This window comes from Zobellia uliginosa (genome assembly GCF_018860745.1).
In the GTDB taxonomy this organism is placed as follows: domain Bacteria; phylum Bacteroidota; class Bacteroidia; order Flavobacteriales; family Flavobacteriaceae; genus Zobellia; species Zobellia uliginosa_B.
In genome coordinates, this window is record NZ_JAHKPY010000015.1 from 1 (window position 1) to 57,671 (window position 57,671).

Consider the following 57,671-nt stretch of genomic DNA (forward strand, 5'->3'; position numbering starts at 1 on the left):
GTTCAAAACGATGTCGACACAAACGAAGCAGACGCGGATGCAGCCATCGCTCTAAAAGAAGATGCCGCCAATAAATCAACCGACGTAACCCTTGCTGACCCAACAGATACCAAGTTCCCGACCGAGCTTGCCGTTAAGACCTATGTGGACGGGCAAATTGCCGCAACCGCCGATGACGATATTACAGGTGTATCTATCAATACTTCAAGTATTTTAACGATACAAGAAGGCGCTACTTCAGTAACCGCTAACCTTTCCGCTTTGGAAGAGTCCGCTGATATTACCGCTGTACAAGATGATGTTGACCAGAACGAAGCCGACGCAGATGCTGCTATTTTAGCAGAGCAGTTAAGAGCCACAACAGCCGAAACCACACTTCAAAATAATATCGATTTAAAAGAAGATGCCAATAACAAATCTGCAGATGTAACTCTTGCAGATGCATCCAACACCAAATTTCCCACGGAATTAGCCGTAAAGACCTATGTTGACAATCAAGTTGGAACGGTAAATAGCCTTACAAACGGAAATATTTTTGTTGGCGACAACAGTAATATTGCTCAAGGCGTCGCCATGAGCGGAGATGCCACAATAGCGAACACCGGAGTTTTGACTATTGCGAACGATGCCGTTACCGCTACCAAAATCAATATTGATGTTGCCGGTGCAGGATTATCCCAGAACGCCACTACTGGAGCATTGGAAGTAGATGCGCTTGGTATTTCGGATTTAGTTACCGGTAATAAAATTGCAACTATAACTCAACCGGATGCCTCAACTGTTGCTATTAATGAAACCATAACTTCATTTGAAGAAGTTACCGGAAACAGAAGTACACTTCGTTTTAATAATGAAGCTGGAGGAACAGATGATATTACCAGTGTGGTAAGAAGTGTAAACGGTGTGGTCCCTGCCTCGAATGGTAACGTAGCGGTAGTCCTTTCAAGTACCTCAACAGGACTTGAAGCCAATCTACCTCTAACAGGTGTTGATTCCGATATTTATATCGTTTCCGGGGAATCTGGCTTAACAGCGGACAGAAATGGAGTTGCTTTTATTTATGATGATGTTACAGGGTGGCAAGAAGTAACTACAGACCTTTCAACAAACGATGCTCGTTATTTAAATGTAAACGGAGATGCCATGGCCGGAACCCTATCTATGGCAAGCCATCCGTTAACGAATTTATTGGATCCTTCAAATGCGCAAGATGCCGCTACCAAAAACTATGTTGATGGTTTGGCAAGTGGTGGTATTACTTCTACAGACCTGGATGTTACGAACGGCGCTAATTCAACTTTTGAAGATGTTACTTTAACGATTACTAACGGCGCTGTAACCCCTATAAAAATAGCTGCGGGAGCCAATAACCAAACTTTGGTGACTGATAATTCGGGTACCGTTTCTTGGATCGACTCAAATACTTTTGTCCATTCCGGAACAACAGGTTCAGTCTTCTTTGCGGCGGCAACTGGAGAGCCTACCGAAGATAATAGTCAACTTTTTTGGGATAGCACTAACAACAGATTAGGTATTGGTACTAATAGCCCTACCCACAAACTACAAGTTAGCGGCCAAGTAAGGGCTACATCATTTGCTAATGCGGACGGAACTGCTAATGCTCCTTCTTATCGCTTTAATAATGATTCGGATATGGGAATGTACAGATTAGCTGCCAACCAATTGGGTTTCTCTACCAATGGAACTAATGCCATGCTTATAGATGCTTCGCAAAATGTAGGTATCGGAACAGTTTCTCCTGATGAAAGTCTTCACGTTGCCAATAATATGAGACTTGATGGTAGCTTTGAAGATAAAGATGGCGAAGCCGGAACAGCAGGCCAGATCTTATCTTCAACAGCAACCGGAACGGATTGGATAGATGCTCCTTCTGCAGACCCAAAAATAAGTACTGATGCCGGGAACAGTGTTACCGCAGGTACGGATGCTGGTGTCTTTTACGAAAGTCCTATTAAGGCTTTCGGTAAAATTTCTTCAGCTGGTACGGTAATAAAAGCCACTCCCGGAGTTACGGTTACCAAAATGCCAGGTTTAGGTCACTACCAAGTTACTCTGGCTGCAGGCACAACCACAGATTCAGACTACATTATACAACTATCACAACCAGGAAGAGGTGGTGCTGGAAATGATGATCCGGGAATATCTTACAGTAGCCAAACCACTACCACTTTTGACGTAATCATAGGAGATAATGATAATGGAGGATCTGACCGTACAAGATTTGATTCCGAATTTATGTTTACCATTTTAGACCTATAAGCAAATGAAAAAATTACTATATATAATTTTGCTTTTAGTGATAAAAGTAACTTTCGCTCAAGCCCCTACTGCTAATGAATTGGTGAGTATACACTCTGCTACCCTAGCAGAGATTAATGCAATGGCCAATCCTATTGAAGGTTCTTTGATTTACAATAGCAGCGATAAATTTCTGTATCAATTTAACGGAACTATTTGGCAAAAACTTACTCCTGAAGGTAACGAAACTAAAATTGTGACCAACGGAAATGTTAGTATAAGTGGGAGTGGAACTACGGCAGACCCGTATGTAGTTTCTTCTATTAAATCTACTTTTACCACTAATCCTGATGGTTCTTTTACATTCTCCAACGGCATTGACCCAGATGTGAACTTTAGCCCTACCGTTCCTGGAAACACCCCAATAGTATCAAATTCAAATGCCGGTATAGGTAACTGTTCGCAATTTCAACTCAATGAAACTAGAGACCTTATTATTCAAGGTGCCTATTTTGATGGCGCCTCTACTGTTACCGTTGCAGGACAGACTATAAATTCTGTTGTCATAAATAGTTCTTCCCAGATTACGGCCAATATAACTTCCGGAAATGCTTATGGAAATTATGACATTTCCGTTACCAATAACGCTGGTTTAGGCACATTGAGCGGTGGATTTGTATTGCAACCCCTTACTCCCCTTTCCTCCAATCCCATTTTGAATACGGATATGGTGGTAAGTGGTTTAATCACTTATGATGGGAACGAACTACTAAAAACAGGCTCTGCGGGCTGGAATGCGCAAGGATATAGTTTAAATCATGAAATTGAGCCAACCATTGGCGGAAGGTTGGATTTTACACCGAACCAAACGAACTTATTAGGTATGGTTGGATTAAGTTATACACCTGCATCAAGCGCATCTTATACGAATCTTAATTACGCAATGTACCTAGTATCAAATTCCCAAATACAAATTAGAGAGAATGGCGGAAGTTTAGGTTACGTCTCAAGTTATGCTACAGGAGATGTATTAAGTATAGATATAGATTGTTTAGGAACGGTTACTTATTTAAGAAATGGAAACGTTATTTATACCTCCTCCAAGAAGGCAGTGAACCCGCTGTACTTTGATTCTTCTATTTACCATGTAGGTATGGGTATAAAAAACATACAAATGACATACTAATGAAAAAAAAACACTTATTAATAATTACAGGAAAGATTCATAGCTCCTTAAAGGCAACCATTGCTATGACCTTTTATTCATACATTTTTCAGTATACCAAAATGCATCAACCAATTAAAATAAAAACATCCTCAAGGTAATTACCTATAGGCATTCACTAACGAAATCGCAATGGGAAAATCCAGAAACCAAAATAAAATAGCCTAGAGAAAGTAAACTATAATACCATGAAAAAATACACCATTATTATTGGCAGCTTGTTCTCTATCTTATGCATTAACCATATGATTGCACAAGACTCATTTCATAATTTTGGGAATATGAAAATGCATGAAGATGCACAGATAGGTTTCTATCAGGATTTAATTAATGATGGTTCATTTGATGAGAACGCAGGACTCGCAGGTTTTTATAATACGGATGTTGCTTTTATAAGTGGTGCTTTTAGACCTGTTTTTAAAGACCTTGAAATAGTTGTGGATAATGACCTTATTTTGGAAGTTGGAATAGGCATTACCAACAACAGCAACTTTATTGCAGGTGACCTGGTCACTCCTAGATTTATTATTGATACCAATATAGAATATAGTAATGACTCTTTTTATAATGGTGAAACTAATTTAACCAAAGTAGATGGGTACGCAGCAGTGAAGAATCAAAAGGACTTTATTTTTCCCGTAGGTGATTTTGACAAGCTAAGACCCCTTAAGTTAATGTCTGACCAAATTAACGAAAATGCCAAGTCGGCCTACTTTTACGAAGACCCAAATCACCCCACTACTTTCCATACCACATTTAATACTGAGAATAGAACAGACATATTGTTATCTATTAGTAACGAGGAATTTTGGGATTTAGATACCAATATACCTTCTAAAGTTACTTTAGGGTGGGATACAGAAAGTAGTATATCCAGTTTTGTAGATGAAATTGAAAACATAACAGTTGTAGGCTGGCATTCACTAAGAAATATTTGGGAAGATTTAGGAAATACCGCTATGGACGGAGACTTTAACGCAGGTGAAATAACCTCGGATGTGTTTACGCCAGATGATTATTCAGTAATTACATTTGGAGGAAGTCTTAGTAGACAGAGCGTAGATTTAGGAAACTATTTAATGACTCCTAACGGAGATGGAAAAGCAGATTTCCTTGTTTTGGAAGCAGTTTCTTTATCACCTAACAATGAGCTTACAATTTATAACAGATGGGGGCGTGCCGTTTACAGGGCATCCAATTATGACAATACTTTTGGAGGAACTGCCAACGTTAGCAGTGTTGTAGCAACTTCTAAGAAACTACCTGCCGGAGTTTATTTTTATATTATTGATTTAATGGATATTGATATACAACATCAAGGTTTCTTATATATCAATCAAGAATAGATTTATAAATTATTTCTAAGTATTGCGTTAACAATACTACCAAAAAAATCAAAGTCCAACCTTCATCCTGTTGTGACAACTTTATGTTTCACATAATTTTAATTTATTTCCAGTATTGTAATACAAGTAGTGAATCTACCAAAAGCAAATATTCTTGCTGAGACTACTTTTCTAGAAAGTGAGTTGAATAAACTAGATTTTAGTAGCATACTATCCTAAAAAGAGATGGACAACCTTAAAAAAATCTCAATAATAGGGAACTTACCACACGATAAAGACACCTATAAGCGTTATGAGTATAATTGTAATCTAATCTTGGCATCAAATTTGGGTATCTTTGTTTAGATTATGAATAGGATAAAATTCAATAGTAATATGATGGAACGACGAGCATTCATAAAAAAAAGTGGTGTTGCTGGCCTTGCCTTGGCAGCTTTACCCAATTTAGCATTTTCTAAAGATTTTGAATATAGCATTTTGGAGCTAATGGGTAAAACCGATATTAAGCTCTATGGTAAAGGCATTAATTTACGCAAAGAAGCTCACGACGCTTTTGTGGAAATGAAAAAGGCCGCGTATAGTGATGGTATTAATTTGAAAGTGGTTTCCAGCTACCGTAATTTTGAAAGACAAAGGTCTATTTGGGAACGGAAATATCTTAAATATACAGATGATGCTGATATGGATCCATTAGCAGCGATTGATAAAATCATAGAATATTCTACCATACCTGGTACGAGTCGTCATCACTGGGGTACGGATATTGATATCGTTGATGGGAATCGTAACGTAAAAGGAGATATGTTGGTCCCTTCTAAATTTGGTGAAGGAGAACCTTATGCCGATTTTAAAAAGTGGATGGATGAAAACGCTAAAAGTTTTGATTTTCATTTAGTATATACAGATGTACCTGGCCGCAGAGGTTTTAAATATGAACCATGGCACTTTAGCTATGCACCTATTTCCGTGCCAATGCTAACAGAATTCAGAAGAAAGAATATTATGCAACTGTTAAAAGACGAAGATTTTTACGGTAGCGAGCATTTCACAGAAGGCTTTCTAACGAACTACATTGAGGATAATATATTGGATATCAACACAGAACTTCTGTAACTCTTTTGTATATTGAGCTGCTAAATAACACTATACCATGCGAGGAGGAAGTTGGAAAATAAGAATATTCATTGGCTTGGCAATTGTTGCTTTTGCCTTTATTAAGCGCTGTAGCAGTAAAGAAGAAAACCCATATACCGGAAGGGTACAGACCATAAATATGAGCGCCGAACAAGAAATTGCCATTGGTCTTCAAAGCACTCCGGAAATCGCTCAACAATACGGCGGATTATATCCAGACGAAAAATTGCAAGCTTATGTAGATCAGGTTGGTAATAAATTGGTACAGAACAGTATTGCCAAAGACACACCATATAAATATGATTTTCATCTTTTGGCAGATGACCAAACCATTAATGCTTTTGCATTACCAGGAGGTCCAATTTTTATTACCTATGCCCTATTCAAACAACTTAACGAAGCCCAGCTGGCTGGTGTCCTCGGTCATGAAATTGGCCATGTAATAGGTAGGCATTCCGCAGAACGTATTGCGGAGGGCGAGTTTTGGCAAACTCTTTCTACAGGAGCATCCGTAGGTGGTGACATGGGTGGTCTTGTTGGCGGGATAGGCCAGAATACCTTACTTAAAAATGGACGTGGAGATGAATTGGAAAGTGACGATCTTGGAGTTCTCCTCATGATGAATTCCGGCTACCAACCGGAAGAAATGATCAAAGTCATGGAAATCCTAAAGGCGGCCGCAGGTCCAAACCGTGTACCTGAATTTCAAAGCTCACACCCAGATCCTGAAAATAGAATGGAAAAAATACAGGAATCCATAGAGAAATATCGCAATCAGTAAAACTTCTTTTAGAGTATAATAAAGCGCTTAAATCTGAATAACTAAGATTTAAGCGCTTTTACATTTTATTTTACAAAAGGCATGAACGGTTGTTAAATTCGTTGAAATGCAGAGGGTTGTATACTTATTTATCTATCTTTACACCTCCCAAATATTGCCGTTGCGACTGCAACAAATTAACCATTATAGCTTTTACAAAATCCGATGCCCCTAGACAAGGCATCTAAAAATAAAACTATATGGAGACACTATCGCATTTTAAAAATTTATATACCGAAGCATTCGAGAACTGCAAACCTGAACTAGTAGTAATACTTCTAAAGGCTTATTCGGTATTTTGTGGACTAATGTTGTTTATGGCTATTTACGCGTTCGTAGATAGAGCTATAAACGGATTCGATTTTTAGTCCACAGCGCTTTACCGCTCTTTTACGAGATACTATATGAAAAAAAAGCCCGACCATATGTTTATGGTCGGGTTTCTTGTTAAATAGTAAAAACTAATTCAAAATCTTAGCTTCCTATTGCTGTTTCAATAACTCTTAAGGCATCAGTAGCATTAGAAAGTTCTGCATATTTTTCAATAGAGTATCCTTTATCGCTTTTGATTTTGAGGTTAGCACCATTATCTATCAATAGTTCTAAAATCTCAGCTTTATTATAACGAGCGGCAAAAATAGCCGGTGTCATACCTAAAGATTTTTTGTTGACGTCCTCGCCAAGCTCTATCAGTTTTTTTACGATATCAAAATCGCCCTGCATAATAGCTTTACAGAAAGAATTTACCTCTACCTTGTCGTACATTCCCGTTATTGGAGTGTCTATAACAGTAGTTGTGTCATTAGCCATTACAGCTGTAGTTCCGACCAAACAGGCCATTGCGAAAGTTAAAAACGTTTTTCTCATGATGAATGATTTAAATTGATGAATATATTATTGATTGTATAAAGATAGACTCAATTTTTGCGATGTTGTTACAGCAAAAGGGGCATAATAACTTAATTTTAACATTTTCGTATTTCATTAACAGTAATTTAAATCACTATTAATAAAGCGGTAAATAGGTTTGTTACCCTAATGTTTAAATCATAGTTAGTTGAAGCTGAAATTAAAAATTTCAATTTTTGACCTATAAAATGTGGTATCCCTAACAATGCCAAAATCACCCTAAAAAAGCGCTGCTTTAATTGGCATTTCCTCTTAGATCACAGTACTTTTGAAAATCTAATTTATCATAGCCATGAACAAAAAAGTAATACTTATGATTCTTGACGGTTGGGGAAAATCACCCAATCCAGAGGTCTCCGCGGTAGACAATGCCAATACACCATTTGTTGACTCCCTTTACAAGAAATATCCAAACGCAAATTTACTGACAGACGGTATGAACGTTGGTCTTCCCGAAGGTCAAATGGGCAATAGTGAAGTAGGTCATATGAACCTTGGTGCCGGACGTATCGTATACCAAGATCTAGCTAAGATAAACTTGGCGGTAAAAGAAAACACTCTTAAGGATGAAAAAGTATTGAAGGATGCTTTTACTTATGCCAAAGAAAACAACAAGCCAGTACACTTTTTAGGTCTACTCAGTAACGGCGGTGTTCATAGTCACATTAACCATATAAAAGGTCTTATTAAGGCTGGAAATGATTCTGGTGTACAGCATATGTTTGTTCATGCTTTTACAGATGGCAGAGATGTAGATCCTAAAAGTGGTAAAGGCTTCTTGACGGACCTAACTGATTTTGCTGCGGATAAAAACACAAAGTTAGCTACGGTTGTAGGAAGATATTTTGCGATGGACCGTGATAAACGTTGGGAAAGAGTAAAAAAAGCTTATGATGTTATGGTTAATGCCGAAGGGGAAAAAACTACTGACATTGGTGCCAAAATGCAAGAGAACTATGATAACGGAGTTACCGATGAATTCACGGAGCCTATTGTAATGACAGATGGTAACGGAAATCCTGTTGCTCAAATTTCTGAGGATGATGTTGTTATTTTCTTCAACTTTAGAACTGACCGTGGCCGTGAACTTACAGAAGTATTGAGCCAAACAGATATGCATGAAGAGAACATGCACAAACTAAATTTATACTACGTTACATTAACCAACTATGATGCCTCATACAATAGTGTTCATGTAGTTTATGATAAAGAAAATATTAAGGACACCCTTGGTGAAGTTTTAGAAAGAGCACACAAGAAACAGATTCGTATTGCTGAAACCGAGAAATATCCTCACGTAACATTTTTCTTTAATGGAGGCCGTGAAGAGCCTTTTGATGGCGAAGAACGCCTTTTATGTCCTTCTCCAAAAGTTGCTACTTACGATTTGCAGCCAGAGATGAGCGCTTATGAAATTAGAGATGCCATTATTCCTGAATTGAAAAAAGGTGAGGTAGATTTTGTTTGCTTAAACTTTGCCAATCCTGATATGGTTGGTCATACGGGAGTTATGTCTGCTGCCATCAAAGCATGTGAAGTTGTTGATGAATGTGCAAAAGCAGTGGTAACAGCGGGTCTTGAAAACGGGTATACTTCTATTGTAATTGCCGATCATGGTAATTGTGAAACCATGGTTAATCCTGATGGTAGCCCAAATACGGCGCATACCACCAACCCTGTTCCTTTAATTTTAGTTGATAATGATATTAAGGAAATCAAAGATGGAGTTTTAGGCGATATAGCACCTACCATTTTAAAATTACTAGGCGTACCACAACCTGCATTAATGACCCGGGAAGCTCTTGTATAAAAAATACCATCAAATATTTTTACCTTTGCCGTTATGATTAAATTAAAAACACCCGAAGAAATAGAGCTAATGCGTGAAAGTGCCTTAGTGGTATCAAAGACTTTGGGCATGTTGGCAGCGGAAATAAAACCAGGTGTCACCGCCCTATATCTTGATAAATTAGCTGAAGAATTTATTAGGGAGCAGGGCGCTGAACCAGGTTTTTTGGGTATGTACGATTTTCCGAACACCTTGAATATGAGCCCTAATACCCAGGTAGTGCATGGCATACCAAATGCAGAACCTTTAAAAGAAGGTGATATTATTTCTGTGGATTGCGGTTCGCTCAAAAACGGCTATTATGGCGATCATGCCTATACATTTCCCGTAGGCGAGATTGATCCTGAAACGGCAAAACTTCTTAAAGTAGCCAAAGAATCCTTATATCTTGGTATAACAGAATTTAAAGCAGGTAACCGTGTTGGCGATGTTGCTTTTGCCATTCAAAACTATTGTGAAAACCATGGTTATGGTGTAGTTCGTGAACTAGTAGGTCACGGATTGGGTAAAAAACTGCACGAAGGACCTGAAATGCCTAACTATGGAAAACGTGGTCGTGGCAAACAGTTTAAAGAAGGCTTGGTAGTCGCCATTGAACCTATGATAAATATGGGAACAAGACGCATAAAGCAGCTTAAAGACGGCTGGACTATCTTAACAGCAGATGGAAAACCGAGTGCGCACTTTGAACATAACGTGGCCATAGTAAACGGCAAACCGGAACTGCTATCTACATTTCAGTACATTTACAAAGCTTTGGGCATTGAAAGTGATGAAGAAGACAATTTTCATCAGACGAAATTGGTTCTTTAAACTTAAGTCTAGAAAAGTAATTTGTGCTAATTGATGTAATACGTGTCTAAAATTTTTAAGCTTATTCTTAACGCCGTTCCCAGGCCCTTACTCATTAGATTAAGCTACTTGGTGCGGCCTCTATTGGGTTTTTGGATGCGGGGCAATCGCTATGAAGACCCTATTGACGGAAAAAAATTTAAAAGCTTTCTTCCGTATGGATATGAAAACCCACGCGAGAACATACTTTCTCCTTTCACGCTATCACTAGAGAGACATCGGTTACTATGGCTCTACTTAAAAAACGAAACAAATTTCTTTACGGAAAAATCTAAAGTGCTTCATTTTGCACCTGAACAAGCATTCTACAAACGTTTCAGGAAACTAAAAAATTTGGACTATGTCACTACTGACCTTTTATCGCCACTAGCAGATGTAAAAGCTGATATTTGCAATTTACCTTTTGAGGATAACTCTTTTGATATAATTTTCTGTAACCATGTTCTTGAACATATTCCTAATGACACAAAGGCTATGCAAGAATTATATCGAGTGTTGAGAAAAGGTGGTTGGGCTATTTTACAGATCCCACAAGACCTAGAAAGAAAAACTACTTTTGAAGACAATACTATAACAGACAAGAAGGAACGCGCTAAAATCTTTGGCCAATATGACCATGTTAGGATCTATGGACGAGACTATTTTGAAAAACTGAGAAATATTGGCTTTAAGGTGGAAGAAATAGATTATTCAGCTACGTTAAAAGCAGAGGAAATTGACAGATTTCGATTGGCGAAAGGTGAAATCATACCGCTCGTTAGAAAACCAATTTAATTCTTAGCAACCAAAACTTTAAAACCAGGGGTCATAAATTCATGGATATCCCCTTTTTCATCTATAAAAATCAGGTACGCCTCAAGTTCTCGTTTTACCGTCAATAGTTTGAGTACTTGATCTAAATCCATTGCCATAAAGGAAGTGGCGTATGCATCGGCCTTTGCACAATTATCCGCTAAAACCGTAGCGGCCAGCGTATTTGCATTTTTTGTGAAGCCAGTAGTAGGATCTATAGTATGTACATATTTTACTCCTGTTACCGGGTCTTCTCTAAAATGTCTGTAATTACCCGAAGATGCCAAAGCCCTATTCTCAAGACGTATAGTAGTCTTTAATTTTCTTTCATTTTCCACCGTAGGGTCATCTATACCAACAATCCAAGGTTTTTGCTTGATTTGGTTCTGGCCTTTTGCTACCAACTCCCCTCCTACTTCCAGAAGGTAATTCTTAATTCCGTTAGCATCCATCAATTTTGCCAGTCTATCTATGGAATACCCTTTAGCGATAGCATTGAAATCAAAATAAATATTAGGATTGGATTTAGTTATAGTATTTGCCTCTGATAATCTTACCTTATCAAAACCCACAAATTGTAGCAAACTATCTACACGCGCACTATCCATTTGTATCTGCTTTTCAGGGCCAAACCCCCAAGCATTGACCAAAACACCCACTGTGGGATCAAAATAACCATTGGTAGCCTTATTTACCTCCTGAGATAGTTCAAAGACCTCACGAAACATATGATCAACCACCAGTGTTGAATCACCTCTATTAATTTTAGAAATATCCGATGCCGGAATATAGGTAGACAAAGAATGGTTTATAGCATCAAATACAGAATCTACCTGCTTTTGAAGGTTCATTTCACCCTGAGCCAAATAAATTAAATTATACGAAGTACCCAATGCAGCTCCGGAATTTTCATTTCTAACCAGACCGGATGGGTTACCGCCACAGGAAAACAAGCATAAAATGCCAACCAATACTATGAATCTATTCATCTTTAATTTCGATTAAACCTATATAATCAACTATATATGCTTCATTCAAATATACTGGCAACTCTTGATTTTCGGCATTAGAAAGTCCAACACCCGCGTAGTACGTTCTTGCCTCGTTTTTATTCGCATGATTCTTCATTTTTTTCATAAGTTCCTGATCATAAATATTTGGATTCTTGGGATAAGGAACATAACGCACCGTAATAAAATGCAATATTTTATCCTTCAAACATACAAATTGTGGATTTCTTTTGGGTTCACTATTCACACCCATAAATTCAAAACCTTCAGCTTCAAGCTCCCTACCCACTATATTCATAGCTAAGTTGTGTAGTTCTCTATCCGATAGCGGCTTCCCCATATATCTTAAAAATTAAATCAAAAAAAACCGATGCGTAAACATCGGTTTCTTTATTTATTTGATTCGCAAAAGGGTAAAATATAATTTGAACCCTTGAGCTACTAAAAATCGTATTATCCACCGAAGTCATCAAAGCGGATGTGCTCATCGGGTATACCAAAATCTTCTCCCATTTTTTGCACTGCTTTGTTCATTAATGGAGGTCCACAAAAGTACAGTTCAATATCTTCAGGTGAATCATGCAAGCTTAAATAGTTATCGATAACACAATTGTGTATAAAACCGACGAAACCATCTCCTGGAGCATCTATATTCTCCTTGACCTTCCAATTATCTTCTTCCATTGGCTCTGAAAGTGCCAAATAGAATTTAAAATTAGGAAAGTTTCTTTCCAATTCCCTAAAGTGTTCTAGATAGAAAAGCTCTCTTTTAGAACGACCACCGTACCAATACGTAACTTTTCTATTTGTCTTTAAAGTATTGAATAAATGGTACAAGTGCGAACGCATTGGCGCCATACCTGCTCCACCACCAACGTAAAGCATTTCTGAATCAGATTCATTGATAAAGAATTCACCATAAGGACCTGAAATAACTACGTCATCACCAGGCTTTAAATTGAATATATAAGAGGAAGCAACACCAGGGTTAACATCCATCCAACCGTTCTTGGCACGATCCCATGGTGGAGTCGCAATACGAACGTTCAACATAATCTCTCTACCTTCCGCTGGGTAAGAAGCCATAGAGTATGCTCTTTCAACAGTTTCAGGATTCTTCATTACTAGCGGCCATAGATTGAACTTGTCCCACTCCGCTTTAAATTTATCTGGAGTTTCATGTTCCTCTGGGTGAGCTGTAATATCTATATCAGCATACTTAACCTCACATTCCGGAATTTCAATCTGGATGTAACCACCAGCTTTATAACCCATATCTTCAGGAATCTCAACAACGAACTCCTTAATAAAAGATGCCACGTTATAGTTACGTACCACTTTAGCCGGCCACTTCTTAATACCAAATACCTCTTCCGGTATGGTAATTTCCATATCCTGTTTTACTTTAACTTGGCAAGCTAAACGCGCACCAGAATTCAGTTCTCTTTTTGAAAAATGAGGTGTTTCCGTAGGAAGTGCTTCCCCTCCACCAGAAAGTACGTGACACTCACACTGAATACATGTTCCACCACCACCACAGGCAGATGGCAAGAATATTTTCTGATTTCCCAAAGTAGTAAGTAATGAACTACCAGAACCAACTTCTACTTTCTTTTCTCCGTTAATCGTAATGGTAACCGGCCCCGATGGAGATAGCTTTTCCTTGGTGAACAACAAAAGGGCCACCAAGACCATCAATAGTATCATAAAGGCAACAACGGTAATTAAAATCGTTCCTCCAGTACTTGTAGCTAATAACATATCTATTTGTTTATGGCGTCGTTATAAGAGACTTCTTTAGTGTCAATCTCTTCTTTAATTTCTTTCTTTTTATTTTCGGATACCTTATCATAATCCATTCGTTGTTCCTCTACAGGAGCAGCTGCATCATCTCCACCTGTCAACATACCTCCGAAACTCTGAAAACCGATACCCATTAATCCGGTAATGATAAACGTAATACCTAAGCCTCTTAATGGTGCTGGTACATTTGAATACCTGATTTTCTCACGAATAGCAGCAATCGCCAAAATAGCCAAAAACCATCCAATACCAGAACTAACACCATAATTAAATGCCAAACCTAATGACTGAATATCTCTAGCTTGCATAAAAAGCGAGCCACCTAATATAGCACAGTTTACAGCAATTAGAGGCAAGAAAATACCCAATGAGTTATATAACGAAGGTGAAAATTTCTCCACAACGATCTCTACCAACTGAACCATTGTAGCAATGGTAGCGATAAAAAGAATGAACGAAAGAAAGCTTAAATTGTAATCTGCATATTCAGGACCTAACCATACCAAGGCACCATCTCTCAAAAGATACTGATCTAATAACCAGTTCAACGGCACGGTAACTGCAAGTACAAAAATTACAGCTGCACCTAAACCTACGGCAGTAGCAACTTTTTTAGAAACCGCTAGGTAAGAACACATCCCCAAGAACACGGCAAATACCATGTTATCTATAAAGATGGATTTAAAAAATAATTCTATATGCTCTAACATAATTCTATCTCTTTTACCTTAATTAATTATCTTCTACCAGTGCAGGATTCCTTGAGCGCTGCACCCATATAATAATACCAACAACAATAAGTGCAGCTGGTGGTATAATCATAAATCCATTGTTCTCATAGCCTGTTGCATATAATCCTGTTTTTGCGATTGGGTCACCCAGAACCTTATAGCCTAATAGTGTTCCTGATCCGAGAAGCTCTCTGAAAAAACCTACAATTATTAGTATAACACCATAACCAAGTGAATTCCCAATCCCATCTAAAAAAGATCTCCATGGCCCATTGGCCAATGCAAAAGCTTCAAAACGACCCATAATGATACAATTGGTAATGATCAAACCAACAAATACGGACAAGGTTTTACTAAGCTCATAAGCAAAGGCTTTAAGTACTTGATCAACTACAATAACCAAAGTCGCCACAACAATAAGCTGTACAATAATCCTAATTTTTGAAGGAATGATATTTCTCATTAAAGAGATTACTACGTTACCTAGGCCCAGAACGAACATTACGGCAACCGCCATAACAATCGAAGCTTTTAGTTCAGCAGTAATTGCCAAGGCAGAACAAATACCCAATACTTGAATGGTAATAGGGTTATTGTCCGCTAACGGGTCCGTTATTAAACTTGCATCTTTTTTTGTCAATAGTGCCATATTATTTTGCGCTAACGGTTTGTAAATAGTCTTTATAGAGATTTAAACTCTCCTTGATCATAGCAGCAACACCATTGCCGGTAATAGTGGCACCAGCTAAAGCATCTACCTCATTATCATCTTTAGTGTTGTTCAAAGGGTCATTATTACCCTTGGCTACAGCAATACCAGCATATTCGGTTCCCTTTAGAATACTTTCTCCTGTGAAATCATCCATAAAGTAACGTTGCTTAATGTTTGCACCTAGACCGGGCGTTTCTCCCTTGTGATCAAAGTAAACACCTTGCACTATCATTTTGTCATCTAGTGCAATAAAGCCCCAAATGGCATCCCAGAGTCCTTTTCCGTACATTGGAATTATGTAGTACTTTTTACCATCTTTCTCACCTATCATAAGCGGGAGCTTAGCGGTTTCGCCTTTTGCTGCGAGTGCCATTTGCTTTTTCATATCAATCAAATAGGCTTCATCATTTTCAGTAATTTTATCACCTTCAATAACCAATTGCTCTTTGATATATGATTTAAACTCGCCTTCAACTTTGTCTGTTGAAACAAAATTTACACTTCCTTCATCAACATTATCATTTACACCCATGGCATAAAGAATATTCTGTTGTTTTTCGAACCGTTCGTTCTCAGTTATTCTATCTTTTAAGCTTGAAGACATAAAAGCAAGAATAGAACCGACTATTACTACCATGACGGCAGCAAAAATAACGGTGTATGAATTTTTATCTGTATTGACTGCCATAACTATGCGGTTTCTGCGTGAAGTTCATTTGCCTTGCCAGCTGAATCTTTTGGCAAGATGGTTGCATTTTTCAATCGTTTCATTCTACGTTTTACATTTCCTCTCACTACGTAATGATCAATAGTTGGAGCAAATACGTTCATCAAGAGAATTGCCAAGAAAACACCTTCTGGATATGCCGGGTTAAACACACGAATCATTACCGAAAGAAAACCGATAAAGAAACCGTAGAACCACTTACCACGATTGGTTTGAGCACCTGTAACAGGATCTGTGGCCATATAGACAATTCCAAATGCCAAACCACCAACAATTAGATGCTTCCAGAAATCAAAACTCATTAAACCGTAAAATTTACTGGTTTCTCCGATCCATCCTGCATCTACAACTCCATTGAAAATCAAACCCATTACCAAAGAGCCTATTACAGCACTTAACATAATACGCCAGCTAGCGATTTTACTGAAAATCAAGAACAAACCTCCTAATAGGATAAGGAAGGTTGGAGTTTCCCCAACTGAACCAGGTATAAAACCAAAGAACATATCCGATACCGAATATGACATCTCTGCTGCCTTATTTTGTGCCAAATAACCTAAAATGGTTTCACCGGAAATAGCATCTGGACCACCAGCACGCTCTACCGCTTCATAAACCCATACTTTATCACCACTCATCCAAGTTGGATAAGCAAAGAACAAGAAAGCTCTAATAGTTAAGGCAGGGTTAAGAATATTCATTCCTGTACCACCAAACACCTCTTTACCGATTACAACACCGAAAACAACGGCTACAGCCAACATCCAAAGTGGCGTATCTATAGGTACAATAAGCGGAACTAACATACCCGTTACCAAATACCCTTCCTCTACTTCATGACCTTTTATTACCGCAAAAATAAATTCGATTAAGAGCCCTACTCCGTATGACACAACCACTAGGGGAAGCACTTTTATAATTCCTATCCAGAAATTATCCCAAGTAAGAAAATCATTCATTAAAGAGAATTCCTGTGGAAAACCGTTAATGGCCGAATAATGTTGATATCCCGCATTGAACATAGAAAAAAGCAATACTGGGATCAAGGCCATAATAACCGTGTTCATGGTACGCTTTAAATCATCTGCCGCTCTTACATGAGAACCGGAATGTGTAGTTTCATCAGGCGCAAACAAGAATGTATGCAGTGCATTAAATGCAGGCGCCATTTTCTTACCACGATAATGGTGCTTTAAAATGTGTAGCCTTTTTTTGAAAGTCAGTTTTTTATCACTCATCTTTATCCTATTTCTTTATGCAATAGATCTAATCCTTCTCTAATAATCTGTTGATGCGGTTGTTTTGAAACACAAACGAACTCTGTCAACGAGAAATCCTCCGGCGCTACTTCATAAAGCCCCAGTTGCTCCATCTCATCTAAATCTTTAATCATACACGCTTTTAGCAACTGCATAGGAAAGATATCCAATGGAAATACTTTTTCATACATACCAGTTACTACAAACGCACGGTGTTCGCCATTGGTATTTGTATCAAGATCATACTTTTTATTAGGCTGCATCCAAGAGAACGTTAATGCTCTTGTAGCCGATATTTTATTAAATACAGGTTTGTTCCATCCAAAAAATTCGTAATCATCACCTTCGGGAATGGCAGTTACCGTATTGTTATAATATCCTAAATAACCGTCTGGCGCAGATTTTGTACCGGTAAGCACATCGCCATTTATCACTCTAAAATTATCACCTTCAACACCGCTTCCATATAAGAAAGTAGAGATTTCAGTTCCAATTATTGTTTTGTAGTATTTTGGAGCTTTTACCGAAGAACCCGCTAAAGCAATAATACGCTCTGCATTGAACTTCCCGGTTAATAACAATTCACCTATGATTACCAAATCTTGCGGTGTTACCGTCCAAACCGTTTCTCCTTTATTCACAGGATCAATTTTGTTGATCTGTGTACCAACCAAACCGGCTGGGTGTGGACCAGAAACCTTGTGTAATTCAACACCGCTTAGACCAGATAACGGGGAATTACCAGATTTGCCAACGGAAACATGAACTTTTCCAGGCGTTAATTTACCTAATGCGGTAATTGCAGCTTGCAGTTCTTTTTCTTTCCCTTGCAAAACATAGTTCAAGTCTGCCGCTAAAGGAGCTGTGACATAACCTGAAACGAATATCGCTTTTGGATTTGCATCCGGATCAGCGATAATATCGTATGGGCGCTGTTTAACAAAAGGCCAACACCCCCCTTTTAAAAGATATGCTTTCACCTCTTCCTTAGAAGCACTTTCTACATTCAACAAATCGTGTGAAACACCTGACTGCTCTTTATCAGCTAAAATCTTAAGTGATAGTATGCGTCTTCTTGCACCTCTTACAATCTCTACAAGTTCACCACTAACCGGCGAAACGAAAAGCATGTTTTCTTTGTTCTTATTGTAAAAAAGTGGTTCTCCCGCTTTCACCTCAGCACCCTGCTTTACCAACATTTTAGGTGTGAGTCCGTGAAAATCGTTTAAGTTTATTGAATAAACGTTACTTAAAACGGCTTTTGAGGTAGTTTGCTCTGCAGCTCCAACAAGATTTATGTTCAAGCCCTTTTTAATCCTGATGTCTTTAGACATATTGTTCTAGACCTTAGGTTAACAAAATTTCGAGCAAAAATAATACTAAAAGGATTGTTTTCATAATAAATGCCTAGAAATTTAGGCATGATACCGATCAAAATTTTTTAGGTACGCTTTTTGTTTACCTTTACCGCAAAAAATAGCAGGTAATGCGCTTTAATCTGACACTAGTTTTTTTCTCCGTTTTAACATCCTCACTCTGGGCACAGGTTCAATTGGAAGTAAACCCGCCCGAAAACATTAAAACCGTTATTTTTGGAGGACCTACGGAGGACCAATTTCCCGTTGTAATGCTCGGAGAGACCATTAAATTGGAATTTGATGATATTACCGCCTCTGAAAGTGATTATTACTACAAAATTATACATTGCAACTACGATTGGCAGCCTTCACAGCTTTTAAAATCACAATATTTAAACGGCGTAGATAACCAACGAATCATCAACTACGAGAACAGTTACTCTACCCTGCAATCATATTCCAATTATAAATTGTCCATTCCCAATGAGAATGTTGGCTTAAAAGTGACTGGTAATTTTGTTTTGGAAATATACAATGACAGTTATGAACTTCAATTTTCTAGGCGTTTCGTTGTTTATAAAGATGCGATAACCGTAGGCGGAACTATTAAACGATCTAGAGATTTTAATTTCATTAACGAAAAACAAGTTGTTCAGTTTAACATCAATGCCGGCAACTTTCAGTTAGTAAACCCAAAAAAGGAAGTTAAAATAGCTATTTTACAAAACCATCAGTGGGAAACTGCGTTATACGATGTAGCCCCTCAATACACAATGGGAACGGAACTCGTATACAAATATGACCAAGAAACCAGTTTTTACGGCGGTAATGAATTTCTGAATTTTGATACCAGCGACCTTAGAGCCCCTACGTCTCAAATTTCTAGAATAGAGGTGGATGACCTTTACAATCATTACCTATTTTCCAACACCTATAGAGCGGATCAACCTTATTCTTATTTTCCTGATATCAATGGCGATTTTGTAATTCGCACTTTACAAGGAGACGATAATTCCAGGGAAGCGGAATACACCAAAGTACATTTTTCTTTACCCTATGATGAACGATTGGAACTAGATGAAGTTTACGTTTATGGAAAATTCAATAACTACGCTCTTTCAGAAGAGAACAAGATGGTTTACAACGAGAACAACGGCATGATGGAAGCCATACTACTTCTCAAACAAGGCTTTTACAATTACAAATATGTAATTAAGAGAGCAGATAGCACCATAGAAACCAATACGATTGGTGGCAATTTTCATTTTACAGAGAACAACTATTTAATTTTAGTATACTACAGAAATTTTGGCGACCTCTATGATAGTATTATAGGTATAGGCGCTGCAAACTCGAGAAATATCAGTAATTAGATTATATTTATCCCTAATTCTTTTGGATAAATGACCAACAAACCCGCAGTATCTGGAAAAGGAAGATACAACTTAAACTACCGAGGCACAGAATGCCTTAATTGCGGACACCCTTTGGACATGAGCGATAAGTATTGTCCCAACTGTTCTCAGGCAAACAGCACCAAAAAAATTACCCTTAAAGATTATCTAGACGAATTTTTCGGAACATTAATCTCGTATGATTCGCGCTTGTTTCGGACGCTTTCTACTCTACTGATAAAACCCGGAAAAATTACTCAAAGTTATATTGACGGAAAACGTATTTCTTACACCAATCCATTTCGGTTTTTACTTAGTCTTGCCATAATCTTCTTTCTTATCATTAACCTTAGCGGTAATTTTTCAAAATACGACAGGTATGGAACTAATGACATTTCTGAAATAGAAGATTTTGCCAGCGAATGGACAATGGACATAGATACTACTGATGCCATTGAACTTTCTCAGCAGTTGGATTCCATTAAAACAGCTATAAATTATGATGGATATAAAAAACAAAAGCATGAACGCGATTCTCTCATACTTCTTGACCCGATTGCTTATTTTGAGAAAATCGACCAAAGCTCACTTGCAGAACGAAATAATCAAAAACAAGCTTTTTTCTCTACCATTCTAAATCGTGATACCATTTACGATTTTCAAGATTTGGTAAATAAATACAAGCTTCCCGAAACTTTTGAAAATAAATTGATATTCAACGGTATGAACGGGTTTCATAAATTTAAAAAGTCGCCCGGAAGTTTTTTAAGCGCTTTAATTTCCAAACTACCGTTTGTCGTATTTTTCTTTTTACCAGCCTTTACCGTCTTCATTTGGTTGATATATGTCAGAAAAAAATACAGTTATACCGATCATTTGATATTTAGTTTTCACAACACCGCATTATTATTTATCTTGCTCATTCTTAGCTATTTGATTGATTCGATTTTTAAGATAAATAGTAATTGGATTTTTATTTCGATTTTTTCGATATATCTTTTTATAGCTATGCGTAATTTTTACAATCAGGGTATATTTAAAACTATTGTTAAATATCTCTTTCTGAACACTATTTTTTTTATATTGGCTATTATTACAACCGTATTACTTTTTACCGGTAACATTATTACCTTTTAGAAGGAAAACTTATGATAACACAAGTAACAAAAGGCATAAAGATTTCAGTAAATACTAGTTTTGAAGGTACATTCTTTAAAAACTACAAGATGCACTTTGCTTTTGGTTACACGATTACTATTGAAAACCAAAGTAAAGATTCCGTTCAACTCACTTCTCGCCACTGGAAAATATACGACGCCCTTAACGAGTTGGAAGTATTGGATGGCGAAGGTGTAATTGGTAAAAAACCGGTAATTAAACCAGGACAATCCCATACTTATACCTCTGGCTGTCTTTTAACTTCACCTATTGGAGCCATGAAAGGACATTATAACATGGTAAACTTTAGCTCTACCGAAAAATTCAGGGTTTACATCCCTACTTTTAAATTTCATGCGCCTTTCGCATTAAACTAGGCTTTTTCTGTTATAAAATAGTTTTAAATCCTACTTAAAACCAACAATCTGTTAGCATGTAGCCCGTGGTTTTTTTGCTTCATTCATTCCTATAGATTTATTAAGTTTTTTTTAGCACAACCATTTGTATCATTAGTGATCCAGCAGTTTTTTATTCGCACTAAGAATCCTACCTTTGCGCCCTATTTTAAACTTAATTAAAGCATTATGGGCAAAGGTTTTTTTCATGTACCAACAGCGGTTAACGAACCAATAAAAGATTATGCGCCAGGATCTTCGGAAAGAGAAGAAGTTCTAGAACAGTACCGTTCTTATTTTAACGGTAGCGTAGATGTACCATTATATATAGGTAGCGAAGAAATAAAGACAGGCAATACTAAGCCAATGTCTCCGCCACATGATCATAAGCATATTGTTGGCCAATATCATGTTGCCGAAAAAGCGCATGTTACCAAGGCTATCGATAACTGTTTAGCATCTAGATCTGCTTGGGCAGACTTAACTTGGGAACAGCGTGCAGCAGTTTTTTTAAAAGCAGCAGAATTAATTGCAGGGCCTTATCGCGCTAAAATTAATGCCGCAACTATGATTGCACAATCTAAAAACATATACCAAGCTGAAATTGATGCCGCTTGTGAGCTTATTGATTTTCTTCGTTTTAATGTGGAATACATGTCACAGATTTACGATGAGCAACCAGAATCGGCAAAAGGAATTTGGAACCGTGTAGAATATAGGCCTTTAGAAGGTTTTATATATGCTATTACTCCTTTTAACTTTACGGCTATTGCCGGAAACCTTCCTGCGAGCGCTGCTATGATGGGTAACGTGGTGGTTTGGAAACCAAGTGACAGCCAAGTTTTTTCTGCAAAGGTTATTGTAGACATCTTTAAAGAAGCAGGTCTTCCTGATGGTGTTATCAATGTGGTTTACGGAGACCCAGTAATGATTACCGAAACGGTATTGGCCAGTCCAGATTTTGCAGGTATTCACTTCACAGGCTCAACCCATGTTTTTAAAGAATTATGGAAACAGATTGGAAACAACATTCACACGTATAAAACATACCCGAAAATTGTTGGTGAGACGGGCGGTAAAGATTTTATCATAGCTCACCCAACAGCAAAACCCCAACAAGTAGCTACAGCAATTGTTCGCGGTAGTTTTGAATACCAAGGTCAAAAATGTAGTGCGGCTTCTCGTGTTTACCTTCCCAAATCACTCTCAAAAGAAATTTTGGAATCCGTTAAAAAGGATATAGCATCTTTTAAGAAACCAGGAAGTCCGGAAGACATGTCCAATTTTATAACAGCAGTTATACATGAAGGCTCTTTTGACAAATTAGCCAAATACATTGACCAGGCCAAAACCGATGAGAATGCAGAAATCATTGCCGGAGGAAATTATGACAAGTCCAAGGGTTACTTTATAGAACCAACAGTTATTCTTACCACAGACCCAAAATATACTACAATGGAAACAGAATTGTTTGGGCCTGTAGTTACTATATATGTATATGAGGACAAAGATTGGTCCGAAACCCTAAAATTGGTGGACACCACTTCTGAATACGCATTAACAGGGGCTATTCTAGCAACTGACAGATATGCTATTGACGAAGCTACGCTTGCGTTGCAAAATTGTGCAGGTAACTTCTACATTAACGATAAACCTACTGGTGCTGTTGTTGGCCAACAACCATTTGGAGGGGCCAGAGCTTCAGGAACAAACGATAAAGCAGGATCTGCTCAAAACCTATTGAGATGGGTTTCCCCTCGTCTTATTAAAGAGACTTTTGTAACTCCAACAGACTACAGATATCCTTTTTTAGGTTAATCTAAAAAACAAAAGATGCTGTAAATCAGCATTTATTGTCATTTTTCATTAGATTCCCCAATCCTTGGTTCATTGATCAAGAATTGGGGAATTTTATTTAACCACTAATATTAAGAAAATGAAAAAATTAGCAGCAATTGCATTCTTCATGGTAGCAACCATGATTAATGCTCAGGAAAAATTAACCCAAAACACTATTAATGGTGTATTAGAAGGCAACCAAGGCCAAGTAGTTGCTTTGGCCGAAGCTTTCTCTGAGGAGCAATACGACTGGAGACCAACTGAAGGAGTTAACTCAGTTGCGGAAGCCCTATTACATATTGCCGGGGGTAATTACTATTTAGCCTCTAAAATGGGCTTTGCACCACCAGAAGGTGTAGATATAATGAATCTATCAAAAATAACAGGAAAGGATAATATCATTGCCGCTTTAAAACAATCTAATGAGTTTGTTCTAGAAAAAATCCTTTTAGTGGAGGATGACCAGTTTACCGAAGAAATTGACTTTGGTTTCGCCAAAATGAATAAACTTGGAGGCCTTTTGGCTATTATGGAACATAATGGCGAGCACAAAGGTCAATTGATAGCATACGCCCGCTCAAACGGAGTTACACCTCCTTGGAGTAAATAAACCGTCAGAAAAAATTAAAAGTCCACTTTTGTTTAGTCAAAAGTGGACTTTTTTATACTTATATTTTTTATTTCATCGATGAACTGCACAATTAAAGCATTCACTTAACGTTATATTTACATTGAAATAAAACAAAGAGTCTTTTTTTACATATTAATTGACTTATATCAGCACTTGTAAATCAGTTTAAAAAATTGATTTTAAGACACTTATAACCATAAAATATGTTAAAAAAACCTTCTAATTTAGGTTTCTAAAAAAATAGAACTACGTTCAATATCTTATTAAAAATCCATTTAAATTCATTACACATATACTTTTAATGTAAATTTAACGTTAACTAATTGTAAATTGAACGTAATAAATACGTACTTTGTAGTAACTGTAAAAAATGAAGATTATGGATATGCAGAAAATATACAGTAAAACACGAATGATAGCAGATTGTCTTATCATACATGTATGGGGACATTTAAAAATATTTGCCAAGAAGTATAGAAGGGCGTATTACCACCTTTTGAGCCTATAGATCAACCTTTGTATTTCATGGGCAGGTAAACCACCTTTTTGGTCTCAAAGAAAGGTTCCTGAAAATAATTGGTAAGGTCATATATTTCTATGGCCTTATACCCTTTAAGTTCTTCTGCCAAATCACCTCCTTTAAGATAAAGAATTCCGTTTCTACGCTCGTGTTGTGACTCTTTTTTGATTTTACCCTGCACCCAATGCACAAAAGTAGGCATTGCAGCCACTGCCCTACTTACAATGAAATCATGTTGTCCCTTAATTTCTTCAACTCTAGAATTGATGGCTTTTACGTTTTCTAATCCCAAACCTTCAACCACCTCCTTAACTACCTTTATTTTTTTTCCGATAGAGTCTACCAAAGTGAATTGGACCTCTGGAAACAAAATAGCTAGAGGAATGCCTGGAAAACCACCACCTGTGCCAACATCTAGAATGGAAGAACCGCTTTTAAATTGCTGAATTTTAGCTATTCCTGTTGAGTGTAGTACATGCCTCAAATAAAGTTCATCTATATCTTTCCTTGAGACAACATTAATTTTTTGATTCCAATCTTTATACAATTCTTCCAATAATATGAAGTGTTTTTGTTGTAAATCAGATAAATTGGGAAAATATTTAAAAACTAATTCGGCGGTCATGCTTATATTTGTATAGTTACAAAACTACTATATTCATCGATGAAATAATATCTTATCGACGTTTAAAGCTTTACATTTCTACGATATTTATCAATAATACTATTTATATGAACCAAAATACAGTACGATTCTCTAGAAAAGATCCCGCACAGTTCTTTAGAACATTAAACAAACGTGTGAATGATTATTTTAAAGAGAATAAGTTAAAAAAAACAGGAAATTGGCGCCTTCACATTAAAACTGTGATTATGTTCGCCCTGTTCCTGACTCCTTATTTCTTGATCTTAACATTAGGATTACCTATTTGGGCCAATTTTATACTCACAATAGTTATGGGCATTGGTATGGCCGGTGTGGGCATGAATGTTATGCACGATGGTAATCATGGTGCTTATTCCAATAAGAAATGGGTTAATAAACTTATGGGAAGTAGCATTTATATTTTGGCTGGAAACGTTTACAACTGGCAAGTTCAGCACAATGTTCTGCATCATACCTATACCAATATTCATGAGCACGATGAAGATATGGAAGCGGGTCGTATTCTACGTTTTTCAAAACATGCAGAATGGCAAAAACATCATAAATTCCAACATTTTTATTCTGTTTTCCTATATGGTCTATTAACCTTCAACTGGGCTATTACCACAGATTTTCAGCAGATGTACCGTTATATGAAAAGAAAACTTTCGTATGGTAAACTCCCAAGTGCGGCCATGAATTGGAGTACTCTCGTAATTACAAAAATATTATATATAACCATATGGATCGTACTCCCATTAATTTTTGTTGATATGGCTTGGTGGATGATTCTCTTAGGTTTCTTTATCATGCACTATGTTGCGGGAGTTATTCTAAGTGTGGTCTTTCAATTAGCTCACATAGTAGATGAGGCAGATACTCCATTACCAGATGAAACGGGTACAATGAAAAATACCTGGGCTATACATCAGTTATTCACAACTGTGAATTTTGGAACTAAGAACAAAATAGTCAATTGGTTTACCGGCGGTTTAAACCACCAAGTTGAACACCATATATTCCCTAATATCAGCCATGTACATTACACAAAAATTGCTGAAATTGTGAAAGAAACAGCAAAGGAGTTTAATTTGCCGTACAACGAGTACAAAACTACTCGAAAAGCTATAATTTCGCACTTTAAACATTTGAAGGAATTGGGTAAAAGACCTACCCTAAAGCTTCAATAGACGCAATTAAATAAACTTTATTAACACGAATGACCCAAGGATAACGGTTAAAATATTATTGTCATCTCGTGTACTAACCTTAGTTTTATTATGACACCATCAACTGCTACAAAAAATCAACTTTCTGACCGCATCAATAGTCTTACCCCTTCGGCTACTTTAGAAATGGCCGCGAAGGCGCGAGAATTACGTGCAGCAGGCAAAGACATTATCGGTTTAAGTTTAGGTGAACCGGATTTCAATACACCTGATTTTATCAAAGAGGCGGCTATAAGAGCCATAAACGAAGATTATAATTCATATACACCTGTAGATGGATATGCGGATTTGAAAGATGCTATCATCACCAAATTCAAAAGAGATAACGGCATTAGCTATGAACCATCTCAAATTGTAGTATCCACTGGAGCCAAGCAAGCCTTGTACAACATTGCCCAAGTTATTTTAAATGAAGGTGATGAGGTAATTTTACCTTGTCCTTACTGGGTAAGTTATAGTGATATCGTAAAACTAGCCGATGGTGTTCCCGTAGAGGTTGTCACTAGTTTAGAGAGCGATTTTAAAATGACTCCCGAGCAATTGGAAGCCGCAATTACTCCTAAAACCAAAATGCTCTGGTACAGTTCTCCTTGTAACCCAAGTGGTTCTATTTATAGCAAAGCTGAATTACGCGCTTTAGCAGACGTTTTACAGAAGTATCCACAGATTATAGTGGTAAGCGATGAGATTTACGAACACATTAACTACGGTGTAACCGAGCATGCCTCTATGGCGGCCTTTGAAGATATGGTAGACCGTACCGTTACAGTAAACGGAGTTGCAAAGGCCTTTGCAATGACCGGATGGCGTATTGGTTATATTGGAGGCCCTACATACATAGCTCGTGCTTGCAACAAACTACAAGGGCAGGTTACTAGTGGAGCTAACTGTATAGCGCAGCGTGCAGTTATCACAGCATTAGTAGAATCTCCAGACCGTATTAAATACATGGTAGACGAATTCAAGGAGCGTAGAAAAATTATTCTTGAACTTCTGAACGCTATAGACGGGTTTAAATGTAATGAACCTGATGGAGCATTTTATGTATACCCTGATGTGACTGCATATTTTGGAAAAACGCTAAACGGTGTTACTATAAACAATGCTTCTGATTTTGCCATGTACCTTTTGGAATATGCAAATGTTGCAACCGTAACCGGTGATGCTTTTGGAAACGGAAACTGTATCCGTATTTCCTATGCTGCAGCTGAAAAAGAAATTAGGGAAGCTATTTCTAGGATTGAAAAAGCCTTGAAATAAAATAAATATATAAGTATTGGAATCCTCTAAAAGTTATAGTTTAACTTTTAGGGGATTTTTTATGTTTAAATATTAGCGAAAACGTAGTCGTAGAAATTTAATAGATATGGTATTATTACTATGTACGCTTCCAGAAATATGGCGTAAGCAATATAAGAACCGTAAAAAGCTCTAACCTACCTGCCAGCATAAGAAAACCACACCACCATTTTGCAGGATCAGGAAGGCCGTTAAAATTACTTAGAGGATAAAGACCACCAAACGCCGGACCTACATTCCCCAAAGAAGAAGCAGAGCCACCAATAGCCGTAACAAAATCAATACCCATTGCACCAAGAACTAATGCCCCGATGATAAATAGCAGCATATAAAGTACAAAAAAGGCAATAATATTATATACAATTTGCTCCTTTACGGTCTTGTTATTATAGCGTACTGGAATAATTGCATTAGGATGCAAAGTACGTTTAAACTCCAACAATCCATTTTTAATAATTAGAACATGGCGCATTACTTTAATACCACCTGAAGTTGAACCTGCCGACCCTCCTAAAAACATCAATCCAAAAAAGAATACGGTCATAAAAGGCGTCCAACTGGTAAAATCAGCAGACACAAAACCTGTTGTGGTTATCACAGAAATTACCTGAAACAATGTATGTCTAAAGGCACTCTCGCCACTTCCAAAAACCATAGGATGGTACTCCGTAACCGGCACTTCCGCTTTTAGATACACAACTAAGGCAGCAACAATAGTAAATATGATTACAAAACCAGAATAATATCTAAATTCCTCATCCATTAGTACCCTTTGCACCTTACCCTTAAAAGCAAAATAACTGAGTACAAAATTGCTTCCCGCAAGAAACATAAATAGGATGATGATATACTGTATCAACGGTTGATCGTTCCAATACGCTACGCTCAAATTTTTGGTTGAAAAACCACCTGTAGACAAGGTAGCCAACGAATGGTTTATGGCATCAAAAAAGCTCATTCCCGCTAATTTTAAAAGCAAGGTTTCCGCTAATGTATACCCTACATATATTAACCAAAGGCGTTTTGCAGTATCCGTAATTCTTGGATGAAGCTTATCTGCACTAGGGCCAGGTGCTTCCGCAGCGAACAACTGCATACCTCCAATACCCAACAAAGGCAATATGGCAATGGCAAGAACAATGATACCCATACCCCCTATCCAATGGGTTAGGCTACGCCAAAAAAGCAAACCCTCTGGTAATACTTCTATATCATCTAAAATTGAAGCTCCTGTAGTAGTATAACCGGATACGGTCTCAAAGAAAGCATTGGTTACCGTAGGAATGGAACCAGAAAACAAATAGGGCAACATCCCAGAAAAGGACATTACCAGCCAGCCAAAAGTTACTATTATATAACCCTCTCTTCGCTTTACTTCCTTTTTATGGCCCCTTGTATAAAACATAGCAAACGTTCCTACGAACATAGTGGTGATTGCCGCAAGGGCAATACTTAACGTTGCGCCATCATTATAGATGCCACTAACCAAGGTTGCCAATAACATAAAGCCTCCGTTGCAAAGCAACAGCAGACCCATGATATGAAATATTATTTTTGAATTTAGTTGCATTAAAGAAACAATCGTTCAATTTTAGGAATAGCTTCTGGAAGACAGCAAACCACTACGCGATCTCCTGCTTTTATTTCAAAGCCACCTAAGGCAATGATACCCTCTTCATCACGAATAACACCACCAATAGTGGCCGCTCTCGGAAATTTAAGCTCACGAATAACACTACCCGTAACTCTTGAATTTGGTTTTACTATAAATTCAAGAATTTCTGCGTTCAAGTTATTCAAACGCATCAATGCCACTACTTCACCTTTACGGATATGTCTAAATATATTATTAGCTGCGAGTAGTTTTTTGTTTATTAACGTATCAATACCAATAGAATGTGATAGCTGAAAATAATCCATATTTTCAACCAAAGCTATAGTCTTTTTAATGTGTTTTGATTTTGCCACCAAACAAGACATAATATTGGTTTCAGAGTTTCCGGTTACCGCTATAAAAGCATCCATAGACTCCAAACTTTCCTCTTCTAACAATTCAACGTTTCGCCCATCGCCATTAATAACAAGCGCATTGGGAAGATCATCTGCAAGATCAAAGGCTTTTTCTTTATCCTTTTCTATCAGCTTTACGTTAAACTTACTTGCACATAGGTCTCTAGCTGCTTTAAAACCAACTTTACTACCCCCAAGAATCATTACGTTTCTAATAGATTCTTTCTTCTTTCCTGTCAATTTATATAATTGCTCTACCCCTTCTTTGGTAGTGATAAAGTAAACCTGATCACCTTGCTTAAAAACAGTATCACCTCTAGGAACCACAGTGTATTGTGTTCCGGTTCTCTGTAATGCTATTGGCATGAAATTAAGCTCTGGAAAAATTTTTGCCGCCTCTTTTACCATTTTACCTACAAAAGGAGCGGAAGCTGGAAGCGACACACCAACCATTATAAGTTTACCGTCCTCAAACTCGTACGTATCATTAAAAGCAGACTTATTTAAAAGTAATTGAATTTCTGTTGCCGCTAACTCTTCTGGAGATATTAATTCATCTATGCCAAGATTGGGAAAGTTAATTTCCTCTTGGTTTTCTATAAATTCGGTATTTGATATTCTGGCAATAGTACGTTTACATCCCAATTGCTTAGCTAGCATACATAAGGTGATATTGGTTGTTTCGGAAGATGTAACACCAATTACCAACCTAGAATTCTGCACATCTGCATCCCTAAGGACAGAAACGGATGTAGCATCACCACGCAACACACGTATATCCAAGTGAGTATCGGCATAGGCCAAACTCTCTTTTCTAGTATCGATGAGCGTAATATCTTGAGATTCGTAAGAAAGCAGTTTAGCCAAGTGAAAACCTACTTCACCTGCACCTGCAATTATAATTTTCATTTATTAGCAACTTAGTTCGGGTCTGCAGCTTATAAACCCTTCATGAATGTAAAACCACTTTGTAGTTTATATTTTGCTGCGCAAAATTACGTAATATTTTGGTTGACTATTTAAAATGGAGTTAAAATGCTTCATTCCGTTAAAATGTATTCGTTACATTGGTTAAACGTTTACTTAAAACGATATTGTATCTTTGCCAAAAAAATTGTCCATTATGCCTAAAAAGGTAACGCCCTATAAAGACTCCGAGCTTGGTAAAAAGGACCAGGTAACCCAAATGTTCGATAATATATCGGAAAATTACGATGGCCTTAATCGGGTTATTTCGTTTGGTATAGATATTAAATGGCGTAAAAGGGTGGTAGCTATTTTAACAGCAAAAAAACCTAAAACCATACTGGATATTGCTACCGGCACAGGTGATTTAGCTATAAACCTAGTAGAAACCGGGGCTGAAAAAATTGTGGGTCTGGACATTTCACCAGGAATGTTAGAAGTGGGTAAAAAGAAAATAAATCAGAAGGAGCTGGATAGCACTATTGAAATGGTTGTTGGCGATAGTGAGAACCTACCTTTTGAAACTGGAAGTTTTGATGCCATTACGGTAGCTTTTGGCGTGCGTAATTTTGAGACATTAGAGAAAGGTCTGACCGAAATTTACAGAGTGCTTGCAACTGGTGGCACTTTTGTGGTTCTTGAAACTTCCGTACCAACAAAAACCCCTTTTAAGCAAGGATATAGTCTATACATTAAATATATGCTACCTGCCATTGGAAAGCTTTTTTCCAAAGACAAATCTGCGTACACCTATCTAAGTGAATCTGCTTCTGTTTTCCCCCATGGAGATGCATTCAACAATATTTTACGTAAAATCGGGTTTATAGAGGTAGAGAACAAGCCCCAAACATTTGGGGTTGCATCTATATATGTTGCCACAAAATAGTTTCACAGCCTATAAAGCTAATAAGAATAGCCGTTCGCCATTTTTGATTAAAAAAGCGAATAGATAATATTTTTTGAATGAAAAGACTTTTTTTGCTTTTGGGAGGTATTTTATTCCTATCCCTACCGGCGAATGCCCAGTTCAATGCTAACCCCGTTCTAAATATTGAGAACAAGGATAAAAAACTTCTGAATTACGGATATTTTTTGGGTTTTAATAGATACGGATTTAAGTTCGACTACAAACAGGACCAAGGGAATCAGAGCACTGATGTTCAGGTTCTACAATCCACTGGTTTTAACGTTGGACTAATAGGCGAACTGCGTTTGAACGAATTTCTAGACGTACGTTTTGAACCAGGTCTATACTACAACTCCCGTACACTAGGTTTTCCTGGCTTTACGGCTACGGAAGAAGGCGAAAGAAATGCGATTGTTGAAGTAAAATCTACCTACATTAATTTCCCCATTCTTCTAAAAGTAAGTACGCGACGTTTTGGAAATTTCAAACCTTTCTTGGTTGCCGGTCCATCTGCCTCATTAAATCTTGGAAGTAATGAAAAGAGTTTAGATGATAATAGCAGTGGTACGTTCAGAATGAATAAGTGGACTTACAATTACGAACTTGGCTTTGGTATTGATTTCTATCTGGAGTATTTTAAATTTACCCCTTCTATACGTGGTGTTTTTGGATTGACAGATGAATTAGTTCGTGATAATGACCCTAATAGCCCATGGACAGGAAACATAGAGTCTATGAAAACCAGAGGGCTTTTCATTAACTTTACTTTTGAGTAAAGCTATCTAGCTTCGTCTAATTTCGTTTAACAAAATAGCGGTAGCTGTAGCCACGTTAAGGCTTTCAGTTGTACTTTCCCCGAACTGTGGAATGCTAATTTTCTGAGTCACTAAAGCTTCTACTTCTTCCGAAATACCATTGGCCTCATTACCCATCACCAATATTCCGGTTTTAGGTACCGTTGCGCCATATACTACATCTCCTTCCATAAAAGCACCAAAAACTGTAACCGGAGCATTCTTCAAAAAGGTTTGTAAATCTGTATAACCAATATTTACTCGTGAAATTGAGCCCATTGTAGCTTGTAGTGTTTTAGGATTAAAACAATCTACCGTATTGGAAGAACAAACCAAATGTTCAATTCCAAACCAATCACACAACCTAATTATAGTACCTAGGTTTCCCGGGTCACGAATATTATCCAATACAACTACCCAACCATCAAAATCGGGTTTTTGTGCCTGTGGAATCTCAAAAACACCTAAAATTCTGTTAGGAGCGGTAAGTGCGCTCATTTTTTTCAACTCGTCTTGAGAAACACTTTCAATAATATCCGTGGTTCCTAAATCTATTTCCAAATCAGAACTATACATGGCTTTTACCTTAAAATCAGAATGTACTAGCTCCCGAACCACCTTAATACCTTCGGCAACAAAAAGGTTATATTTATTTCGGTACTTTTTTTGATGTAAGCTTTTTACAAGTTTTATTTGATTTTTTGAAACCATAGTAATCTATACTTCTATTAATGATTTTTATTCGTGTAAAAATGTTATTTTACCAATATCACTCAACTTTTGACAGAAAAATAAGTTCCCACGATTACACAAGATGGCTCATCCCGAACAGAAAAACTTATATTTTCAGCTTTAAATAAAAAAGTTTAAATGAAATCAATGTATTTTTGATCTCTATGGGCAAAATGTTACGCTATATTAATACCACTGCTAAAATAAGCCTATTATTTGTAGTTCTGGTGGCCAACTCCTGTAACACGCTAAAACGAGTTGGTGATGACGATTTATTGCTCAAAAAAAACACCATCTATGCAGATAGCTTAGAAGTTAAAAATGAGGATATTGAAAGCCTAATAGTCCAAGAGCCCAATACTACTCTCTTAGGCTATCCGTTGCGGTTGAATCTTTATAATCTTGCTAAGAAAAATCCCGATTCCTCATATCAAGCATGGCTTGGCCGAAATGAAAAAAGAGAACAAAGACTGATCAACTTTCTTTCGAAAAAACAAGTTGACCGTCTTGGCGAGTCATTTTTAGTCAGTGGCTTGAGCGAATGGCTCAAAAAAATTGGAGAAGCACCCTCTGTTCTAGACACCACAAAAACTAGACGAACCTTAGAACGTTTAAGTGCGTACTACGGGAGTAAAGGCTATTTTAACAATAATACCAGTTATGAAATAGATAGTTTGGTAGAAAAAAGGAGAGCTTCCGTTTCCTATAAAATAGACTTAGGAGCACCTTTTATGATTGATTCGGTTTCAAGAAAAATTGCTTCAAAGGCAATTGACTCTATTTATTTGCTTCATAAGAACGGAGCATATGTTAAAGATGGAGAGCAATTTGACCTTTCTAAATTTGCCAGTGAAAGAGAACGGTTGAGTACTATTTTTAGAAATTCCGGAATTTACAACTTTCAGGAAAGTTCAGTTTCCTATGACATTGCTTCGGATACGACTAAACTGGGTAATGACCAGAAAATGAACATTGAACTTAATATAGATAATTTTAAAAGGCGTGGAGACAGTGCCGTAACCAGTTCTGAATACAAAGTATATAGATTTGACAAAATAAACATCTATACGGATTTCCTTTATAACGAGAAGGATAGCGAGCAGAAATTCATCCGTTATGGAGATTACACCATATTTTATAGAAATAAATTAAGATTTAAGCCCAAGACTTTGGCTAATGCCGTATTTTTTGAAAAGGATAGTATTTATAAAGATATAGACCGTACACGTACTTACAGACAAATAACTAGCTTGGGGGTCTTCAAATATCCAACGATCACATCTACTCCCAACGATAGCACAGCCACGTTGGATTCCAATATATACCTAGCTGCCAGACCTAAATATTCATTAGGGACTTCATTTGAGGTTACACGCTCCAACATCCAACAATTTGGTTTGGCATTAAGCCCATCTTTACAGGCCAGAAATCTCTTTGGTGGTGCGGAAAACCTTAATCTTGCAGGTAGGCTGAGCATTGGCTCATCCAATGACCCAAGTATAATAGACAATAGGTTCTTTAATATTCAAGAGTTTGGCGCAGACCTTACTTTGGATATTCCCCGGATATGGCTGCCATTTATTAACACCAATAGAATCATACCTAGTTATACCCTACCTAGAACACGTATTTCTATTGGTACTAGTTTTCAAAAAAATATAGGTCTGGACAAACAAGCCTTCAACACGGTTTTAGGTTATGACTGGACACCGTCAGATTTTCTAAAGCACGATATAGAACTATTAAATATCCAGTTTGTTAGAAATGTCAACCCAGACCGTTTTTTCAATGTTTATGGCAACTCTTTTAATCAACTAGACAACATAGCGGACAGTTTTGATAGCTATAACGATGTTATAACATACCCTGAACTCACAAGTTTCTTTGAGACCGCCGAAGACTCTGCAGATCCAAGTCTACGTATACCTCAAGGAACAACAGATTTTACAGAAGCAGTCCTCACAAGGGCAGTACCTAGCACTACCGATCAGTACCAGACCGTGAGCCGGATCGAAGAACGAAGACAAAGACTTACAGAAGACAATTTAATTTTCGCCAGTAACTATAGTTTCAACCTTAATAATCGCCAGGGCATTACTGATAATACTTTTTATCAATTTAGATTTAAAATAGAGAGTGCGGGAAATGTTTTATCGCTGCTCTCAAATGTAATTCCGTTTAATACGAATCCCGCTGGTGATGATTTAGTATTTAGCGTTCCTTATAGTCAATATATTAAAACTGAATTCGATTATGTAAAATATTGGGCAATCTCTAGGACCAATGTTTTAGCATTTAGAAGCTTTTTTGGTATTGCTGTACCATACGGTAACTCAGACAATATTCCTTTTGTTCGTAGTTATTTTGCAGGTGGAGCTAACGATATTAGGGCATGGTCTCCATACTCTTTAGGGCCAGGACGTACAAATGCAATCAATGATTTTAATGAAGCTAACCTTAAAATAAGCCTTAATCTAGAATATCGTTTTCCAGTTATAGGCAATCTAAAAGGAGCTCTCTTTGCCGATTCGGGAAATATTTGGAATGTTTTTGACAACGTTGAAGATCCGGAAGCTACTTTTAGCAGCTTAAAATCTTTGGAAGATATTGCTTTAGGAACTGGTTTTGGCCTAAGATACGATTTCACCTATTTTGTTTTACGTGCAGATTTAGGATTTAAAACATATAATCCTGCCGAAGAGAGCTCAAAGAGATGGTTCAGAGATTATAATATTGCCAATTCGGTATTACAAATAGGCATCAACTACCCTTTCTAATAAAGGCATATGCTAACTTAGTTGCACTGTAGCAATAAAACATATCCTACGAAGTATCGTCTCCAATTGGCATAAAAAATCATCATTTTATCACAATATTAAGGGGTAAACCCTATAAACTTATAAACACCAATCTTTTTAGACCTATTTATTTTATTACATTTGTCCTATTCATTTTTATTTATAATTTAGACCAGAAACATTATGGCTCACAGTATAAAACCAGGTGTCGCAACAGGTGACGAAGTACAAGCAATCTTTAACTATGCCAAAGAAAAAGGGTTTGCCCTTCCTGCAGTAAACGTTATTGGTTCTGACACAATAAACGGTGTCTTAGAAACAGCAGCAAGCTTAAATGCTCCTGTAATTATTCAATTTTCTAATGGCGGTGCTCAATTCAACGCCGGTAAAGGCTTGTCTAATGATGGTCAAAAAGCAGCTGTTCTTGGTGCTGTAGCCGGAGCAAAACACGTACACCAATTAGCAGAAGCTTATGGTGCTACCGTTATTCTTCACACAGACCACTGTGCCAAGAAATTACTACCTTGGATAGACGGACTTTTAGATGCTAGTGAAAAGCATTTTGCTGAAACTGGAAAGTCACTTTTTAGCTCTCACATGATCGATCTTTCAGAAGAGTCTCTTGAAGAGAACATTGAAATCTGTAAAGGTTATTTGGAACGCATGAGCAAAATGAACATGACGTTAGAGATAGAACTTGGTATTACAGGTGGTGAAGAAGATGGTGTTGACAATTCCGATGTTGATGATTCAAAATTATATACACAGCCAGAGGAAGTAGCTTATGCATACGAAGAACTTTCAAAAGTAAGCCCAAGATTTACTATTGCAGCAGCTTTTGGTAACGTTCACGGCGTATACAAGCCTGGTAACGTAAAATTGACTCCGAAAATCTTAAAAAACTCTCAAGAATATATTTCTAAAAAGTACAATGTGGAGCATAATCATATCGATTTTGTTTTTCACGGAGGTTCTGGTTCTACAGTTGAGGAAATTAGAGAAGGTATCAGCTACGGAGTTATTAAAATGAATATCGATACAGATTTACAGTATGCTTTTTTAGCAGGTGTTCGTGACTATGTTCAAGATAAGAAGGACTATCTTCAAGCTCAAATCGGAAATCCGAACGGTGCCGACGAGCCTAACAAAAAATTCTACGATCCAAGAGTTTGGTTACGTGAAGGTGAAAAATCTTTTGTAGAGCGTTTGAAAAAAGCTTTTGAAGACTTAAATAATGTAAATACCTTATAACAAAGGTTATACATCCCCAAAACTAATATGGAAGATATGACGGCTTGGTTCAGAAGAAAGGAAAAGGGAATACAAACGGCTACCGAAGAGAAGAAAGACACTCCAAAAGGGTTGTGGTATAAATCCCCTACGGGAAAAATTGTTGAATCAGAAGTACTTGCTAAAAACTTTTATGTAAGTCCAGAAGATGACTACCACGTTCGTATTGGCAGCAAAGAGTATTTTGAAATTCTTTTTGATGACAATAAATTCAGGGAGCTAGATGCTAAATTGACCTCCAAAGACCCTTTAAAATTTGAGGATACCAAGAAATATTCCGAAAGATTAAAGGCCGCCCAAAAGAAAACAGGACTCAATGATGCCGTAAGAACCGGTTTTGGAAAGTCTTTGGGTAAAGACATCGTTATAGCATGTATGGACTTTAATTTTATAGGCGGATCAATGGGCAGTGTAGTTGGTGAAAAGATTGCGCGCGCTATAGATTATGCTATAAAAAGAAAGGTTCCTTTTGTAATGATTTCAAAATCTGGTGGTGCACGTATGATGGAAGCAGCACTTTCTCTCATGCAATTAGCCAAAACATCGGCAAAATTGGCACAGTTGGCAGAAGCTAAACTTCCGTACATTTCACTATGTACCGATCCAACTACAGGAGGTACTACTGCATCCTATGCCATGTTAGGTGATATAAATATATCCGAACCTGGTGCACTAATAGGTTTTGCTGGACCAAGAGTGGTAAAAGAAGCTACAGGAAAAGAACTTCCTGATGGTTTCCAAACTGCAGAATTCGTAAAAGATCATGGTTTTCTAGATTTCATTTCTCATAGAAGGGATTTAAAAAAGAAAATCAATCTTTATATCGATTTAATTCAGAATAACCCTATAAGAACGGAAAAGGCCTCAGCATGAAACCATTAGTGATTACACTAATTTCATTTTGGTTCATATGTTGCTCAACAGATAAAGAAAAAATGCTTGCCGCAGAATCTGACGCGGCAGGCATTTTATTTGATAAGGCGGGAGTAATTGAAATTGAAATTTCAGGTGAAGAAAATGCCTATACTTTTAACACAACCGTCATTAGTCCGGACACTGGTTGCGACCAATATGCGGATTGGTGGGAGGTTATTGATTTAAAAGGAAACCTTATTTACCGTAGAATTTTAACCCACAGTCATGTAGACGAACAACCTTTCTCCCGTTCAGGAGCAGGTATACCTGTGACGGAAGGTACTCAAGTCTATGTTCGGGTGCACGTGAACTCTCTGGGCTACGCACCTGAAGTCCAAAAAGGCTCCGTAGAAAATGGTTTTATGGCAGCTCAATTAGATAGTGGGTTTGCACAAGAACTAGAAAAAGAAGACCCTTTACCTTCTGGTTGTGCTTTTTAGCAAATAACAATATACAAGAGACTCCTTAAATGAAAAAGCCTCACTATTTCTAGTGAAGCTTAGCAATTTTCCATTCAATACTATACTAGTTTGAAGAAGTGGCAATACCCTGCAATGCTGCCAAAATAGTTTCCAAAGTAGCATCACTACCTGTAATACCATGTCTTGACCTTAACAACTCAGGACTATTAAATGCTATACTCACTTCACCTGCTGCATTTTCATATACCAATATCTTTTGTGGCAGATCAAGAGCTGTAGTTTGGCTGTTCTGCATTAACGGTGTGCCCAGTTGTGGATTACCAAAAATAATTACCTTGGTAGGTAACAATTCTAACTCAACATTGGCCGCATTGGCCTGGTGATCCAATTCAACTACAAGCGTTAGGTTTGGATTATCGTTAATTACACTCATTATATTATTGTAGGTATCATCAAATGTTCGTGTACTTGCAACCGTAAGTACATTATAATCTGCCTCTACATCACTAACTTGCTCCGTAATTTGGGCCATTCCCGCATTTTCACTTAAGTTTTTTAATGCTCCTGCTATTGTAGGTAAAGTAGGCACATCACCAAGTGTATGGCGGTTGCTTAAATAAACCGTGGAATTATAACCCACATAAACCTCCTCGTTTTCATTTTGATAAACTAAAATACGTTGTGGCAAATCTAGACCTACCTGTTGGTTTGCCTGCATTAATGGCGTTCCTAGGTTGGGATTGCCAAAGAAAATAATTTTAGTTGGGTTCAACTCCAATTCTGCAGAAGCCCCATTAGCTGCATGATCTACCTCCGCTACGATTTTAATATTCTCATTTGCCTCTAGACTAGCTTTAAGAACAGCATAGGTTTCGTCAAAAGACTGTGCGCTTTTTAAAAAATTCATACCCACCACATTTGGGGCGGTATCCATTGTTTCTGGTTCTTTTGTTTCATCTTCATCGCAAGCAACGAAAGCTAGTGCCAAGAAAATACCTGTAAAAAATTTCAATTTCATAACTAAATAATTTTGGGGGGACTTAAGTCTATATCTATGTTCTATTCAACAGACCGCCATTCATACTATAATTATATACGCACCGTATTGGTAATCGGTTTTTCTTCCATCACAAAGTTTTGTTTGACATACCAAGCGTTTAATGCAATTATTTGTAGAAATCATTTGTTTTATGCACATTAATCGTATCTTTGCAGCTTGATTGAAAATCAGTCATATACATAAAAATCATTTAAAATAATATTGGAATGTATTTAACAAAAGAAGTTAAAGCCGAAATCTTTAAGAAACACGGTGGTAGCGAAACAAACACAGGTTCTACTGAAGGTCAAATCGCATTGTTTACACACCGTATCAATCACTTGACAGGTCACTTAAAGAAAAACCACAAAGATTACAACACTGAGCGTTCGTTGGTAAAACTGGTAGGTAAGAGAAGAAGCTTACTAGATTACATGATAAAGAATGATATTGTTAAGTATCGTGAACTTATCAAAGAACTAGGTATTAGAAAATAAGAATTACAATAAGGGCTGAAATTTTCGGCCCTTTTTTTTATATTTATGTCGTCCTAATAATTAGGATTTTTACAAAAAGCTGCACCCGGTTTTTCATTGGTCAACACAACACAACAACTTCGACCATCAAACGTCGATAAGACCATTGTTTAACAATTCGCCCGTTGGCGTGTTTAATTAAAATTTATGATTCCAAAAGTATTTAAAGAGGTCATAGACCTTGGTGACGGTAGGGAAATTTCTATCGAAACCGGAAAATTGGCAAAACAGGCCCATGGTTCTGTTGTTGTCCAGTCAGGAAAATGTATGCTATTGTGTACAGTAGTTTCCAACTACAAACAAAGTGATGTTGATTTTCTACCATTAACGGTAGACTACCGCGAAAAGTTTGCAGCAGCGGGGCGTTACCCAGGTGGTTTCTTCAAAAGAGAAGCTAGACCTAGTGATGGAGAAGTATTGACCATGCGTTTAGTAGACCGTGTACTACGTCCACTTTTCCCAAAAGATTATCACTCTGAAACTCAGGTGATGATTCAATTAATGTCTCATGATGATGATGTTATGCCAGATGCAATGGCCGGTTTGGCTGCATCTGCTGCAATTCAATTATCGGATTTCCCGTTTGAATGTGCTATATCAGAAGCTAGAGTTGCCCGTGTAAACGGTGAATTCGTTATCAACCCAACAAGAGCTCAGTTGGCAGAATCCGATATTGATATGATGATCGGTGCCTCTGCTGATTCCGTTATGATGGTTGAAGGTGAAATGGATGAGATTTCTGAAGAAGAAATGACCGAAGCCATTAAATTTGCCCATGAAGCTATTAAGGTACAATGTGCTGCCCAAGAAGCTTTAGCAAAGGCTTTTGGTAAAAAAGAAGTTCGTGAATACGAGCCAGAGCGAGAAGATGCTGATCTAGCCAAGAAAATTCACGATATGGCGTATGACAAAGTCTACGCTGTAGCACAAGCAGGTTCTGCAAAACATGAGCGTAGTGCGGCATTTGGTGAAATCAAGGAAGAAATCAAGGCTACTTTCTCAGAAGAGGAGCAAGCGGATTTTGGCAGCTTAATTTCCAAATACTACAGTAAGGCAGAAAAAGCGGCTGTTAGAGATTTAACTTTGAACGAAGGTTTGCGTTTAGATGGGCGTAAGACAACTGAAATCAGACCTATCTGGTGCGAGGTTGATTATTTACCATCTACACATGGTTCTGCAATATTTACCCGTGGGGAAACTCAGGCTTTGGCTACCGTAACATTAGGAACATCCAGAGATGCAAATAAAATTGACATGCCATCCTACGAAGGTGAAGAAAACTTCTATTTACATTATAACTTCCCCCCTTTCTCAACAGGTGAAGCAAGACCTATTCGTGGAACTTCCCGTAGAGAAGTTGGTCATGGTAACTTGGCACAACGCGCATTAAAAGGAATGATTCCTGCAGATTGTCCTTATACCGTTCGTGTGGTTTCAGAAGTATTAGAATCTAACGGTTCTTCTTCTATGGCAACCGTTTGCGCCGGTACAATGGCAATGATGGATGCCGGTGTTCAATTGAAAAAACCGGTTTCTGGTATCGCAATGGGGTTGATCTCTGATGCTGATTCAGGTAAATACGCCGTTCTTTCTGACATCTTAGGTGATGAAGATCACTTGGGTGATATGGACTTTAAAGTTACCGGTACCGCAGATGGTATTACTGCTTGCCAGATGGATATTAAAGTAAAAGGTCTGTCTTATGAAATTCTAGTTAACGCATTGCAACAAGCTAGAGATGGTCGTTTGCACATCTTATCTAAATTAACCGATACTATTTCTGCTCCAGCAGCAGAAGTTAAGGATCATGCACCTACAATGGTTACAAGACGTATTCCTAATGAATTCATTGGAGCGTTGATCGGACCAGGAGGAAAAGTGATTCAAGAGATGCAAAAAGAAACTGAGACTACTATCGTTATAAACGAAGACCCGGTTACTGAAGAAGGTATCGTAGAAATTTTAGGCGTAGGTAGTAAAGGTATTGATGCTGTTATGGCAAAAATAGATTCTCTTCTATTCAAACCTGAAGTAGGCAGTGCTTACGAAGTTAAAGTAATTAAAATGCTAGACTTTGGTGCTGTTGTAGAATACCAAGATGCTCCTGGCAACGAAGTGTTGTTACATGTATCCGAATTGGCTTGGGAAAGAACTGAAAATGTATCCGATGTGGTAAACATGGGCGATGTCTTTGATGTCAAGTATTTAGGTACTGACCCTAGAACCCGTAAGGAAAAGGTCTCTAGAAAGGCATTATTACCTAAACCAGAAGGTTTTGTAGAAAGACCTCCACGTAGTGATAAAGATCGTGGTCGTGGTAGAGATGATAGACGAGGCGGTAGAGATAATCGTGATCGTAAACCAAGAAGAGACTAAACACTCTAAAATTTAACACATATTTTAAGCCTCAACTTGTTAAGTTGAGGCTTTTTTGTGCGACTCATCTAAAAAATAAAGTTTTTTACCTCCGTTTGTAACATTTCTGGCTTTTTTGCGTATAAGTATATGCAGTCTATGCAAACTGAACCTAATTTATTTACATGAGACAGCTTAAAATTACAAAACAGGTCACCAATAGGGAGACCGCATCTTTGGACAAGTACTTGCAAGAAATAGGCAAAGTAGACTTGATTACGGCAGATGAAGAAGTAGAATTGGCACAACGCATCAAGGCAGGCGATCAGGTCGCTCTTGAAAAACTCACAAAGGCCAATCTTCGATTCGTTGTATCAGTTGCCAAGCAGTACCAAAACCAGGGACTTACTTTACCCGATTTGATTAACGAGGGTAACCTTGGTCTTATTAAGGCCGCACAACGTTTTGATGAAACAAGAGGATTTAAGTTTATTTCTTATGCCGTTTGGTGGATTCGTCAATCTATTTTACAAGCTCTGGCTGAACAATCTCGTATTGTACGTTTGCCATTGAATAAAATTGGTTCGATCAACAAGATCAATAAGACCTTTGCTTTTCTTGAGCAGGCACACGAGCGTATGCCTTCTCCAGAAGAAATTGCAAAAGAATTGGACATGACGGTTGCTGATGTGAAGCAGTCGCTCAAAAACTCCGGTCGTCACGTATCTATGGATGCTCCGTTGATCGATGGTGAGGATTCCAACTTGTACGATGTACTTCGTAGTGGTGAGTCTCCAAACCCGGACAGAGAATTATTGCACGAGTCTTTACGTACTGAAATTGAACGTGCATTAGAAACTTTAACTCCCAGAGAAGCGGATGTTATTCGTTTGTATTTTGGTCTTGCTGAGCAACACTCAATGACTCTTGAAGAAATTGGTGAAACCTTTGATCTTACCAGAGAAAGAGTACGCCAAATCAAGGAAAAAGCTATTAGAAGGCTAAAACATACTTCTAGAAGTAAAATTCTTAAAACCTATTTAGGTTAAAACACCTCGAAAATTACACGTTAAATATTCCTTAAATTGGAAATTTGGCATATAAATTGTAATTTTAAAAGCAACAACAGTTTATCATGACTGTTCGTTTTTTGATTGATGAATAAACTCCGGCTGATTACCGGAGTTTTTTCATTTATAATATTTTCGGAAATCAATAAAAAGAACCTATTCTTAAGTATATTGCTGGTAACAAAATATTTAGTTTAAACGCTGAACACCCTTATGGAATCTGAGAACAATACACCCAACAACCAACCTAACAATCCGCTTCATGGTGTAAAACTGACAGACATCTTAGAAAAACTGACAGAAAAATATACTTGGGAAGAATTAGCAGACCGTATTAATATAAATTGTTTTAAAAGCAACCCAACAATAAAGTCCTCGCTCAAATTTCTGAGACGCACGCCATGGGCCAGAACCAAGGTAGAACAGTTATATTTGAGATCTTTTCATAAAAAATAATCAGCGGTATGCCCTTTAATATTGTACTTGTAGAACCAGAAATCCCCAACAATACCGGAAATATTGGCAGATTGGCACTTGGATCAGGTTCTACTCTACACCTTGTAAAACCTTTTGGTTTTGAATTAAATGACAAACGCGTAAAACGTGCCGGTCTTGATTACTGGCAACATCTAGACCTTCACATTTATGAGAATCTAGAAGACTTTTTATCTCAGCATGGAAACAAAAATCTAGTATTGTTTTCAAGTCATGGAACTAAAGATCATTGGTCCATTCCTTTTGAAGACGGTCAGTTTCTTGTTTTTGGCAAGGAATCCGTTGGCTTACCCTCTACCCTAGTATCCTCTTATAAAGACCGTTTATATAAAATTCCACTTTACAGTGAACATATCAGGAGCTTAAATCTGGCCAATGCAGTAGGCATCGCAGTGTATGAAGGTCTAAAGAGCATTCAATAATAGAGAAAGTTATTTCCACCCACCACGACTATTATTAATCAACTTTAAGTATTATCATAGTTAGTGTTAATCAAGAAACCACTAACTTGAAGTATCTCATTGGTATTCAAAAAAATTAAAGTATTTGTGTTATGAAAGATTCTGAAATGCTGTCCTTTATCCAAGGTTTGCCAAAAACTGAGCTCCATTTACATATTGAAGGTACGTTTGAGCCTGAACTTATGTTCAAAATTGCAAAAAGGAACAACCTTGAAATTAAATATGCAGATGTTGAGGAATTAAAAAGAGCTTACAGTTTCAATAACCTTCAAGAGTTTTTAGACATTTACTATGCCGGTGCTTCTGTTCTCATTGAAGAACAAGACTTTTATGACCTCACTTGGGCATATTTAACAAAAGTGCACGAGGAAAATGTAAAGCATGTAGAAATATTCTTTGACCCACAGACGCATACGGACCGTAATGTTTCCTTTGAATATGTGCTGAACGGAATCTACAAAGCTCTAGAAGATGGCCAAAAGCAGCTAGGTATTAGTTTTAAATTAATCATGAGCTTTTTAAGACATTTAGACGAGGCATCTGCGTTCAAGACATTAGAACAAGCTTTGCCTTATAAGGACAAAATTATAGCGGTAGGACTAGATTCTTCAGAATTAGGTAATCCACCATCAAAATTTAAAAACGTATTTAAAAAAGCCTTAGATGAAGGTTTTTTGACCGTAGCCCATGCTGGGGAAGAGGGGCCTTCTGAATATATTCGGGAGGCCTTGGATTTACTTAAAGTTGGCCGTATTGACCATGGCAACCGCTGCCTTGATGATATTGATTTAGTAAAAAGATTGGCTAAAGAACAAATGCCACTTACTTTATGCCCGCTATCCAATCTTGAACTTAAGGTAATTAAAGATTTAAAAGAATATCCGTTGTTGAAAATGATGGAACACAATCTACTGGTTACAATAAACTCTGATGATCCTGCTTATTTTGGGGGTTATATGAACGAGAATTTTTGGGGCATAACCAAAGCCTTAAATCTTTCTAAATCGCAAATTGCAGAATTGGCAAAAAACGGCTTTAAAGCTAGTTGGTTGTCACCTAATGAAAAACAAACCTATTTAAAGGAAATTGATTTATATCTTCTTAATAACTAGAACCTCGGATCCTGCACTCTTTCACTGGTAACTGTTATCCCATAAAAGCACAATTCATTACTTTTGTATAAATTCTTTTTAACAGAAATAACATGAGTAAAACAAAAATTGCACCATCTCTTCTAGCTGCCGACTTTGGTAACCTACAGCGTGATATCGAAATGGTAAATAACAGCAATGCTGATTGGCACCATATTGACATAATGGATGGCGTTTTTGTTCCGAACATATCCTATGGAATGCCTGTGGTAAAGACTATTGCCCAACATGCAACAAAGCCCTTAGATGTGCATTTGATGATTGTAGATCCTGACCGCTATATCAAAACTTTCGCGGAGTTAGGTGCAACATACCTTACGGTTCACTATGAAGCTTGTACTCATTTACACCGTACCATTCAGGCCATTAAAGCAGAAGGTATGAAAGCTGGCGTGGCCTTGAACCCGCACACAAATGTAAACTTGCTCAAAAATGTTATAAAAGATCTGGACCTTGTTCTTATCATGAGTGTCAATCCTGGATTTGGAGGACAAAGCTTTATAGAGAATACATATGAAAAAGTTCACAACGTTAAAGAACTTATCAAAGAGTCTGACTCTTCCGCTTTAATTGAAGTAGATGGTGGCGTAAATGCAAAAAATGCCAAAGCCCTGATAAAAGCCGGAGCCGATATTCTTGTGGCGGGTAGTTTTATTTTTAAGACCGAAGACCCAACAAAAACCATTGAGGAACTCAAAAAATCTACAGACAGATGGAGCATTTTCGAGTTGTAATTATTGGCGGTGGACCAATAGGTATAGCATGTGGCCTAGAAGCCCAAAAAAAAGGATTGAGTTACGTGATCCTGGAAAAAGGACCCATAGTAAATTCACTGTTCAACTACCCACAGAACATGCAATTTTTTTCATCTTCCGAAAAATTGGAAATTGATGATATCCCCTTTATAAGCACCGAGGCAAAACCAAAAAGAAACGAGGCTCTAGAATATTACCGAAGAATCGTTACTTCAAATAAACTGAACATTAAACTTTTTGAAAAAGTAAATAAGGTTGACAAAATCGAAAATGGTTTTTCCATTGTGTCTTCAAAGGGTAATTATACGGCAGACAAAGTAATTGTATCTACCGGTTTTTATGACCTACCTAATAAACTGAAAATTCCAGGAGAAGATCTTCCTAAAATTGCCCATTATTATGACGACCCTCATTTTTATGCCAATCAGAAACTGGCAGTAGTAGGCGCAAGTAATTCTGCTATTGATGCTGCTTTGGAGTGTTACCGAAAAGGTGCAGAGGTCACCTTAATTATAAGGGGTAGTGAAGTTGGGCCTCGGGTAAAATATTGGGTTAGGCCTGATATCATTAATAGAATTGAAGAAGGCAGTATAAAAGTCTTTTACAATTCCAAATTGAAAGAGGTACGCCAAAGCGGAATTATATTAGATACACCAGAAGGGACCGTTACCCTAGAAAACGACTTTGTTCTAGCTTTGACAGGATACATGCCCAATTTTGAATTCTTGACCAACATGGGAGTTCAGCTTTCTGACGATGAGAAAAAACTACCACAATACAATCCCGAAACTATGGAAACCAACGTAGCGGGAATTTACTTGGCAGGCGTTATATGCGGTGGTATGGAAACCCACAAATGGTTCATAGAGAACTCTAGAGTACACGCCAAAATAATTATCTCCTCTATTCTAAACGAAGAAGAAATCAGTACAATTTAAAATTAAGGTACCCCCTGTTTTCAGGGGGTATTATTTCACTGTTCCAGGTATTCTACACAGCCGTGCAATGCATGAAATTTGTATCAATAAAGAACCTGAACAATGAAATACATCTATCCTAAAATTTTACTCGCCTGTCTTATACTAGCCATATATTGCAATAATAAGCCCGGTAGGAACAAAAGCCCATTCATTTCAGATCAAACCAACCAATACACCCTATTGGTGCAACGTGGGGCTTTTCATTTTGATTCTTTTGAAATTAAAAAGAACAAAATATCTCACATACCTGGTATTTCCTCAAATTTTGAAACCTCTACGTATAAAGAAAACAGCCGATCTGTTTTAGATAGTCTACAGATTTTAGGATTCTTCAAAAAAATTGAGGCCAACGGTTTTTGGAATCTTAAAACCCGTTATGGCACGGAAATATCCTGTAACAGTCAACTAATCGTTACGTTAACGATGAATGGAAAATCTAAAACCGTAATTTGCGATGATTACCAAAGAGATTGCCCTGAGCTTATAAAATACATAGAGCAAAAAGTTATTGAATTGGAAGGAAACGATTTAAAACGAATATACTTACCAGGATAAAACCAAACCACTGAAAACAAATTATAAAATACATATCACTTCTATATTTCGCTTGTACCATCTTATTAGATTAGGCATATTATTATGCCTTTCAAATCTACAAGCTCAAGAGACAGGCAAAGGTTTGCCAAATGAAGAAAGCCCACGTATCACCTTTTCTACAATCCCTAATGCAAGGGAAGAGTCATTAGCACCTTATTATGAAGCATTGAAAAATGCGGAATATGGCAGCCAGCGGTTTTCTGTTTTTGAACAATTGGTGGAACAACATATTAAAAAAGGGAATACAGATTCCATTTTACACTACGGAAATCTATATATAAAAGAACTGGGAAATTGGAAAAAACCCGATTCCTTAAAAACCTCGTACTATACCAAAGCAAATTATTTTCTGGGTATTGGAAGTCATTTTAACGGGCTTTTGAACAACTCCATCCAATGGCATATCAAAGGTCTGCAAGATGCAGAAAGTGTAAATTCAGATGAATACACATATAAAAATCAAATAGGCCTAGCCCATAACTACATCCTAAAATCAGAGAGTGATAAAGCCCTAGATATTTTGGTAAAAGCCACAAAAGATTTTGGAGTAGAATTTACCGGACAAGCTATACAAGCCCATATTTTGATGGGTAACGCTTATTTGTACAAAAAAGAATACCTCCTTGCCAAGAATGAATTTGACGAGGCATTGCGTATGTCCATAGATTTTAAAGATTTAGAAAAAGAGCTAACTGCAAAACTAGAACTTGCCAAACTCGCCGAAGCACAAGAACAATACGACCTAGCTTTTGAGAATTATGAAGCCATTAGAAACGAAGCTCTTTCTAACGGATTTACCGCCATTTATTTTGAAGGTTCTCTATTGTTGGGCAGATTGTACTATAAGGAAGAAATGTATGAAACGGCCAATATAGCACTGAGTATGGCCTATATAAACGCTATTGACCGTGAAAATTTACTGTTCCAAAGAGAGGCATTGAGTATACAGTCCAAAAGTTTTTCCGAGTTAGAGGATTATAAAAATGCCTACGCCATAATGACCCAATTGTTTAGGGTTAATAATCAAATTAACACCAAACAGCAAAGCGAAATCATAAAAGAACTCGAAATTCAATATGAGACTTTAAAAAAAGAAAAAGCTATTTCCAGCCTAGAGGAAGATCAACTCATCAAGGCTGCGGAACTTGAAAGACAAAAGACCATTAAAAATGCATTTTTGATCGGTTTCCTAGTAATTCTTATACCCATAATTGCCCTACTCTATGTCTATTATCAAAAAATACAGACACAAAGTAAACTGAACAAACAGCAACACATAATAAACGAACAGAAAGTTGCCGCACTAAAACAAGAGCAAGAGCTCAACCTTATAAAAGCATCTATTGCAGGACAGGATGAAGAACGAAAAAGAATTGCCCAAGAATTACATGACAGCATAGGTGGAAACTTAGCAGGAATTAAGCTGCAGGTATCCAATATGACACATGATTTTACGAAGTGGAAAGAAATCAACAGTCAGTTAGATGAAACTTACCAATTGGTTCGCGATATATCTCACACACTTATTCCCAAGAAATTTAGACAAAATGCTTTTTCTGATTTGATTAGGGAATATATTGCATCTATTTCACGAAGTGGAAAATTAAATATTGGTTTCCATCCGCATCCAGAAATTGAAATCAATGCTTTGGACGAAAAAATTCAGATAGAAATTTACAAGATTGTTCAAGAGCTGATGACCAATACAGTTAAACATGCTCAAGCAAGTACTATAGACATCCATTTAAACTTACTAAACAAGGAGTTATCTCTTCTTTTTGAAGATAATGGCAAAGGGTTTGATACAGCCAAGATAAAGGAAGGCATTGGTTTTGAAAATATCCGTAGTAGAATCAATCAATTAAATGGTTCACTACATATTGACTCTTCTAAAAATAGGGGCACGGTAATTTCTATAACCGTTCCTTTAAAAAATACATCATATGAAATATAACCTTATCATAGCAGATGATCATAAAATGTTCATTGACGGCCTCTTGAGCATCTTGAATGATGCGCCTGAATTTTCGGTTTCCACTACCGCAAAAAATGGGGCACAGGTCATAAAATATTTAGATATTAATGGTGCTAACGAACTACACCTGCTCATTACCGACCTCAGCATGCCCGAAATGGATGGCATTGACCTGAACCGTATTGTAAAAGAAAAATATCCTACCCTTAAAACATTAGTGGTAAGTATGCATATTGATGGGGGAATGATCGAGAAACTCATTCAAAACAATGTGGATGGTTATGTACCAAAAAATGCTGAAAAGGAGGAACTTCTAACAGCTATGCGAACTATAGTAAATGGCAAGAAGTATTTTTCACAAGAGATCAAACGCGCCTATACGGATGCTATGTTCGAAAACAAAAAACAGGAGGAGATTCATCTAACCGATCGTGAAAAAGAGGTGCTAAAATTAATTGCAGACGAGTACACTACACAGGAAATTGCAGACGAACTTTTTCTGAGTAAGCATACTATAGAAAGCTATCGCAAGAACCTCATTTCTAAATTACAGGTAAAAAACTTAGCTGGTCTTACCAAGCACGCTATAAAAATAGGACTTCTGGACTCGTAATTAAACGAAAATCAAAATCAATGTAAGTACTAATCCGCCTAAAGCAAAATAGAGCCCTTTTTTGAAAATGGGAGCACTTGGTCTGAACATCCAAAATGCGGATATTACAAAAAACAGCAGTGAGGCCCCAAAGAAAATATTCAAAAAGAACAAAGGTTGACTAGAAGTTGCTTTGTGTATTTTGGCCATCTTACCTAGAACAAAAGGTAGCTCTTTTTTGGTAAATGAGGCAATACCGGTTTTGCTATCGTAGGAACCACCCTCAAAATGAACGATACCTCCTTCTTCCTTCTCTACCTTAAAGTGCTTGATTTTAAGAACCTTCCCCACATCTTCGCCTTTAAGGCTTGGCTTTATAGTTTTTTCTACCGCCACTTCTTTTTTAAGAAAATCAGTGTCTCTAAAAATCAAAATAATACCGCTTATTGCATACATGGCCATTATACCTGCCAAGAAAAAGCCCAAATACCTGTGATAGGTACGCATTTTTTCTTCTGTCTTTCTTCCCATTTTCTGATTGGTTTGTGGGGTTATCTTCTTCTACCTGAATATTCCATGGCTTCTCCTTTACCAAAACCATAACTAAAGCCAAAAGTAATAAACCTACCACGTTGTCTCCGACTATAAGTAGAAAAAGTTTCTTGTATAGTTTCCGTTTCGTTTACTCGTGAGGCAAATACATCTCTTACACTAAGATTAACGACCCCTTTGCCTTTTAAAATTTTCTTGCGCGCACCAAGATCCAAAAATAAGTTATCACTGGTATTACCTTGTACGGTTTCATAACTGCTCTGGTAATTTCCTGTAGTTTCAAAATCAATATCTGCCGGTAATTTAATTTTTGCCATAAGCTTGCCTGACCATCTATCGGCATTAAAATCGAACACTTGAGAACCTAGACTTCCATCTCTAACAAATCTGTTATAGTTTATATCTGTAGTTGCAGTAAACCATTTAGCCGGACTATATTTTCCATTAAACTCAACGCCAGTAGCTTTATTCGTTCCAATATTTTCTGGTTTGCTAATATTCACATCTCCCTCTAATGTATTAATGGACTCAATTACTTCTGTAGTATACCGGTGATAAACGCTAAAATTAAGCGATGCTTTTCCCATGATATAAATGCTAGTAACCTCATAAGAATCGGTAAATTCCGGTTGCAATTCCGGGTTGCCCTGGCGAATGTTAAAATTATTTCTAATATTGAAAAACGGATTCAAATCCCATAAATCCGGACGATACACTCTTCGTGAATATCCTGCCTGAATAGACATTTTATCATTAAATTTATAAGAAGTATGGGCGCTTGGAAAAAGGTTAGTATATTTCTGTTCATTCTTCTCATTGGTATTTTTCAACAATGTATTAAGGTTAGTCTGCTCAGCACGCACTCCAGCTTTTACGCCCCATTTACCACTTTCATAAGCGCCTGTTCCGTAAAATGCCAAAACTTTTTGGTCATACTCAAATACGTTGGTCAAATTTGGGTTGGAAACGTAAACCTCATTCTCTAAATCATCAACCTCATAATCATTACTTACATCATTCATTACATATTGGCCTCCAGCTTCCATGGTCCATTCCTCACTAAAAGGTCTTGTATAATCTAACTTAAAGGTATATTCAGCTTCCTGAAACTCGGTCCGTGTACGTTGCATTGCATCTTGATCTTCTCCCGAAATGGTCAAATCCTCAAAATCGGAAGACTGGTCTTTTCCAAAAAAATTACCCAATGCACTAAACAAAAGGTCATGGTCTTCATGATCTTTAAAATCGCTTTTATACTGAAGTTCATATTGATATTTAGGATTTGTTGCTTCCGTAGTTTCGGAACGTTCCCATTCGGAAACCAATTGATTATCCGCATCTCTTGATTCATAAATAGTTTGTGAAGGCTGGTCCTCTATTTCATAGGCGAAGTTCCCTGAAAGGGTCAACACATTATTCTCATTAATGTAATAATCCGTTCCCAAAATGATATTATAGAACTCTTCGTTTCTATACTCCTTGCCTTTCGAAAAAATTGAAGTGCCGCTAGTCAGGTTTCGGTTAATGTTCTCTCTATCATCCGGCAATTCTCTATATCCCGCTCCTAACTGGCTAAAAAGATTGAAGCGCTCTGTACGGCGATTCAAACTCAGACCAAAACTATGATTATCCGGAGACCCCGTATTTAAGCTAATAGAGCCATTAAAACCTTCTCGTTCTTCTTTTTTTATGACGATATTGATGATTCCCGAAGTACCCTCCGCATCATATTTAGCAGAAGGATTCGTAATAACTTCCACTCGTTCAATCATATCTGAAGTAATCGTACCCAACGCATTTCCACCTTCTCCCGTAAGAATGGACGGTTTCCCGTTTATCAATACCTGCACCCCTTGACTGCCACGTAGGCTAATTTGCCCTTCTATGTTTACATTTACAGAAGGCACATTGTTCAATACTTCCAGTGCACTTGCTCCTGTACTACTAATATCTTTGCCCACATTAAATACGCGCTTATCTAATTTAAACTGGGTCCTTGAAACTTCGCCTTCAACAACAACTTCAGAAAGCTGTTGAGCATCTGCTTCCAAAACTATTTTTTTTAAGTTTATCTTCCCGTTTGCGGGCACGAGATTATCAAATCTTTTTTTCTCAAAACCAATAAAACTAATTTCAACGAAGAAGTCCTGAGCATCTGTTTTTAAACTGAAGGTACCATCATCTAAAGTAGTAGTTCCGGTAATTCCTTTTTGCGAAGTTTTATCTCCTACCAATACGGTTGCAAATGCAACTGGCTGCCCACCAGATTCTATAACCGTACCGGTAATCTCTATTTCGCCATTTTGAGCATGAGCTATATTCCCAAGGAATACAACAAAAAGAAGGGTGAAAAAAGTAACTATGTGTCTTAATTGCATGGTAAAGGCTGTTTGGAAGATAAAAATGCATAAAAAAAGCATCCATCAGAACTCAATAACACCAATTTAACAATTTTAACTTAGTTATTTGACCCTGATAATTTCAGCGGTTAGCAAGAATTTTAAAAATCCTCAATCCCATTTCATTCTTTGTAAACGTACCGCATTTAAAATAGCCAACAATGCTACACCTACATCGGCAAAAACCGCTTCCCACATGGTGGCAATACCTGCCGCTCCCAATAAAAGAACAATTGCTTTTACCCCAAAAGCAAGTGCTATATTTTGCCAAACAATGCGTCGAGTAGATTTTGCAATCGCAATGGCCTGTGCCACTTTTGCTGGCTGATCTGTTTGAATAACAATATCTGCTGTTTCTATAGCAACATCACTACCCAAACCTCCCATAGCAATGCCTACATCACTTGCTGCTAGTACCGGAGCATCATTAATTCCATCCCCTACAAAGGCAACTTTAGCATTAGAAAGCGTTTGTAATCGTTCCACTTCTTGCAGCTTACCTTCTGGCAAGAGTCCACCTTTAGCACTATGAATCTTAAGGGCTCTCGCTATTTCTTGGGTAATAGAATCTTTATCTCCAGAGAGCATCACTATATTTGATATTCCTGCCTTTTTAATTTCTTGTATCGCCTTATAAGCATCGTCTTTTAACTCATCTGAAATGGTAACATAACCTATAAATTTCTCTTCAATCCCTACCATGACCGCACTATCCACAATGTTGCCCGTGTTTTTAGGAACTGATATATTATAGGCATTCATCAAAGCACTATTACCAACAAGAACGGTTTTTCCGTTCACGGTACCTTTTAATCCCATACCAGCTACCTCCGCAACTTCTGAAGCCCTATAATTTTTATCTAGAATTGATTTATAATCCAAAATAGCACGGGCTATGGGATGGATGGATTGTGACTCAATAGCCATAAGGTAATTCATTATATCTTTTTCACTGTAGGTTTTATTATCGGTAACTATAATGTCCTTAATTTTGAAAACCCCTTTGGTGACGGTACCGGTTTTATCCATCGCTACCGTATCAATTTTGGTCATAGTATCTAAAAAAGAAGCTCCTTTAAATAGAATACCATTCCGCGAAGCTGCCCCTAGTCCTCCAAAATAACCCAACGGAATAGAGATAACCAGTGCGCAAGGACAAGAAATGACCAAAAATACAAGTGCGCGGTACAACCAATCTCGAAACACATAACTATCTACAATAAAATAAGGCAGCAGGGTTAGCGCAATAGCCAGATAGACCACTATAGGAGTATATATTTTAGCGAATTTTCTAATAAACAACTCTGTTTTGGACTTTCTTGCTCTGGCATTTTGTACCATATCCAAAATACGGGCAATTGAACTATCATTGAATTTTTTGGTAGTTTCTACCTCTATAACACCATCTAGATTTATACTACATTCAAATACTTTTTCTCCTTTGGCAATTGATGCCGGTTTACTTTCTCCTGAAATAGCAGCCGTATTCAAACTAGCCTTATCGGACAACAATTTACCATCCAATGGAATTTTCTCTCCCACACGCACTTGCAATCGCTCCCCCACTGCTACAGTTTCGGGAGCAACGGTTACGTAGTTACCATTTCTAAATACTTGAGCAGATTTTGGTCTTATATCCAATAAAGCTTGTATGTTTCCTTTTGCACGAGTAACCGCCGCCTCTTGAATCAGCTCTCCTACGGCATAAAAAAGCATGACGGTAACCCCTTCAGGATATTCGCCAATTGCAAAAGCTCCAATAGTTGCAATGGACATTAAAAAAAATTCCGTAAAAAAATTCCCTTTTAAAATGTTATTCCAACCCATTTTCAAAACGGGGAATCCCACAGGAATATAAGCTATTATATACCATAAAATTCGAAGCCAATCTCCAAAAACAGTTACCTTGAAAAAATCTAAGGCAATACCAACTACCAACAACACAAAGCTAACGGTTGCACCAATATATTTTTTGAACCCATCTGCCACATTACCGTGACTATGACTCGTATCATGCCCATGGTCATTAGAACAACAACCATCTACGTTATTGCTATGGATCGATGTTTTTTTAGAATTTTCCCTTTTCTTGGTTGTCATCATTACTATAGTTATCAATCTAGAATTTAAAATCCTATTTTTTAAAAATGCATCTGTATAGCAGAAGGTACTTAAAGAAAGGTTTTAACTCTAAAATGAATTTAAAATTACAACCCTCTACGGAACAAATGACCAACGAATGCTTTTTTTACACATCATTAACATAAGAAAAGGGGCTTAACACCAATGTAAATGAAGATTAATATTTAAACTGTGTACAGAACAAGATAAATTTAACGACACTAACAAATTTATACGCACAAAATGCCATTAAACCCTTGGGGCACTCATAATTATAATATGAGTTTATCATAGTATTTCATGGATTAATTTCATCTCCCTGATTTTTTACTTTAATTTTAAGGAGAAGTCCACGCGTTATTATTATAAATTATGGTAATATATATTTCTATAAGATATATTTATAGTTAGATAAACTATGAAAATAAGTTTTGTGGATTTATAATAGTCAACTAGGTTAAATTTGATTGATAAGATTTTTTAAACTCCTTAAACTTATTTAAATATGGAAAATGATAAACATTCTGCCTCATCGGATGATGCCGGCAAATGCCCTCACCAACATGAAGAAAAAGCTTCCCCTATTTCAGAGGAAAACAATGAACATATGCAAAATAATGGTCTTTTGGCCGGCAAATGTCCTGTAATGCATGGTGGAAACACCTCAACCAAGGCAAATGTTATGAGTTGGTGGCCTAATGCTCTTAACCTAGACATTCTACATCAGCATGATACCAAAACAAATCCTTTAGGAGAAGATTTCGATTATCACGAAGAACTTAAGAAGCTTGATATTGATGCCTTAAAAAAAGACATGCATGCCTTAATGACGGACAGTCAAGACTGGTGGCCTGCAGACTGGGGCCATTATGGTGGTTTAATGATACGTTTATCTTGGCACTCAGCGGGATCTTATCGTATATCTGACGGTCGTGGTGGCGGTGGTTCGGGAAACCAACGTTTTGCACCTTTAAATTCTTGGCCGGATAATGTTAGTTTAGATAAGGCTAGAAGATTGCTTTGGCCTATTAAGAAAAAATATGGCAACAAAGTAAGTTGGGCAGATTTAATTGTGTTAGCGGGCACAATTGCTTATGAAGACATGGGGCTTAAAACATACGGGTTTGCTTTTGGGCGCAAGGATATCTGGAGTCCGGAAACAGATACATATTGGGGTGCGGAAAAAGAATGGCTGGCTCCAAGTGACGAACGTTATGAGAATGTAGATAAGCCATCTACTATGGAAAACCCATTGGCTGCGGTACAAATGGGACTAATTTATGTTAACCCTGAAGGCGTAAACGGTAAACAAGACCCATTAAAAACAGCGGCACAAATACGTGAAACTTTTGCTCGTATGGCCATGAACGATGAGGAAACTGTGGCTTTAACCGCGGGGGGACATACAGTTGGAAAAACACATGGAAATGGTGATGCCAGTATTCTAGGACCAGAACCTGAAGCTGCAGGCGTAGAAGAACAAGGGTTAGGGTGGAGCAACCCTACCAAATCAGGTAAAGGTCGTTATACGGTTACCAGTGGTCTTGAAGGCGCATGGACTACCAACCCCACTAAATGGGATGGCGGTTTCTTTGAAATGTTGTTTAATCATGAGTGGGAACCTCGTAAAAGCCCAGCAGGAGCCTGGCAATGGGAACCTGTGAATATTAAAGAAGAAGACAAACCTATAGATGTTGAGGATTTTAGCATACGTCATAATCCAATGATGACCGATGCAGATATGGCTATGAAAGTGGATCCTATCTACAAAGAAATTTCGTTGAAATTCATGAACGATCAAGAGTATTTCTCTGAAACCTTTGCTCGTGCCTGGTTTAAATTAACCCATAGGGATATGGGAC

51 protein-coding genes (1 of these 51 running past the window's edge) are annotated in these 57,671 nt (G+C 37.4%); 34 read left to right on the forward strand and 17 right to left on the reverse strand.

The annotated features are described in order from the left end of the window. The 6 genes from KO521_RS19420 to KO521_RS19445 all read left to right on the forward strand — a co-directional run. Window positions 1-2,280: hypothetical protein (locus tag KO521_RS19420; protein ID WP_215941584.1), on the forward strand; the 2,280-nt coding region annotated here is incomplete at its 5' end. Window positions 2,281-2,284: 4 nt separating this feature from the next. Then, on the forward strand, window positions 2,285-3,445 hold the full coding sequence (locus KO521_RS19425; RefSeq protein WP_215941585.1) for a hypothetical protein: 1,161 nt from the start codon (window positions 2,285-2,287) through the stop codon (window positions 3,443-3,445). A 227-nt stretch (window positions 3,446-3,672) separates the two neighbouring features. After that, window positions 3,673-4,830: a gliding motility-associated C-terminal domain-containing protein gene (locus KO521_RS19430; protein ID WP_215941586.1), complete on the forward strand. Its 1,158-nt coding sequence runs from the start codon at window positions 3,673-3,675 to the stop codon at window positions 4,828-4,830. Window positions 4,831-5,208: 378 nt separating this feature from the next. Then, the gene (locus tag KO521_RS19435; protein ID WP_215941752.1) at window positions 5,209-5,943 is read left to right on the forward strand and encodes a M15 family metallopeptidase; all 735 of its coding nucleotides are present in this window, start codon (window positions 5,209-5,211) and stop codon (window positions 5,941-5,943) included. 37 nt (window positions 5,944-5,980) lie between these two features. Next, window positions 5,981-6,745 carry a M48 family metalloprotease gene (locus KO521_RS19440; RefSeq protein WP_215941587.1) on the forward strand — a complete coding sequence of 255 codons (765 nt, stop codon included), beginning with the start codon at window positions 5,981-5,983 and terminating at the stop codon, window positions 6,743-6,745. Window positions 6,746-6,984: 239 nt separating this feature from the next. Then, complete coding sequence (locus tag KO521_RS19445; protein WP_215941588.1) at window positions 6,985-7,152, forward strand: DUF6747 family protein; 168 nt, start codon at window positions 6,985-6,987, stop codon at window positions 7,150-7,152. A gap of 106 nt (window positions 7,153-7,258) precedes the next feature. Here the strand turns inward: KO521_RS19445 and KO521_RS19450 are convergent, their stop codons facing one another. Further along, a complete protein-coding gene (locus tag KO521_RS19450) occupies window positions 7,259-7,651 on the reverse strand; it encodes an ankyrin repeat domain-containing protein (RefSeq protein WP_215941589.1) in 393 nt (130 codons plus the stop codon). A 334-nt stretch (window positions 7,652-7,985) separates the two neighbouring features. Here KO521_RS19450 and gpmI point away from each other — a divergent pair, with 334 nt between their 5' ends. From gpmI to KO521_RS19465, 3 genes are read left to right on the forward strand one after another with little or no spacing between them, the layout of a single operon-like run. Continuing rightward, on the forward strand, window positions 7,986-9,503 hold the full coding sequence (gene gpmI, locus KO521_RS19455; RefSeq protein ID WP_215941590.1) for a 2,3-bisphosphoglycerate-independent phosphoglycerate mutase: 1,518 nt from the start codon (window positions 7,986-7,988) through the stop codon (window positions 9,501-9,503). A gap of 33 nt (window positions 9,504-9,536) precedes the next feature. Continuing rightward, window positions 9,537-10,355, forward strand: a complete 819-nt coding sequence (gene map, locus KO521_RS19460) for a type I methionyl aminopeptidase (protein ID WP_215941591.1) — start codon at window positions 9,537-9,539, stop codon at window positions 10,353-10,355. 42 nt (window positions 10,356-10,397) lie between these two features. After that, window positions 10,398-11,168 (forward strand): class I SAM-dependent methyltransferase, encoded by a 771-nt coding sequence (locus KO521_RS19465; protein WP_215941592.1) that lies wholly within the window; start codon window positions 10,398-10,400, stop codon window positions 11,166-11,168. On the opposite strand, the gene KO521_RS19470 is transcribed toward KO521_RS19465, so the two are convergent. From KO521_RS19470 to KO521_RS19505, 8 genes are all read right to left on the reverse strand, one after another. Then, window positions 11,165-12,175, reverse strand: coding sequence for an FAD:protein FMN transferase (locus KO521_RS19470; RefSeq protein WP_215941593.1), 1,011 nt, complete (start codon window positions 12,173-12,175; stop codon window positions 11,165-11,167). The two genes, KO521_RS19465 and KO521_RS19470, sit on opposite strands and share 4 nt — an antisense overlap. Next, a complete protein-coding gene (locus KO521_RS19475; protein WP_215941594.1) occupies window positions 12,168-12,536 on the reverse strand; it encodes a Na(+)-translocating NADH-quinone reductase subunit F in 369 nt (122 codons plus the stop codon). The genes KO521_RS19470 and KO521_RS19475 overlap by 8 nt, the downstream gene beginning before the upstream one ends. 113 nt (window positions 12,537-12,649) lie before the next feature. Then, window positions 12,650-13,957: an NADH:ubiquinone reductase (Na(+)-transporting) subunit F gene (nqrF, locus tag KO521_RS19480; RefSeq protein ID WP_215941595.1), complete on the reverse strand. Its 1,308-nt coding sequence runs from the start codon at window positions 13,955-13,957 to the stop codon at window positions 12,650-12,652. A 2-nt stretch (window positions 13,958-13,959) separates the two neighbouring features. Further along, window positions 13,960-14,709, reverse strand: coding sequence for an NADH:ubiquinone reductase (Na(+)-transporting) subunit E (gene nqrE, locus KO521_RS19485; RefSeq protein ID WP_215941596.1), 750 nt, complete (start codon window positions 14,707-14,709; stop codon window positions 13,960-13,962). Between the two features lie 22 nt (window positions 14,710-14,731). After that, the gene (locus KO521_RS19490) at window positions 14,732-15,379 is read right to left on the reverse strand and encodes an NADH:ubiquinone reductase (Na(+)-transporting) subunit D (RefSeq protein WP_215941597.1); all 648 of its coding nucleotides are present in this window, start codon (window positions 15,377-15,379) and stop codon (window positions 14,732-14,734) included. Window position 15,380: 1 nt separating this feature from the next. Next, window positions 15,381-16,130: a Na(+)-translocating NADH-quinone reductase subunit C gene (locus tag KO521_RS19495; protein WP_215941598.1), complete on the reverse strand. Its 750-nt coding sequence runs from the start codon at window positions 16,128-16,130 to the stop codon at window positions 15,381-15,383. 2 nt (window positions 16,131-16,132) lie between these two features. After that, a complete protein-coding gene (locus KO521_RS19500; protein ID WP_215941599.1) occupies window positions 16,133-17,407 on the reverse strand; it encodes an NADH:ubiquinone reductase (Na(+)-transporting) subunit B in 1,275 nt (424 codons plus the stop codon). 2 nt (window positions 17,408-17,409) lie between these two features. Beyond that, window positions 17,410-18,762, reverse strand: coding sequence for a Na(+)-translocating NADH-quinone reductase subunit A (locus KO521_RS19505; RefSeq protein WP_215941600.1), 1,353 nt, complete (start codon window positions 18,760-18,762; stop codon window positions 17,410-17,412). Between the two features lie 152 nt (window positions 18,763-18,914). Between KO521_RS19505 and KO521_RS19510 the strand changes: the two genes are divergently transcribed. The 5 genes from KO521_RS19510 to KO521_RS19530 all read left to right on the forward strand — a co-directional run bounded on the left by KO521_RS19510 (window position 18,915) and on the right by KO521_RS19530 (window position 24,182). Continuing rightward, window positions 18,915-20,159: a DUF5103 domain-containing protein gene (locus tag KO521_RS19510; RefSeq protein WP_215941601.1), complete on the forward strand. Its 1,245-nt coding sequence runs from the start codon at window positions 18,915-18,917 to the stop codon at window positions 20,157-20,159. A gap of 30 nt (window positions 20,160-20,189) precedes the next feature. Continuing rightward, the gene (locus KO521_RS19515) at window positions 20,190-21,317 is read left to right on the forward strand and encodes a DUF3667 domain-containing protein (protein ID WP_215941602.1); all 1,128 of its coding nucleotides are present in this window, start codon (window positions 20,190-20,192) and stop codon (window positions 21,315-21,317) included. Between the two features lie 11 nt (window positions 21,318-21,328). Then, a complete protein-coding gene (gene apaG, locus KO521_RS19520; protein ID WP_215941603.1) occupies window positions 21,329-21,715 on the forward strand; it encodes a Co2+/Mg2+ efflux protein ApaG in 387 nt (128 codons plus the stop codon). A gap of 207 nt (window positions 21,716-21,922) precedes the next feature. Then, window positions 21,923-23,551, forward strand: a complete 1,629-nt coding sequence (pruA, locus tag KO521_RS19525) for an L-glutamate gamma-semialdehyde dehydrogenase (RefSeq protein ID WP_215941604.1) — start codon at window positions 21,923-21,925, stop codon at window positions 23,549-23,551. A 118-nt stretch (window positions 23,552-23,669) separates the two neighbouring features. Next, window positions 23,670-24,182 carry a DinB family protein gene (locus KO521_RS19530; protein ID WP_215941605.1) on the forward strand — a complete coding sequence of 171 codons (513 nt, stop codon included), beginning with the start codon at window positions 23,670-23,672 and terminating at the stop codon, window positions 24,180-24,182. Between the two features lie 530 nt (window positions 24,183-24,712). Here KO521_RS19530 and rsmG read toward each other — a convergent pair. Beyond that, window positions 24,713-25,348: a 16S rRNA (guanine(527)-N(7))-methyltransferase RsmG gene (rsmG, locus tag KO521_RS19535; RefSeq protein ID WP_215941606.1), complete on the reverse strand. Its 636-nt coding sequence runs from the start codon at window positions 25,346-25,348 to the stop codon at window positions 24,713-24,715. A gap of 107 nt (window positions 25,349-25,455) precedes the next feature. Here rsmG and KO521_RS19540 point away from each other — a divergent pair, with 107 nt between their 5' ends. Further along, entirely contained in the window at window positions 25,456-26,559 is a 1,104-nt protein-coding gene (locus KO521_RS19540) for a fatty acid desaturase family protein (protein ID WP_215941607.1), read from the forward strand. Window positions 26,560-26,649: 90 nt separating this feature from the next. Next, window positions 26,650-27,858, forward strand: coding sequence for a pyridoxal phosphate-dependent aminotransferase (locus KO521_RS19545; RefSeq protein WP_215941608.1), 1,209 nt, complete (start codon window positions 26,650-26,652; stop codon window positions 27,856-27,858). A 118-nt stretch (window positions 27,859-27,976) separates the two neighbouring features. Here KO521_RS19545 and KO521_RS19550 read toward each other — a convergent pair whose 3' ends face one another. After that, window positions 27,977-29,467, reverse strand: a complete 1,491-nt coding sequence (locus KO521_RS19550) for a TrkH family potassium uptake protein (RefSeq protein WP_215941609.1) — start codon at window positions 29,465-29,467, stop codon at window positions 27,977-27,979. Then, the gene (trkA, locus tag KO521_RS19555) at window positions 29,467-30,816 is read right to left on the reverse strand and encodes a Trk system potassium transporter TrkA (RefSeq protein ID WP_215941610.1); all 1,350 of its coding nucleotides are present in this window, start codon (window positions 30,814-30,816) and stop codon (window positions 29,467-29,469) included. The genes KO521_RS19550 and trkA overlap by 1 nt, the downstream gene beginning before the upstream one ends. Window positions 30,817-31,030: 214 nt before the next feature. Between trkA and ubiE the strand changes: the two genes are divergently transcribed. Continuing rightward, entirely contained in the window at window positions 31,031-31,759 is a 729-nt protein-coding gene (ubiE, locus tag KO521_RS19560; protein ID WP_215941611.1) for a bifunctional demethylmenaquinone methyltransferase/2-methoxy-6-polyprenyl-1,4-benzoquinol methylase UbiE, read from the forward strand. Between the two features lie 77 nt (window positions 31,760-31,836). Next, window positions 31,837-32,556, forward strand: coding sequence for a porin family protein (locus tag KO521_RS19565; protein ID WP_215941612.1), 720 nt, complete (start codon window positions 31,837-31,839; stop codon window positions 32,554-32,556). 6 nt (window positions 32,557-32,562) lie between these two features. On the opposite strand, the gene KO521_RS19570 is transcribed toward KO521_RS19565, so the two are convergent. Then, window positions 32,563-33,285, reverse strand: coding sequence for a TrmH family RNA methyltransferase (locus tag KO521_RS19570; protein WP_215941613.1), 723 nt, complete (start codon window positions 33,283-33,285; stop codon window positions 32,563-32,565). A 185-nt stretch (window positions 33,286-33,470) separates the two neighbouring features. Here KO521_RS19570 and KO521_RS19575 point away from each other — a divergent pair, with 185 nt between their 5' ends. The 4 genes from KO521_RS19575 (at window position 33,471) to KO521_RS19590 (ending at window position 38,749) form a co-directional block, all read left to right on the forward strand. Continuing rightward, the gene (locus KO521_RS19575) at window positions 33,471-36,083 is read left to right on the forward strand and encodes a BamA/TamA family outer membrane protein (protein ID WP_252730129.1); all 2,613 of its coding nucleotides are present in this window, start codon (window positions 33,471-33,473) and stop codon (window positions 36,081-36,083) included. A gap of 204 nt (window positions 36,084-36,287) precedes the next feature. After that, on the forward strand, window positions 36,288-37,355 hold the full coding sequence (fbaA, locus tag KO521_RS19580; protein WP_215941614.1) for a class II fructose-bisphosphate aldolase: 1,068 nt from the start codon (window positions 36,288-36,290) through the stop codon (window positions 37,353-37,355). Window positions 37,356-37,391: 36 nt separating this feature from the next. Next, window positions 37,392-38,267, forward strand: coding sequence for an acetyl-CoA carboxylase, carboxyltransferase subunit beta (gene accD, locus KO521_RS19585; protein ID WP_215941754.1), 876 nt, complete (start codon window positions 37,392-37,394; stop codon window positions 38,265-38,267). Beyond that, window positions 38,264-38,749 (forward strand): hypothetical protein, encoded by a 486-nt coding sequence (locus KO521_RS19590; RefSeq protein WP_215941615.1) that lies wholly within the window; start codon window positions 38,264-38,266, stop codon window positions 38,747-38,749. Before accD ends, KO521_RS19590 begins: the two co-directional genes overlap by 4 nt. Before the next feature lie 85 nt (window positions 38,750-38,834). On the opposite strand, the gene KO521_RS19595 is transcribed toward KO521_RS19590, so the two are convergent. Beyond that, window positions 38,835-39,749 (reverse strand): DUF302 domain-containing protein, encoded by a 915-nt coding sequence (locus KO521_RS19595; protein ID WP_252730130.1) that lies wholly within the window; start codon window positions 39,747-39,749, stop codon window positions 38,835-38,837. A 248-nt stretch (window positions 39,750-39,997) separates the two neighbouring features. Between KO521_RS19595 and rpsO the strand changes: the two genes are divergently transcribed. The 11 genes from rpsO (at window position 39,998) to KO521_RS19650 (ending at window position 50,758) form a co-directional block, all read left to right on the forward strand. Continuing rightward, complete coding sequence (gene rpsO / locus KO521_RS19600) at window positions 39,998-40,267, forward strand: 30S ribosomal protein S15 (protein WP_194526211.1); 270 nt, start codon at window positions 39,998-40,000, stop codon at window positions 40,265-40,267. A gap of 186 nt (window positions 40,268-40,453) precedes the next feature. After that, the gene (locus tag KO521_RS19605; RefSeq protein WP_215941616.1) at window positions 40,454-42,682 is read left to right on the forward strand and encodes a polyribonucleotide nucleotidyltransferase; all 2,229 of its coding nucleotides are present in this window, start codon (window positions 40,454-40,456) and stop codon (window positions 42,680-42,682) included. A gap of 164 nt (window positions 42,683-42,846) precedes the next feature. Beyond that, window positions 42,847-43,710: a sigma-70 family RNA polymerase sigma factor gene (locus tag KO521_RS19610; RefSeq protein WP_215941617.1), complete on the forward strand. Its 864-nt coding sequence runs from the start codon at window positions 42,847-42,849 to the stop codon at window positions 43,708-43,710. A gap of 234 nt (window positions 43,711-43,944) precedes the next feature. Beyond that, a complete protein-coding gene (locus KO521_RS19615; RefSeq protein WP_215941618.1) occupies window positions 43,945-44,187 on the forward strand; it encodes a VF530 family DNA-binding protein in 243 nt (80 codons plus the stop codon). Window positions 44,188-44,195: 8 nt separating this feature from the next. Continuing rightward, window positions 44,196-44,648: a tRNA (cytidine(34)-2'-O)-methyltransferase gene (locus KO521_RS19620; RefSeq protein ID WP_215941619.1), complete on the forward strand. Its 453-nt coding sequence runs from the start codon at window positions 44,196-44,198 to the stop codon at window positions 44,646-44,648. A 131-nt stretch (window positions 44,649-44,779) separates the two neighbouring features. Beyond that, on the forward strand, window positions 44,780-45,799 hold the full coding sequence (locus KO521_RS19625; protein WP_215941620.1) for an adenosine deaminase: 1,020 nt from the start codon (window positions 44,780-44,782) through the stop codon (window positions 45,797-45,799). Between the two features lie 92 nt (window positions 45,800-45,891). After that, entirely contained in the window at window positions 45,892-46,572 is a 681-nt protein-coding gene (gene rpe, locus KO521_RS19630) for a ribulose-phosphate 3-epimerase (protein WP_215941621.1), read from the forward strand. Beyond that, entirely contained in the window at window positions 46,551-47,531 is a 981-nt protein-coding gene (locus KO521_RS19635) for a YpdA family putative bacillithiol disulfide reductase (RefSeq protein ID WP_215941622.1), read from the forward strand. The genes rpe and KO521_RS19635 overlap by 22 nt, the downstream gene beginning before the upstream one ends. A gap of 102 nt (window positions 47,532-47,633) precedes the next feature. Then, entirely contained in the window at window positions 47,634-48,128 is a 495-nt protein-coding gene (locus KO521_RS19640; RefSeq protein WP_215941623.1) for a hypothetical protein, read from the forward strand. A 124-nt stretch (window positions 48,129-48,252) separates the two neighbouring features. After that, window positions 48,253-50,124: a tetratricopeptide repeat-containing sensor histidine kinase gene (locus tag KO521_RS19645; RefSeq protein WP_252730131.1), complete on the forward strand. Its 1,872-nt coding sequence runs from the start codon at window positions 48,253-48,255 to the stop codon at window positions 50,122-50,124. After that, entirely contained in the window at window positions 50,114-50,758 is a 645-nt protein-coding gene (locus KO521_RS19650; protein ID WP_215941624.1) for a response regulator, read from the forward strand. Before KO521_RS19645 ends, KO521_RS19650 begins: the two co-directional genes overlap by 11 nt. Here KO521_RS19650 and KO521_RS19655 read toward each other — a convergent pair whose 3' ends face one another. The 3 genes from KO521_RS19655 to KO521_RS19665 all read right to left on the reverse strand — a co-directional run bounded on the left by KO521_RS19655 (window position 50,759) and on the right by KO521_RS19665 (window position 55,791). After that, a complete protein-coding gene (locus KO521_RS19655; RefSeq protein ID WP_215941625.1) occupies window positions 50,759-51,268 on the reverse strand; it encodes a hypothetical protein in 510 nt (169 codons plus the stop codon). Window positions 51,269-51,288: 20 nt separating this feature from the next. Continuing rightward, window positions 51,289-53,667 carry an outer membrane beta-barrel family protein gene (locus KO521_RS19660; protein WP_215941626.1) on the reverse strand — a complete coding sequence of 793 codons (2,379 nt, stop codon included), beginning with the start codon at window positions 53,665-53,667 and terminating at the stop codon, window positions 51,289-51,291. Between the two features lie 132 nt (window positions 53,668-53,799). Next, window positions 53,800-55,791, reverse strand: coding sequence for a heavy metal translocating P-type ATPase (locus tag KO521_RS19665; RefSeq protein WP_252730132.1), 1,992 nt, complete (start codon window positions 55,789-55,791; stop codon window positions 53,800-53,802). A gap of 523 nt (window positions 55,792-56,314) precedes the next feature. Between KO521_RS19665 and katG the strand changes: the two genes are divergently transcribed. Beyond that, window positions 56,315-57,671, forward strand: partial view of a catalase/peroxidase HPI gene (gene katG, locus KO521_RS19670; protein ID WP_215941627.1) — the 5' portion only. Its footprint extends 917 nt past the window's final position; only the first 1,357 of its 2,274 coding nucleotides appear in the window; it begins with the start codon at window positions 56,315-56,317; its stop codon lies off the right edge, out of view.

Bases quoted from the DNA above. Each gene is read 5' to 3' on its own strand.
- nqrE (WP_215941596.1), bottom strand. From the start codon at position 14,709: ATGTTAGAGCATATAGAATTATTTTTTAAATCCATCTTTATAGATAAC.
- KO521_RS19510 (WP_215941601.1), top strand. From the start codon at position 18,915: ATGCGCTTTAATCTGACACTAGTTTTTTTCTCCGTTTTAACATCCTCA.
- KO521_RS19650 (WP_215941624.1), top strand. From the start codon at position 50,114: ATGAAATATAACCTTATCATAGCAGATGATCATAAAATGTTCATTGAC.
- KO521_RS19445 (WP_215941588.1), top strand. From the start codon at position 6,985: ATGGAGACACTATCGCATTTTAAAAATTTATATACCGAAGCATTCGAG.
- KO521_RS19425 (WP_215941585.1), top strand. From the start codon at position 2,285: ATGAAAAAATTACTATATATAATTTTGCTTTTAGTGATAAAAGTAACT.
- KO521_RS19605 (WP_215941616.1), top strand. From the start codon at position 40,454: ATGATTCCAAAAGTATTTAAAGAGGTCATAGACCTTGGTGACGGTAGG.
- KO521_RS19500 (WP_215941599.1), bottom strand. From the start codon at position 17,407: ATGAGTGATAAAAAACTGACTTTCAAAAAAAGGCTACACATTTTAAAG.
- KO521_RS19545 (WP_215941608.1), top strand. From the start codon at position 26,650: ATGACACCATCAACTGCTACAAAAAATCAACTTTCTGACCGCATCAAT.
- KO521_RS19620 (WP_215941619.1), top strand. From the start codon at position 44,196: ATGCCCTTTAATATTGTACTTGTAGAACCAGAAATCCCCAACAATACC.
- KO521_RS19575 (WP_252730129.1), top strand. From the start codon at position 33,471: ATGGGCAAAATGTTACGCTATATTAATACCACTGCTAAAATAAGCCTA.
- KO521_RS19610 (WP_215941617.1), top strand. From the start codon at position 42,847: ATGAGACAGCTTAAAATTACAAAACAGGTCACCAATAGGGAGACCGCA.
- KO521_RS19450 (WP_215941589.1), bottom strand. From the start codon at position 7,651: ATGAGAAAAACGTTTTTAACTTTCGCAATGGCCTGTTTGGTCGGAACT.
- map (WP_215941591.1), top strand. From the start codon at position 9,537: ATGATTAAATTAAAAACACCCGAAGAAATAGAGCTAATGCGTGAAAGT.
- KO521_RS19435 (WP_215941752.1), top strand. From the start codon at position 5,209: ATGGAACGACGAGCATTCATAAAAAAAAGTGGTGTTGCTGGCCTTGCC.
- KO521_RS19505 (WP_215941600.1), bottom strand. From the start codon at position 18,762: ATGTCTAAAGACATCAGGATTAAAAAGGGCTTGAACATAAATCTTGTT.
- KO521_RS19640 (WP_215941623.1), top strand. From the start codon at position 47,634: ATGAAATACATCTATCCTAAAATTTTACTCGCCTGTCTTATACTAGCC.
- KO521_RS19490 (WP_215941597.1), bottom strand. From the start codon at position 15,379: ATGGCACTATTGACAAAAAAAGATGCAAGTTTAATAACGGACCCGTTA.
- KO521_RS19550 (WP_215941609.1), bottom strand. From the start codon at position 29,467: ATGCAACTAAATTCAAAAATAATATTTCATATCATGGGTCTGCTGTTG.
- KO521_RS19595 (WP_252730130.1), bottom strand. From the start codon at position 39,749: ATGAAATTGAAATTTTTTACAGGTATTTTCTTGGCACTAGCTTTCGTT.
- KO521_RS19635 (WP_215941622.1), top strand. From the start codon at position 46,551: ATGGAGCATTTTCGAGTTGTAATTATTGGCGGTGGACCAATAGGTATA.
- nqrF (WP_215941595.1), bottom strand. From the start codon at position 13,957: ATGTTATTAGCTACAAGTACTGGAGGAACGATTTTAATTACCGTTGTT.
- ubiE (WP_215941611.1), top strand. From the start codon at position 31,031: ATGCCTAAAAAGGTAACGCCCTATAAAGACTCCGAGCTTGGTAAAAAG.
- fbaA (WP_215941614.1), top strand. From the start codon at position 36,288: ATGGCTCACAGTATAAAACCAGGTGTCGCAACAGGTGACGAAGTACAA.
- KO521_RS19615 (WP_215941618.1), top strand. From the start codon at position 43,945: ATGGAATCTGAGAACAATACACCCAACAACCAACCTAACAATCCGCTT.
- KO521_RS19655 (WP_215941625.1), bottom strand. From the start codon at position 51,268: ATGGGAAGAAAGACAGAAGAAAAAATGCGTACCTATCACAGGTATTTG.
- KO521_RS19495 (WP_215941598.1), bottom strand. From the start codon at position 16,130: ATGGCAGTCAATACAGATAAAAATTCATACACCGTTATTTTTGCTGCC.
- gpmI (WP_215941590.1), top strand. From the start codon at position 7,986: ATGAACAAAAAAGTAATACTTATGATTCTTGACGGTTGGGGAAAATCA.
- rpe (WP_215941621.1), top strand. From the start codon at position 45,892: ATGAGTAAAACAAAAATTGCACCATCTCTTCTAGCTGCCGACTTTGGT.
- KO521_RS19540 (WP_215941607.1), top strand. From the start codon at position 25,456: ATGAACCAAAATACAGTACGATTCTCTAGAAAAGATCCCGCACAGTTC.
- KO521_RS19515 (WP_215941602.1), top strand. From the start codon at position 20,190: ATGACCAACAAACCCGCAGTATCTGGAAAAGGAAGATACAACTTAAAC.
- KO521_RS19530 (WP_215941605.1), top strand. From the start codon at position 23,670: ATGAAAAAATTAGCAGCAATTGCATTCTTCATGGTAGCAACCATGATT.
- KO521_RS19475 (WP_215941594.1), bottom strand. From the start codon at position 12,536: ATGGGGAAGCCGCTATCGGATAGAGAACTACACAACTTAGCTATGAAT.
- KO521_RS19565 (WP_215941612.1), top strand. From the start codon at position 31,837: ATGAAAAGACTTTTTTTGCTTTTGGGAGGTATTTTATTCCTATCCCTA.
- rsmG (WP_215941606.1), bottom strand. From the start codon at position 25,348: ATGACCGCCGAATTAGTTTTTAAATATTTTCCCAATTTATCTGATTTA.
- KO521_RS19440 (WP_215941587.1), top strand. From the start codon at position 5,981: ATGCGAGGAGGAAGTTGGAAAATAAGAATATTCATTGGCTTGGCAATT.
- pruA (WP_215941604.1), top strand. From the start codon at position 21,923: ATGGGCAAAGGTTTTTTTCATGTACCAACAGCGGTTAACGAACCAATA.
- KO521_RS19665 (WP_252730132.1), bottom strand. From the start codon at position 55,791: ATGATGACAACCAAGAAAAGGGAAAATTCTAAAAAAACATCGATCCAT.
- apaG (WP_215941603.1), top strand. From the start codon at position 21,329: ATGATAACACAAGTAACAAAAGGCATAAAGATTTCAGTAAATACTAGT.
- accD (WP_215941754.1), top strand. From the start codon at position 37,392: ATGACGGCTTGGTTCAGAAGAAAGGAAAAGGGAATACAAACGGCTACC.
- KO521_RS19470 (WP_215941593.1), bottom strand. From the start codon at position 12,175: ATGAATAGATTCATAGTATTGGTTGGCATTTTATGCTTGTTTTCCTGT.
- KO521_RS19570 (WP_215941613.1), bottom strand. From the start codon at position 33,285: ATGGTTTCAAAAAATCAAATAAAACTTGTAAAAAGCTTACATCAAAAA.
- KO521_RS19625 (WP_215941620.1), top strand. From the start codon at position 44,780: ATGAAAGATTCTGAAATGCTGTCCTTTATCCAAGGTTTGCCAAAAACT.
- trkA (WP_215941610.1), bottom strand. From the start codon at position 30,816: ATGAAAATTATAATTGCAGGTGCAGGTGAAGTAGGTTTTCACTTGGCT.
- KO521_RS19430 (WP_215941586.1), top strand. From the start codon at position 3,673: ATGAAAAAATACACCATTATTATTGGCAGCTTGTTCTCTATCTTATGC.
- rpsO (WP_194526211.1), top strand. From the start codon at position 39,998: ATGTATTTAACAAAAGAAGTTAAAGCCGAAATCTTTAAGAAACACGGT.
- KO521_RS19660 (WP_215941626.1), bottom strand. From the start codon at position 53,667: ATGCAATTAAGACACATAGTTACTTTTTTCACCCTTCTTTTTGTTGTA.
- KO521_RS19590 (WP_215941615.1), top strand. From the start codon at position 38,264: ATGAAACCATTAGTGATTACACTAATTTCATTTTGGTTCATATGTTGC.